Consider the following 57,671-nt stretch of genomic DNA (forward strand, 5'->3'; position numbering starts at 1 on the left):
TTATTATCAAATAATTCATAATCTCCATCTTTTACTTGCAAAATACCGTCATCACCAATTGAATGATTCATTCTATCGCCATATACTTGAATATCATTAAATACACCTAATGAACCTACACCGACAATTTGAAACACCATTAACCAATCCTTAGTATCTTTAAAGAAAAGAGAAAATTTCACTTGCGAAATATCCATATATTCATTATCAAAGGCAGGAAATTCATAGTTACTTTGCTTTCTATCTAATAGCTTCAAAATATCTTTTTGCATATGTATCACCTTTTCCTCAATATAAACAAAATTTTTTTTGATTTCACTAGAGTATAACATAGACATACTTGCCTTTTATTTTCTAATAATACTACTAATAAAATAGCAGAAGGGTCTGTTTGCATGGCCTAGTTCTTTTTAGGTACAATGAGGGAAAGAGGCATCCTGATATACAAGGGAGAGGAAAAGCTGTGTTCAACCAACAGTTAGTTAATTTACGCATTGATTTTGCATTTAAACAATTGTTTGGTACGAATGGTAGTGAAGATATTCTAATTGCATTTTTAAATGCCATGTTACAAGATTCTTTAGAATCATCCATCGCTTCTCTACAACTAGAAGATCCGCATTTACACCGGGAACACGCAAATGATAAATTATCAATTCTAGACATTTCAGCTACGTTAAACACAGGGACAAAAGTAAATGTAGAAATACAGCTCAATAATAATCACGATATGATGAAACGCAGTTTATATTATTGGGGAAAATTATACACATCTCAATTACAAAAAGGCATGCCATACAGTGCACTTCGTAAAACCATCACCATTAATTTATTGAACTTCATAATGTTTTTAGATCACAAAGAATTTCATACAATGGGCACATTATGGAATACACAACAACAGAAACTCCTAAGTGACGACATAGAAATTCACATTGTAGAAATCCCAAAGTTAACAGAACAATGGCATGAAGAAAAAGTAAATCCATGGAAAGATCCATTTGTTCGTTGGCTTTTATTACTTTCAGCAAATGAGGATGAACACTTAACTAAAACATTGGAGGATATTGCTATGAACCAAGATCCTATTTTACAAAAAGCGATAAATAAATGGGAACGTATGAGTCAAGATTCTTCTTTCCGACAAGCCTATGAAGCGAGGGAAAAGGTTTTAATGGATGAGGCTGCAAAATTTGCCCACGCAGAGAAAGAAGGAATGAAAAGAGGCATAGAAAAGGGGATGGAAAAAGGGATGGAAAAAGGGATGGAAAAAGGGATTCAACAAGGAAAAATACAAATGATTAAAGGTATGTATGAACTTGGTATCCCTCTTGAAACGATTTCTCAAGCAAGCAAATTAAGTGTGCATGAGGTTGAGCATATTTTAGGACATAAATAGTAATAAAAAAGAGCTTGAATGGTTTCAAGCTCTTTTTTATTAACTTTCCTCTATTCTTTCAATCTTCCAAACTAAATTATCTGGCTCGTTTTTCTCTAAAAAGGTTAACATCCATATAGTTTTCCCTTTGTCGTTCATCAACATCACTTTATGCTTTAACTTCCAAGCCACGTCACTAATATGATTAAACATTTTATACATATCTTCTTCTCTAATAAGCTTTTCCTTTTTGATTAATCGTCTCGTTCTATACTCCCTTATTTCTAAGTACATATCAGCATAAGCCACTTCATGCTGCCAAATTATACTACATACATATTTTTTATTTGGACTACTCTTCTTTATATATACAAGTTCATTTTTATAATCCAAATTCAGTACCTTATTGTATGCTTTTTCTAACATCTCTATATCCCAATCACATTCCACAGCTAAACTCTTCATTTCAGTATGAACGATTTGAAGGGCTAATTCTTTTTTCTCTCTATCTGATAAATATGGAAAATCCTTTACATTCTCATACTCTACAAACACATTCATATATCCAGGAAAAATTCGATATTTCTTCTCCCACTGATTTAATAATGAAATATCATCCACACAGTAAATCAAGATAACTTTTTCATAGTCTGTTCTTAACTTTGACATATGCCGCTCGTATAAAGAAGTAATACAGCTCGTTTCTTTAAAAAAAGATATTTCTTCATAGTTGCTTGAAGATGTTAATTTTAATGTCTCTAAACTACTTATATGCTCTTTTCTTTTTAGAAAACTTAATTGGATATCTCTTATAATTGGCATTTACTCTCTCCTTCTTAATACTACGACTATAAAATATTTTCACTAATATACCTCTTACATACTTGTATATAATTAATGCTCTAACGCCAACTAATCAATTTCAACCCAGCCCATTCCCATAGAGAGCAATAAAAGCCCCACTACAAAAAAGAGCGCACCAACTAAAAAGTAGAACGGTGCTCCGTGCAGCGGATCACAAAATAGCTCTAGAATACTTTGTGCCACTACTGTCCATTTACCTTTTTTTGAATCTTTTTCTTTTATTTCTTTTACAAGCCTATACATACTTAAACCAATAAAAATGATGCCTATCAATAGGCACCCTACTATGATAAGAATTCCCAAATATAGCACTCCATTTAAAATATCCTTGTTATGCACACCTCATTTTAACTAAAAAAACAAAAGAGAACATCATTTTCTCTTTCATTTTTCTGAAATCGCACTGTGATTTTTCAACATAAAAAATCCAAAACCATACAAAGTGATTTTGGATTTAATATAGTTAAAATATTACATTGCATTTCGAACAAAAAGGAGCCGAATTTCCTCTTCTAATTTTCGAATCACATTTTGGACAATATACATATCGTTCTTCTATCTTTTGCCGCTCTATCATATGTAAGGATACTATTCTCATACTACACATAATCCCAATTAATATAAGGCTAACAATGAGTAGCACAACTCTCACTCCTCCCCTCTATATTTTACCATAAAATAACAAAACCGATTCTCTCATTGAGAATCGGTTTTATACTTACAGTCCTAACTTAGCCTTCGCCCCATCAGGAATTTTATCTATCGTTACTTGCACTTTATCATGTAAGAACTTGCCACTCGTGAGCACATGCCAGTATGAACCTTTTAGCAATTCATCTACTCCGTTAATTGTAACTTCTTTTTCCTTCCCACTTTCATCATAAGCTTTCACTTTATATTCACGACCTTTATTTCCACCTAACTCTTTGCCATCATTATCAATCACTGCATAATAATCCTCTATATCAAGAAAGGGATTCATTTGATCTAGCTTAGCGCTCCCATTTAATAAATATATAGCTCCTGCCACAATAACAAGTAGTGATCCAAAAATAAATCTTTTCATCTATATTCCGCCTTTCATTATGTTTTCTTTAAGATGTTCCTAAGTATAGAGCGTATTCCTTAATAAAAACTCATTTGATTTCTTAATATTTTCTTAAACTAAAAGTGAAATATTAATTAGTAAGCTCAAGAAACATAAAAAGAATTCTTCACACTACAATTGACAAAATTACACCTTCAGTGTAATTTTACACTATAACAAAAAAGGAGCCGTATTATGGATAAACAAAAATTTATTGAACTCGTTAATTCAAAATTAAAACTCATCCGTGTTGAAAATAATTTATCACAAGATAAAATGTCAGAAATTATTGGTTTATCGAAGAAAACATTAGTGGAAATTGAAAAAGGAAGACGCACCCTAACATGGTCAGGTGCAGTTTGTGTCGTAACACTCTTCGAACAGTGCGATACAGTCCAAATGACATTCGGAGATGATGTGAATGAAATTATAAAAACAATCGCTTTTACACACTACAATACAAACTTCCCGAAGACATTAGGCGGAAAAATGTGGTGGCGACAAATAAAAGAATTAAACGGTTATCAAATACAACAAAATATTTTATCTCAACATTATCGAATTTTAGATAAAGAAGACCGCAGAATATGCCATTCATTCGATTTGGATGAAATTGAACAGCGATTTATGGAAATGGCAAAAACATCTCAATAAAGTAAAACTTTAATCAGTGGGAATTTTACTGCCCTTTAATACGGGATAAAATAAATTTCGGAGTATAATTCAAATGAAAAAACAGACAAATATCACGATTTTAAATACGTTAATCATTAGCACCTTAGTATTCAATTTATTTATTTTCACATCAAGAATGAGCTTTTTACCTTGGTATATTGAGGATGGATGGGGATATTTAGGATTAGTATTTACATCCTTTATTTTCTTACTTTGCTTCTTTCAATCTTCGAAGCTTCATAACGGTGGAAAGTTAACTACGATACAAAAGTTCATTCCACTTGCTTCTGCCGCACTTTCAATCTTTGTTCTTATCACTCCATCAAGTGATTTTATGACTATACTAGCTAATCTGATCAATACAATCATATTAACAATTTATATAACTGTATTTCAAACAACACCTAATGTAAGTAATAAGGAGCTATTACATTAAAAGGGAGAGTTATTTTACAAAATAACTCTCCCTTTTATACTACTCTCAATAAGCATAAACCTTTAGTCTATTTACTTACTCATCACTGTACTTCTTCTTTGCTTATACAAATAAATACCACTTGCAACAACAAAAACAATCCCGCCAAAATACGCGCCATACTTTATCGCAACTGCTACAATACTTTCAATATGTTGTCCAAATAAAGAACCGAGCACAAAATAAACAAGTGTCCAAACGAACCCTGTCGTATAGGAATATAAAGCATACGTCTTAAATGACATGTTATTCATTCCAACTAAATACGGCACAATATGTCTTACAACAGGTATGAAATAACTTGTAACTAACGCATACTGACCGTATTTTTCAACCATCTGTTGCGATTTTAAAAGATATTTTGCTTTTTTCTTTTTCATTAGCTTATCAAGTACTTTCGTACCAAATACTTTTCCTAATATATAACCTAAAGAAAGCCCTGATACAACACCTAAATATGTTAAGGCAAAAGCGGGAATTACATTTAATATGCCTAATGATGATACGAAACCGCCACTCATTACAATCATTTCATCTGGAATTGGCATACCGACGATCCCGAGCCATAAACAAAAAAATAATGCCCAATAACCGTACTGCTCAATGTATGATAATAATTCATGTAATTCCATTATGCATACGCCCTCCGTAATTCTTTTTTGCAGCTAAAGACGTAAGCCGGCGGAACATTTAACCACACTTTTTTCAATGTAATTTCAGGAAAGAAATGCTGTATAAATCCCTTTTTCACAAGTGAATATTGAAATGTAATAAATTCACCGTTCTCATGTATGGCTTCCATCACATTATTTAAAATACGCTTTGAAACCTCTTCTGGTAAAGAAGTAAAAGGCAATCCCGATAAGACGTAATCAATGCATTCTATATTGAACTCTTCCATATATTTTTTTATATTTTCAGCTGAACCGTGTACAACAATGACGTTCTGCTCATTTTTAAACATTCTCGTTAACTCTTTGCAAAACACTTCATTAATTTCAATCAGAAGAAATATTGTTTCCTTCTTCTTTCTCTTCATAATCTCTTTCGTAAAGACACCTGTACCAGGCCCTAACTCTACGATGCATTTCGCTCTATTGAAATCAATTACATCTACCATTTTCTTTGCTAATATTTTTGAACTTGGCGCAATTGCACCAGTATGTTTCGGATGTTTAATAAATTCATGTAAGAATGTTATGAGTTGCATGTAAATCTCTCCCCATTCGTTCAATAGTTTTTAACTTGTTTCTAAGTATAACTATCGTTTCTTAACAAAAATTGAGGAGATTTCTTAAGATTTTATGAAGAATGAAAAAGCATTATCTATCATTCTTATACATAAAACATTTCATATTCCATATATAAATATCTCTTTTATATTTATTAATTTGGTATAATGGATATAAAAATAAATTTTATGGAAGGTACCATTGCTACGTCTATTTTCACACAACATCTGTGGAAATTAATCTGTAAATCACCTTTCATTCCTATCCAATATATGTAATTCTTTTCATGTAAGTAAAAAATTAAAATAATAAGAAATTTATATCTTATAGAAATGAATGTAGATCTAAGTATGAATATGTGGTATTTCAAAACTATTTAAAAGGAGAAAATAATGAATAATTCCATCGACCTACAGCACTTATGTGATCTTGTACATAGTACATTTCATGTTCCTGTTCAGTTTCTATCTACTGATAAAAAAATTGTATATGAATCTACTTCTCATACGATTGGTAGTCCCTTTTATTCTTCTAAAGAAGAACATCTTAATGAAATTTATCAAGAAAACACTCCTTGTAATTTTCCAATTTTCAAAGGAAATAAGTATCTTGAGAATTTCATTAGTATCCATATAACAAATCATGAACATGTAAAAGGAACTATAATAGTCGGCCCCACTACCTATCCAAAGGTATCAGATGAAATGGCCATCAAACTTATGGAATATTTTAATTGTACTAATATACAAAAAGGAATAGACTACTATCAATTTCTACCCGAGATTAAAAAAAGTACTCTAATTGATATAAGTATTTGGTTACATTACGTAGTTTTCAATGAAAAATTAGATAGAGATATTGTTTGGGAAAAAAATAAATTACTAGAAGATGTTTCTTACAAAATTGTAAATCCTGATTTATATATTTCAAAACGTCGCCGGCATGATCCGCAAAATTATGACATATCATTGGAACGTAAATTTTTTTCAGCAATTAAAGAAGGAAATAAAGAAAAAGTAATACAATATGCGTATTCATTTCCACAAGAGGATGCGGCGATTTCATCAAAAGGAGATCAACTCAGAAACCAAAAAAACAATGGTATTATCGCAATTACTTTAGCTATTCGATATGCGATAGCTGGTAATCTTCCATCACATATTGCTTTTTCACTTGGTACTTTATATATCCAAACCATTGAAAAACTAGATAACATGTACTCCGTAAATAGATTAATTGAAGATGCCTTATGTACTTTTGCAGAACGTGTTAAAGAATATAGTAATCAAGCATATTCTAATTCAATAACTACATGCCTAAATCATATTCACAAACATATTTACGATGAAATATCTCTTAATGATCTTGCTAACCTTTTAGATATTTCTCCTACCTATTTATCTAAATTGTTTAAAAAAGAAGTAGGGATTCCTTTAAGTGAGTATGTTCAAAGAGAACGAGTAGAGGAAGCAAAAAAGTTATTAACATTAACGACGTATCCATTATCGGATATTTGTACCTGGCTTAATTTTAATGACCAAAGTTATTTCAAAAGAGTCTTCAAAAAAATCACTAGTATGACTCCTAGACAATATCGTGAAAATCATACCGTAATATAGCAGCATTTTCTTAACACTAGGTGAGATACGTGTAATACCATCTCACCTATCTACAAAATTCACCACTTCAATTTATCCCGCTATTTGTGAGCGCTAATACCCCCACCTCAAAATTAATCAATTTGTTTCGTCTTTTTTATATTCTTTCTAACATCTTTACACGCCTTTATTCTCCTTAATACTAATAAAGTTCTAGCCCCTTCAAAAAAGTACAATAATGACAAATAAATTACTATAAATAAGTTAATAAATTTGATAATTTTTTAATACTAAGCTAATTCGCCATAATTTCTTTATTATATAAGTTTTATAGCAGACTACTTCTCAAAATAGACTTTTTATACAGTGTATTCAGTTCAAGAACATAAGAAATTTAGCGCTTAAATTAATAGTAATTAAATAGTAACTGTTCTTCCTAGGCCAGAAAGATACAGAAAATATATCGTTAGGAGAATATAAGGCATGAGTAGCGCAAATATCTCAAAGGATAGAGGTACATCGAAAGTGATTCAAATGACTATTACACCTGAACAATCTGCTGGCACACGCAAGGTTATTAAAGGACCAATAAGAGTATCACCACAAAATGATAGGGAGCGGATTGAAGATCTTCTATTACAGTCATTCATTTCCGAAAAAGAAATATTAATCACTTATTATGAAGAGGGTTATTTTCCCACAATATGTATGACTGTAATTGAAATAAACCCTTTGAGGCGTTATGTAATATGCATAGATACCTTTGACTATAAACATACCTTTAGTTTTATAGACATAATTGATGCGCATTAATTATGTCTATAAAATTCATGCTATTCCCATCAAGTAATATGTAACACTCCATTTACATCACTTTATTAATATAATAAGAATGACAGACTTGCAGTACACAAATCCTGTATGCCTACTCCCTCCTCAAATGTTATTTGTTTTATCTCTCACTAGCACTTATCAAAACAAAAAATAGTGATTCACCTGACTAAAAAATTAGGTGAATCACTATTTTATAGTTCTTATTTCCTTACAGCTACCGTCTATTACTTCGCGCTCACAATCTTATAATAAGATCGAACTGTTAAGAAGTAATATCCGATATAAATGACGCCATATACTCCGATACTAATTAGGAGCGGAATCATAATTTCAAATGGTAATAAGTTTGCTAAACCTTTTAGTGCAAATAAGCTGTGCAGGATTCCAATTACTAACGGAATCGCAAAGATAAAGCTTACTTGTTTTGCAATAGCTTTTTTCATTTCTTGTTTCGTTACACCAACTTTACGAAGTACGACGTAACGCTCACGATCTGCATTTGCTTCAGTTAATTGCTTAAAGTAAATAATAGAGCCTGTTGCTAGTAAGAATACAAGTCCTAAGAACATTCCGATGAACATCATAAGTCCCGTTCCTTCAAGCCCCATCTGGAAACCAGTATAGAAATCTCTAAATAGTGGTACCATTTCTGATTCACCAGCTGGCATCACTTTTGCTAACTTTTCTGTTAACACTTTACTGTTTCTTTCATCTTTTACATCAATATTTTTTACAGTACGTGTTCCAAATGCTTGCTTCGCCTGTTCATACATTTCATCTGAAACGACAATCACTAATTCACCTAAGTTCGTAATTGCTGTATTATTTGCACCTTGAATCGTTAATGTCTTCGTTTCATTGCCAATTTGGAATACTGCTTCACTTCCTTTATACCCAGGGCTAAACTCATACCCTTCAATATAAGAGCTATCATATATAAATGCTTCACCAGTAGCTACATTCACTGTTTCTGCATCGATTTTTTTAGCAAGTTTATTAAATTCGGACTGAGACATAAACTGATATTTCTCTGAAATCGTGTAGTTTAGATTAAGAATGAAGTCCACTTTCTCCCCTTCAAACTTCCCTTTTACAGGAACCGTCTCAATTTCAAATTGATCTTTGACAGGGTGATTCGCCTTCTCTTCAGCAAAAATCGCATTTACTTTCTTATCAAGCTCTTCATCTTTTTTCTCATAAGAATAACTGTACGGCGCAGCTACTTTTGATTGCGTAAATGTGTTGTAATACATCGTAACTGACGTACCAACCGCTGTTAATGTTACTGCACTTAAAATAGAAATTGTCGCAAGTGACTTTGCATTTCCTTTAATACGATATAGTAACTGTGACGTCGTTACCATATTCATACCGTTATAAAACGATGATTTATTATTTCTTGCACGCTTTAATACGAATACTGTAAAGAACATAAATAGTAAGTACGTACCTACTACTGTCGCCAGTAAAATGTAAAGTGCGACTACCATAAAGTCGGCATACTTAAGTGCCTTCACATACATTAACGCTAAGAAATAACCTGAACCGATTAAGAAAACTGAAATTAATGCCATAATTACTGATCCTTTTGGCATTTCTTCTCCTTCACGTTCTGCGCGGAAAAGTTCAATTAGCTTAAATCGATAAATTAAACGATACCCTTGAAGTGATGTATACAATATAATCACAAAGAAAATAATTGCTGTATCCACAATTGCAGCCATCGGTACTTCAAAATGAACATTTAAATTTAACCCCATCATACTTACTAGTAGTTCAAGGAATAATTTTGAAAGGACGCTACCAATCGCAATCCCTATAATTAAAGACATTAATCCCATTAACATATTTTCATAAAAGAGCATTTTACCGATTTGTTTTTTACGAATACCGAGTAACGAATATAGCCCAACTTCTTTTTTACGTTTTCGTGTAAAGAAACCATTCGAATATATAATGAACACCGCTACGAAGATGATTAGCATAACACTTGAAACTTGAAATGCACCGCTAATTTTTTTAGAACCTTCCGCAGCTTTTTCCATTTGTGAATTATACTGCAACGCCTTAAATGTAAAATAGATGACGATGCTAAATATCATAGATGCAAAATATACAAAGTAGTCTTTAAAGTTCCGCTGTATGTTGCGGAGGGCAATGCTAGATAAGGTCATCAGCCATACCTCCAGAAATAGAAGACATTACGTCAACGACTTTTTGGAAGAACTGTTTACGTGTTGATTCACCGCGGTGTAATTCTTTATATAACTCACCATCTTTAATGAAAATAACTCGTTTACAATAACTCGCCGCAAATGCATCGTGCGTTACCATTAAAATTGTAGAGTTATCATATTCATTTAACGACTTCATACTTTCTAATAAATCTGTCGCTGATTTAGAATCAAGTGCTCCAGTCGGCTCGTCCCCAAATATCATACTAGGACTTGTAACGATCGCACGCGATGCTGCGCAGCGCTGCTTCTGTCCACCAGATACTTGGTATGGGAACTGACTTAAAATATGATCAATGCCGAATTTCTTTGAGATTTCAAGAACGCGGCGATCAATCTCACTCGCTTTCACCTTTGATAACGCAAGAGGTAACGCAATATTCTCTTTCACCGTTAACGTATCTAATAAGTTATAATCTTGGAAGATGAAACCTAAATGATCACGGCGGAACAACGCCAGCTTATCATCGTTCATCTTCACGATGTCTTTTCCATCAATTAAAATCTCACCGTTCGTCGCATTATCAATTGTAGAAAGAACATTTAAAAGAGTCGTCTTACCCGAACCAGAAGGTCCCATAATTCCAACGAACTCCCCTTCTTTTACTTGTAAGTTAATACCTTTTAAAGCTGCAAATTTATTCCCACCTGTGTCATATACTTTTTCAATATTTTTTGCTTCTAACACTGTTTTCATCTCGACATCCCTCATTTCTTCTATTCTCTATTTTCAACTATATACACTCTCTACTCTTGCCACTATCGATGTTTCTTACACAAACATGACAGTTATGTAAGGCCTAAAAGCAGAGGAATCACAATTTAACCTAATGAGCTAAAGTACTTTGTTACTATAACATTGGGATATCATGCCATCCATTCATTCTCCTTACAGGAACATTACATTTTTGTAAGGTTAAAAATGCATCCTACAAAGTTGTGCACGAAATGTCGGATGTAGCTATTTCATTCTTGCTATTCTATATACAAAGGAGGTCATAGTATGGATTCACTTAAAAACATGAATGCGGCAATGCGGTATATTGAAGACAACCTTACACACGAAATTGATTTTAAAGAAGTCGCAGCTTCAACATGGGCTATATTTGAAGCTGTCGGTCCATTTCCTGATGCATTACAAAATGTATGGGGGCGTATTTATTCCGAATGGTTCCCTTCCTCAAACTATGAACTAGCGAAAGGACCGGAAATATTGTGGAATGAACAGAAAGATGTAACCTCCCCAAACTTCAAAAGTGAAATTTGGATACCGGTTTTGAAGAAATTATAAAAAACAAAGCTGCTTTTCCATGAAAGAAAAAGCAGCTTTGTTCTACATTTTTAGTTCTTTTTTATAAGCGACATAAGAATATCCCATCGTTAGTCCTACTGCTCCAATAATAATCCCAATTATTAAGAATGCTTTCCATGCTGCTGGAGCAAAAATACTTAACATCATAATAACTCCTAATACTACAAAAACCTTTCCGCTAAAACGATGCGTCTTCCTCCACACTTCCTCGTTACTTAATGTCCAAGGTGTTTTTATACCTACAAAGTAGTTTGGTTTACATTGTGGTAAATAGTTGCCGATGACTATAAATAAAAGACCAACAATAATATACGGTGTACTATTCATCGGAATGTCATAACCTAATCCCACCCCAATTACGAGCATGTTTACTAAAAATAATACTACTAATACGCTATAATTCATTATCATATAACTTCTAGAAAACTTATCATAATTCTTTTTCTTAGGATCAATTTTAGGAGTGACTGTTAGTAAAATATAAGTGAAAATCATAATTCCAAGTAGCAACAGCATTGCATTCAACTTGGAAGTAAAACCATTCGCACCTTCAGTCCCCCAATGAATTATCATAGTATCCGGTAAATTCGGCCAAGCAAACGCCCAAGCTATACAAGTTATAAGAATTAATATAATTGCGAAAAGATGTTTTTTCATTTCCCCTCTTCCCCCTTATTCGTAAACGTAAACACCCAAGTCAATAAATCTTGAAATACAGTTGTGTTTAAAGAGTACATAACGAATTGTCCTCTTTTTTCATCTTGGATAAGTTCAGCATTTTTAAGTGCATTTAAATGATGAGAAATACTTGGCTTCGTCATATTGAATTGTTCAGCAATTTCCCCAGCTGTTAAATCGCCTTCTTTTAATAAGTCTAAAATTTTTCGCCTTGTCGGGTCTGCTAATGCTTTAAATGCTTGATTCAATGTCTTTCTTCCTTTCGATAATTAGACATTTAGATATTTATCTAAATGTTAAAATGATTTCAGTCAATTGTCAATTATATATAAGGCCCTTTTTACTTTTTTCACTTTTGACCTACGTCAATTACTTTATAGAGTAAAACTGTAAAGATGTAAGAAATACGCGTGATAAAAATTAAAAGAAGCTCTTCTAGCAAAGGAAGAGCTTCTTTTAATTTTTATCATTTTATTAACAAACGAAGAAATCCAAAAGATAATCAAACTTATAATAAAGGACATACCTACTATCGTTCCGAATTCATCTAACCAATAACTAATCATGCTTTCACGCACCCAGTTCGGATTCCATTAAATAGAGTAAGAAATTACTCACTCTTTGTAGAATCCTTCTGGACAGTTTTATGCGCCATGTCCACTGGAATTTTCGTTGTCCAAGTTCCTTCCGTTCCTCCAACTCTGTTAATATTAATATTTATAAATAAAAGCTCTGGGAATTTTTCACCTTCTAACGGTTCAAAAACCATTACTCCCTCTGGTTTATCATGATCAGCTAAAACCGTCTCAAAACTTTCCCCCGCTTGATTCGTTAAATACAATGTACTATTCTCTATTGCATCCGGATTACCAATACGATCTTTTTGATAATTATCCATATGCGTGTTACTAAGAAAATGCAAATATTGGACAGCATTAAATTTCTTATTTTTATAATGCGGGCTCTCTACTTGTTTCCCGTCTTCTTTACCATCAGATGTAATATCGAGCCCAGTTGTATTAAATTTATAAGGAACAAGCGATCCATCTTGTTGTTCAAATCGATAGTAAACAAGTATTTTAGCATCTTGAATTAACATTTCTTTTACATGAAGAGTAATACCATTATCCACTACTTTTTCGTTTAACTGTATAGACTTCCCATTCGCAGCATCCTTTTTAACTTCTTCACCAATCATTTCATTTAACTTTACCTCTGGCTTTGCAAAATAAGAATTGTTTAATGCCATTGTACTCGTCGGTATAATAACAGCCGCTATTAAACCCGCTATTAATAATTTCTTTTTCGTTTTCTTTTTGCTATCTTTTTTATACATTTGACTAAAGGATTGATAAGCATGCTCTTTAACTTCTTTAGGGACCTCTTGTTTCATTGCTTTTTTAAATTCATTTGAAAACGACATTTGAATTAGATTCCTCCTCATCTATTTCTATGCTAGATTGATTCCGAATTTTTTCTAACGCTCTGTGAATTCTAGACCTTACTGTTCCTATAGGGATTTGTAATAGTTCTGCAATTTCTTCATACGTATAATCGTGGTAAAAGCGATACACGATTACTATTCTAAATTTAAATGGAAGTTCTTGTATCACCATTAATAACTGCTCTTCTGTTTCTTTTCTTATTAATACTCTTTCTGGAACTTCTACAACTGGATCATCACTTAATTGTTGTTTTTCAAATAAGCGCATCCTCTTCCATATATTTTTTCTCCACTGACTAATCTGTTTGTAAACAATTCCATTCAACCAAAATAAAAACGGTCTAGATTGATCATATGTCGAAATAGATTTCCAAAGTTGAAAATAAATTTCATTTACGATTTCATTTGTATCATGCCGATTCTTAACTATAGCGAAGACAGTTTCATATATTCTCTGACTCGTTAAATCAAATATAAATTCAAAAGCCTCCTCATCGCCTTTTAATAAACGTTCTATCCAGATATGCATATCTTCATTACTTGCCAAGTAGTACCCCCTCCTTAACGATGTTCTCACTATATATTGGACAGTAAGCAAAATAAAGTTCCAAATTTCATAAAAAATATATTACTTTTTATGAAGTTTCATCTATTTAAAAGGAAAATAAATTCAATTATCTCTATAATACTTTTTACTTTTCTCACTTTTAACCTATACTGTTACCTAGCTTATATTTCAACATAATGAAAAGACGAGAAACACATGGTACACTATAGCTACAATTGTTTTTTTTAGGAGGAATATACATATGTATAAAATTTTAATCGTTGAAGACGATCCAAATATTTCATCATTACTACAATCTCACATTCAAAAATATGGCTATGATGCTGTTGTTGCGGAGAACTTCGATGATATTATGGAATCGTTTAACGCAGTGAAACCACATCTTGTTTTACTTGATGTAAACTTACCAAAATTCGATGGTTTCTACTGGTGCCGTCAAATCCGTCATGAATCTACTTGTCCAATTATTTTCATTTCGGCACGTGCTGGTGAAATGGAACAAATTATGGCGATTGAAAGCGGTGCGGACGATTATATTACGAAGCCGTTCCACTATGACGTTGTAATGGCGAAAATCAAAGGTCAATTACGCCGTATTTATGGTGATTATGCACCAAATATTTCTGAACGTATCGTTGAAGTTGAAGGACTAAAACTATTCCCTGAGCGTCCAGAAATTCATTTCGGCGCTGAGCAAGTTCTTTTAACGAAGAAAGAAGCTATTTTAGCAGAAATGTTATTATCTAAATTCCCGCGTACAGCGAGTCGTGAAGATTTACTAGCCGCTCTTTGGGACGACGAAAGCTTCGTTGAGGAAAATACATTAAACGTAAACATCACGCGTCTTCGTAAAAAGTTCAATGAGCTTGGTATTGAAAATGCTATTGAAACAGTACGTGGACTTGGATATCGTTTTAACGCAACTTGGAGTGAATAAGCATGAAGTTATTTTTACGTGATCATTTTGCATTTTTCCTACTATATGTATTAAACTTCGGAATCATTTTCGTTCTTTATGATGCAGTAGACGGATTTCAAAATAATAAGTTTTACTTCATCGTTTTAAGCTTATACTTATTCATCTGTTTTCTCGCTTATCGTTACGTTCGTAACCGTAGAATGTATCACAGATTAAGTGAACCACCAGAGAAACTGGAAGATGCGTTTATTGAAAGAGCAACTGCTCCTATGCCACACGGTGTAAACGAGCTCGTTCGTACGCAATATCGTCTATTCCAAAAAGACCTACAAACATTCGAAGTAAAGCAGCAAGAACACCAGTTATTTATTAATCATTGGGTACATCAAATGAAAACGCCTGTTTCTGTTATGCAGCTTATGGTGCTTGAAATGGAAGATGAACATTTAATCCCAAAATTCAAAAAAGAATTAGAACGATTAAATCAAGGACTCGATATGGCTTTATATATGGCAAGGTTAAACAACTTCCATGAAGACTTCCATGTTGAGACGATTTCATTAAAAGATGCTGTGACAAAAAATATTAACGGATTGAAAGAATTATTCATTCGAAACGGGGTCTTCCCCGTTTTAGAAGTTCATTCAGATTTAAAAGTTGCTTCTGATGCGAAATGGCTAAAGTTCATCATTTATCAGTTAATGACAAATGCAGTTCGCTACTCTGGTGAGCGCGGAAAGAAAGTTTTCTTATCCGCTTATCGCAATGGTAAAGATATTATTTTGGAAGTTCGTGACGAAGGCGTTGGTATTCCGCAAGAAGATATTCGAAGAGTATTTGAACCTTTTTACACTGGGAAAAATGGTCGTGCATTCGGAGAATCTACCGGTATGGGGCTTTATATTGTAAGTAAAATTTGTGATTATTTAGGTCACTCTGTGAAACTAGACTCTGAAGTTGGTAAAGGAACGACGATTAAAATCATCTTCCACAACGCTGCAAACAATCAAGCAGAAAACACGGAGAAGGTGACCGAAGCATGATCGTAACATATGCTAGCAAAATGTATGAGATCTCACTCTCATACATTTTTTGCAATAAGACTACATATCGGCCTGCTAACGGGAGGCATATATTATGACATTTTGGCAGTTTGCATTTAAAAATGTAACGCGCAACTCAAGAGCTTATTTTGCCTATTTTTTAAGCAGTTCCTTTTCCATTGCTGTTTTCTTTTCGTTTGCTGTTTATTTATTTCATCCGAAATTACAAAATTCCAATATGATCTCTGAAGTTTCAGGATTAATGATTTTTTCAGAAGTTGTTATTGTTTTGTTCTCGTTCTTTTTTCTACTCTATTCAATCGGATCGTTTTTAAAAGTTCGTAAAAAGCAATTTGGTATTTTATCTATTTTAGGTATATCAAAAAAGCAATTACATCGACTCGTTTTCACTGAAAATATGTTAATTGGTATGTTATCTATCTTTTTCGGTATGCAGTTTGGACTTGTCTTTTCGCAGTTTTTCTTATTAGTAACAGCGAAAATTACACATCTACCAGGGATATATTTATATATCCCTACGAATGCTTTCATTTTAACAACGATTGTGTTTCTTGGTCTCTTTATCGCTGTATCTTCATTTACACCTATGCTAATTCGTACGAAAAAGACGGTAAACCTTTTAAAAACTAATGCTGGGAAACAAAAGGAAAGAAAACCATCCATATTTATCTCTCTATTTGGTGCTATCTGTTTAATAGGTGGCTACGCTTTAGCGAGCAAACCAATATATTTCGTATCAATAAGCCCACAAATAGGAATGGTTTATATGCTTTCAAGTATTTTCGTCATTCCGGCACTCGTTTCAATCGGAACATATTTCTTCTTTTCGCAAATTAGTTTCTTGCTCATTCACCTGTTGAAAAAGAGACGGAATTTTTATATGAAGCGTATTAATATGCTCTGGATTTCTGATTTAGCTAGCCGCATTCGATCAAATATTAATATGCTTTTCGTTGTGGCAATGCTATCTACAATTGCTTTTACGATGATTACATTTTTATATGGGTTCGGGAAATTTATGAAACTTGATGTTGAACGAAATTCACCATTCGCATTTTCATATTTCTCATTTGATGAGAATCCATTTACTTCCCAGCACTTAAATTGGCTAGAAAAACAATTAGAAGATGGGCAATTCTCTTACGACAAAATTAAAGTAGATTTATACGCTACGCCTGTAGAAGCGAAAAATAATACAGAAATTTATTATGACACATATGCCATAAAGCAAAGTGACTATAATAAGCTCGCTACGTCATTACAATTACAAAAACTATTTATAAATGAGAATGAAACATATGTATTATCTGGAGCGGCATATGTCCCATTGTTTAGTGCATTCGATCCAAATTACAATAGAACACATATTACACTCGCTAATACAAATTATAAGCTACAAATAAAAGGGATCAAAATAGATAATACCCTCCCTTCTACTTTTGCTTATGAAACATTAGTCTTATCTGATTCTGCCGTTAACAATTTACCAACTAACACTAAACATGTGACAGTCTATAATTACAACGTAGAAAACTGGGAGAATACATATGCTATTGCTGATGAGTTTGTAAAACGAGCAGATAAAGACCGCGCGAGTATCAAGCACGAAGGATCTCTCGTTCGTATTTTTGAATCAGGTAACTCTTTATACAGAATCAAATCCGGAAGTGCTTCCTACTTCCTCATTGGTACATTCCTTGGGATCATTTTCTTTATTGGAGCTGGTAGTGTACTGTACTTCCGTATGTATACAGATTTAACAAACGAGCAAGAAAAATATGTAACGATTACGAAAATTGGCTTAACAGAATCAGAAATGAAGCGTTCAGCGACCATTCAACTTGGAATCTTATTTTTCGTTCCATACATTATGGCTTCTATTCATACGATGTTTGCGACAAAGATGTTGCAAGATATTATTAACTTATCATTGTTCGCTGAAATTACGGTTGTACTTGTGATTTTTGGAACGGTTGAGATTATCTTTTTCCTATTAATTCGTTCACTTTATATGCAAAAATTATCGCAACATATTAAGTTTTAAATAAGCAAAAGGTGAGCTTTATGAAAAGAGTATGCGGACCCTCCTCATACTCCTTTCACATTAACTCTATTAGGAGGTTTAGGTGAATGACATTTTGGCAATTTGCATTTAAAAACGTGACGCGGAACGCCAGAGCTTATTTCGCCTATTTTGTAAGCAGTGCGTTTTCCATTGCAATTTTTTTCTCGTTTGCAGTTTATTTATTTCATCCTAAATTGCATATGACAGGCGTGAATGCTGCTCTGAACATATTAATGACAATCTCAGAAGTTGTCATTGTATTCTTTTCATTTTTCTTTTTACTATATTCAATCGGTACTTTCTTAAAAGTACGAAAAAAACAGTTCGGGATTTTAACAGTACTTGGCATATCTCCAAAGCAATTAAAGAGGCTCGTATTTCTAGAAAACATGCTAATTGGTGGCCTATCCATATTTTTCGGCATTCAATTTGGCCTTGTCTTTTCACAGTTCTTTTTATTAGTTACCGCCAAAATTACGCATGTGCCTGGTTTATATTTATATTGGTGGCCTACAACTGCTATCGTTTTAACTATAATTATCTTTCTTGGACTCTTCATTCTCGTCTCATCTTTTACACCGATGCTAATCCGTACGAGAAAAGCTGTACGTCTTTTAAAAGAAGGAACAAAAGAAAAAGAAAGAAAAGCATCTGTACTCATCTCTCTCTTTGGTGCGATATGTTTAATATCTGGATATGTTTTAGCAGCTAACCCACTATATTTTATGTCACTAGGAGATATCGCTGGGCTTTTGTACGCTGCCTCCTGTATATTTGTCATCCCATCACTTGCTGCAGCTGGGACATATTTTTTCTTCTCACAAATTAGCTTCTTACTCATTCGCATATTAAAGACGAGAAGAAAATTTTATATGAAACGTATTAACATGCTTTGGGTTTCTGATTTAGCAACTCGGATTCGGACAAATATTAACATGCTCTTTATCGTGACGATGTTATCGACACTCGCTTTTACAATGATTACATTCTTATATGGGTTTGGGAAATTCACAAAGTTTGATGAAATAAGGCAAAACCCTTTCCCGTTTACTTATTTATCACATACTGAAAATACGTTAGCTGATGAGCATTTAAACTGGTTAGAGCAAAAATTTAATGAAGAGCACTTTACTTATACAAAATTTAAAACAGACATATATGAAGTATCTTCAGCTGAAGATAACACACAGCTCTATTATGCCATTAAACAAAGTGACTATAATGTACTTGCTAAAGCATTAAGCTGGGAAACTCTCACGGTGAATAAGAATGAATCTTATATTCTTATGAAAGACTTAGACGATCAAGTTATTGGAACAATTCATACTAAAGAAAAGAAAAATACTCTTCCACTTACTCAAAACAATTTACAACTACAAGTGAAAGAATATAAAAGTTATAACCCCTTCCCAAACAGCTTAATATACCAATTACTCGTACTATCTGATGAAAATGTAGAAGCCTTATCAACCGCTTCAAAACAGATGAGTGTATATAGCTTCAAAGTTCCAGATTGGGAAAAGGCACATAATATCGGTTCAGCATTTATAACAAAAATTGATAATGACAATGCAGCTATTCAGGCAGAACATCCACCGTTTCATGCAAGTGAAGCGAGCGATTCTCTATACAAAACAAAATTAAATGTTGCTTCGTTTTTCTTAATTGGTACTTTCCTAGGTGTTATTTTCTTTATCGGAGCTGGCAGTGTTCTTTACTTCCGGATGTATACAGATTTAACAAATGAGCAAGAAAAGTATATAACGATTACAAAAATCGGTTTAACAGAAGTCGAAATGAAACAATCCGCTACAATTCAACTTGCGATTCTTTTCTTTGTTCCTTACATTATGGCATCGATCCATACGATGTTTGCGACAAAGATGTTACAAGAGATATTACATCTATCATTATTCGCTGAGATTACAGTTGTACTTGTAATCTTTGGAACGGTTGAAATTATCTTTTTCCTTTTAATTCGTTCCTTTTATATGCAAAAATTATCACAACATATTAAGTTTTAAAAATAGAAAGGTGATTATTATGGAAGAAGTATTACACATAAAAAACGTCTCAAAAGTGTATGAAGGAAAGGTCCCTCATACTGCTTTAAAAAATATAAATTTACATGTAGATAAAGGAGAATTTGTTGCTATCATGGGACCATCTGGTAGCGGTAAATCTACATTTTTAAACGTTATCTCTACAATTGACTCCCCTACTTCTGGTGATGTCGTGATTAATGGAAAAAAACCGCACACATTTCGTAGAGAGAAACTAGCTATTTTCCGCCGCCAAGAGTTAGGGTTTGTTTTTCAAAACTTTAACCTGCTAGATACACTAACAATCGGTGAAAATATCGTACTCCCTTTAACGTTAGATAATGTTCCTTTAAAAGAAATGGACGAAAAGCTTGATAACATTTCAAAAAAGCTTGGAATTGATCATATTTTGGACAAGCGTATTTTTGAAGTTTCTGGAGGACAAGCGCAGCGTACTGCAGTAGCACGTGCTGTTATTCATCATCCTTCACTTCTACTTGCCGATGAACCAACAGGAAACTTAGATTCGAAAGCAGCAATTGATGTAATGGAGCTATTTACGAAATTAAATAAAGAAGAGGATGCCACAATTTTAATGGTTACGCACGATCCATTTGCAGCAAGCTATTGTAACCGCGTTATTTTCATTAAAGATGGTGGGCTTTACAATGAATTACACCGCGGACTATATCGCGAGAAGTTTTATCAAGAAATATTAGATGTTTTAGCATTATTAGGAGGAAGGCGTGGATGACGTTTTGGCAATTTGCATTTAAAAATGTCTCACGTAATTCTAAAGCATATTTTGCTTATTTTGTAAGTAGTGCTTTTTCTATAATGGTTTTCTTTTCATTTGCTGTCTATTCATATCATCCGCGCCTACAAAATATTCAGAGCTATCAAGAACGAGATACCCTGATGAACTTAGCTGGTTCAGCCCAGTTTGTCATTGTCTTGTTCTCATTCTTCTTCCTGCTTTATTCACTTGGAACATTTTTAAATGTAAGGAAGCAACAATTCGGGGTATTAACCGTTCTTGGTATATCAAAAAAACAATTAAAGCGACTTTTATTTACTGAAAATATGATAATTGGAATACTAGCTATTTTTGTTGGTATACAAGGCGGACTAGTGTTTTCTAACTTTTTCTTACTAGTTACTTCTAAATTAACAGGTGCGAAAGGCCTCTACTTATATTGGCCCACAAAGGCAATTATCGTCACAACAGTAACTTTTATTATTTTATTTTTCATCGTTTCTACATTTACACCGATGTTCATTCGTACTCGTAAAACTATTCGACTAATTAAAGTTTCTAAAAAAGAAACGGAAGAAAAAAGACCATCTATAATAATCTCATTGTTTGCCTTAACTTGTTTAGGACTATGTTATTATATTGCTGGTTATCCGCAAGGCTATGTAACGGAAAAAAATGTACAAAATGGATCTGTATTCTTTATAATATTATCTATTTTGCCACTCGTAGTCATCGGGACATATTTTTTCTTTTCACAAACATTTCTTCTCTTCATCTTCATTTTAAAAAAACGAAGAAAGTTTTATATGAAACAAATAAATATGTTATGGATTTCAGATTTGGTTGCTCGTACTCGTAGTAATATTAATGTACTTTTTATCGTTTCCATGTTATCTGCACTTGCATTTACAATTATTATTGGGTTGTTTGCTGCTAATAACAATACGAAAGCATCCGTACTAACGCAATATCCTGTCCCCTTTACGTATACATCAGAAAGTGACAATTACCTTGAACAAAAGCATATTACTACAATTGAAACTGAGCTTACGAGTGCCAATTTTGAATACAAGAAATATAAGTTTACAGTATTAAAAGACACAGCATCGAAAAAAGATATTTTACTTATGAAAATGAGTGATTATAATACAATTGCTAAACAATTGAAGCGCCCGGAAATCACTCTTGATTCTACAGAAGTTTATATTATTTCCCGCCATTCGCCAGAGCTTTTAAATCTTGTCTCAAACCCATTTGCAAAACAAGATACAATTGCACTCGGATCTAATAAAAAAGAATTTCATATTAAAGGATTTATTAATAAAGGGATAGAACCATCCTTTGCATTCCCCCATTTAATTGTTGTACAAGATTATGTTTTTGACGATATGATTCCTCATATTAAAACGACCGTAATCTATAACTACTTCGTAGAAAACTGGGAAAATGCAATGGTTCCAACAAAAAATATGTTACGTGCTATTGGTGATGATGCACGTGAGTTCTACGAAAAACATAAAGAAGAGAAAGCGCAAGTTCCTTTCTACATATATACGGCTACTGATGAACTAGTTCACGGTAAAGAACATGCAATTGCGAATTTCTTTATTTGGGCATTTCTCGGCTTTATTTTCTTTATCGGTGCAGCTAGCGTTTTATATTTCCGTATGTATAATGACTTAACAAGTGAAAAACAGAAGTATATTACGATTACAAAGCTTGGATTGACGGAATCCGAAATGTTTCGTTCTGCAACGATTCAATTAGGAATTTTATTTTTCGTTCCTTATATCATCGCGGGTATTCATACAGTATTTGCAATTAAGTTTTTACAAAGCATGTTTTCTTTCTCATTACTAAAAGAGGCCTTCATCGTACTTACTTTCTTCGGGATTATCGAGATTATTTTCTTCCTCTTAATCCGATCTCTTTACATTAACAAACTGTCACAGCATGTTAAACTATGAATAAAATAGCCTTGTGCATATTGCACAAGGCTATTTTCAATAGTTTTTAAATAATTAGCAGCAATATCCACCATAGCCGCCGCCATAGCCACCATAACCGCCGTAACCACAAGAACCGCCGCCTCCGCCGAAGCAGCTAGCACCGATAATGATTAATAAAATAAACAATACGATTAGAAGCGCAAAGCCGCCTCCGCACCCACGTCTGCGGTCGCAATCATCATGTCTGTGTTCACACTTTTCGCCCATTACTCTATTCCTCCTTTAGTATCATTCATAACAAGATCGTCTTGCTCTAAATGAGGGGATTCCATTTATATTATGTTTTCAGGGCAAATCGGAAGCTTGGCACTCCTAAAAACGGGCTTGTTTCATGAAAAGAGCCCCAACACAAAAAGAGGATACCTTTAAATAGGCACCCCCTTCTTCTAAACAAACATATTAAGTAAAAGCGCAAAGCCGAATGCAATAAATGATAACAATGTCTCCAGCACCGTCCACGTTTTAAACGTTTCTTTTACTGTCAAACCTAAATACTCTTTTACAAGCCAGAACCCTGCATCATTTACGTGAGAAAACATTAATGAACCTGCACCGGTTGCAATAACGAGTAATTCTAAATTCACACCAGACATGTGCTGAATAACCGGTGAAACAATTCCAGCTGCTGTCGTTAATGCTACAGTAGCTGAGCCTGTTGCAATTCGTATTAATCCCGCTACCATGAACGCTAAGACGATCGGTGATAATGAAATATGTTCTGCCATTTGAGCGATGGCTGTTCCAACGCCGCTTTCAATTAATATTTGTTTAAATCCACCGCCTGCACCAATTATTAAAATAATGGAACCGACAGGTAGTAAACTTTCATCTGTTAATTTTTTAATCACCTTTTTATTAATTCCTTGTTTTATACCAAGCAAATAAAACGCTGCGAAACATGAAATAAGTAAAGCGATTACCGGACTTCCTACAAACACTAAAAATTCAGTTATTTTTTTCGGTAATGAAATATATGGTGCGACTACTGATAAAATCATTAAAACTACTGGTAATAAAATAATAAAGAATGAAGCTTTACGACTTGGCAAATCAGTAGATACTGTCGTAACTCGAACAAGCTCCGGTTCATTTTCAGGTATAACCCTCTTATGTACCCACTTTGCAAATACCGGTCCTGCAATTATTGCTGTTGGTAACGCGATAATCAATGAATACAATAGTACCTTTCCTAAATTCGCGTTATAAATACCAATTGCTGTCATCGCACCTGGATGCGGAGGCACTAGCCCATGTACAATCGATAATCCGGCAATAACAGGTAACGCAATTAACAATATATTTTGTTTCGTTGTTTTTCGAATTGAAATAACAAGTGGTAATAAAATGACGATTCCCACTTCAAAAAACACTGGAATACCTATAACAAATCCGGCGAATAACATTGCCCAAGGTAATTTTTTCACCCCGAAGAATCGAATGAAGAAATCTGCTACTTGCATGCCAGCCCCTGAATCAGACATCATTTTCCCTAAAATTGTTCCGAGAGCCAAAATGCCAACTAAATGCCCTAGTACACTACCAACACCAGTTTCATAGGCAGTAACAATTTTGGTCAAGTTCAGTCCAGACATAATAGCTAAAAATAGACTAGCAACTGTTAAACTAATAAACGCATGCCATTTCCACCATGATACCCCTAAAATAACAATTGCGATCGCAATTAACGTGACGATTAATAAGTATATATCCATATCCCATTCCCCTTCGATATGAAAATTTTTTACAAAAAAAGAGGGAATTAGTCCCTCTTCATTTTTTACACATCATAATTTACAACGTAATGCTGCATTTCCGTATTGTAGTAGCCTTCACTATATTCAATTACTTCGCCAACTTCATCGTAAGAATAGCGCATACGTTTTAATAACGCTGTTCCCTCTTTTTCGCCTAACGCTTCTGCAACGAAATTAGGCGCAAATCCAACAGCGAATTCATCTCTGAAGTTTTCTAAATGTATACCACGGTCCTCGACTAGATCATAGAGCGATTGTAAGTCAAAGTCCGCTAAGTCTGTACTTGCCATTTGTGCTGAGAAATAGTGCGTATAATGAATGTACGGAGTATCATTTAAAGCATATAGACGCTCAATACGAAAACTCTCTTTACCAAACAAACGAAATGGTACTGTTCCTTCTTCATTATGAACCACTTCTGCCTTTAGCAATTTCTTTTGTACTTTATAGCCTTCTTCCACTAACACTTCTGTAAATTTCTTTCCCTTTGAAAGCTTTGTCGCAGAAGTATTTCGAATGACTTTCGTTCCTTTACCGCTTTTCTTCTCTAAATACCCTTCTTGAACGAGCTCTTTAATTGCATTTCGTACTGTAATTTTACTCACTTTGAACTCTTCTTCTAATTGTGGTTCAGAAGGAATATTTGTATGAATGGCATAAACACCATGCAATATTCGATCACGAATAATATTTTTAATTTGTAAATATAATGGACCTCTTTTTCTCGTTACGTTCACCGTTACACCCACTACCTTTCTACATCACCTACTGATGCCGTCATTGCCCGAAGTATATCTTTCTCTGATGACATTGGCGTATCACCGACGATTGTATGTGCAAGCATTCCAGCTGCTGACGCAAATGAAACAGCTTTCTCTGGTGCAAACTCTTCTATCTCGCCATGAATAATTCCGCTCGTATAAGCATCTCCAGCACCTATTCTATCATATACAGAAAACGTAAGTGTTTTGGCAAAAGTGAACGTTCCATCTTTACATATGAATCCGCGAAGTGAGTGTGTATTATCGCTATTAATAAAACGATGTGTACCAGCAATTGTAGCGATATTATATATTTCTGCGACTTTTGGAATAAGATCAACAAGTTGTGCTTCTCGCTCCGTCTCTTCCGTTTTCATTCCAAGAACAAACATCGCATCTTTTTCATTCATCATTACAATATCGGCAAGGCCTAGCATTTCTTCATAATGAGGTTTCGCCTGTTCATACCCATCTTCTCCCCAAAGCGATGGACGATAATTACAATCAAAGACAACAGTGCCTCCGTTTTCCTTTACTGCTTTCGCTAACGATTTCATATGGTGACGAACAGTATCATTCATCGCAAGTGTAATTCCGCAAAAATGAACGATATCAATTTCTTTAGCGATTTCTTCAAATTGGTACATCTCTTCAGACGCCGTATTGAAACTACTTTCTAATCGGTTAGAATACGTAACGCGGCTTGCACGTGCGCCAAATCCAATTTCTAAAAAGTACATACCAACATATTTACCGCCTCTTGAAATAAACGGTGCTTGAATCCCTAGTTTTTGAATGTGCGATACCGCCGCATCTCCAACCGAATTTTCCGGTAAAGTTGAAATAAGAAGCCCTTCATGCCCTAGATGAGAAAGTGCTGCTGCAACGTTCACACCTGTACCTGAAAATGAGTAATTTAATGAGTTTGCTTGCGATAGCAATTCATACCCTGGCACTTGCAGGCGCATCATTACTTCACCAAATGCTGCAATTTTCTTACGCATATTGATCAACTAACTTCTTCACGACCGCTAGTAATTCACGAACATCTTCTGTTTTCGTATTACCAGTTTCTTTATCAATAATAGAAGAGTACACGTGCGGGATAACTTGCTCTACGTTTGCTTCTAATGCAATACGTACAATTGTTTCAAAGTTTTCTTTATCAATTCCGCCTGTTGGCTCTAATGCAAATCCTTCTTCCGCACATGCTTTCGCAACAGCGCGATATTCTTCTTCATGCGCTAAACCTTTCATTGGGAAGTATTTCAATGAATTCCCGCCCATATCACGTACAAGTGCGATAGCTGTTTTAATTGGAACGATTGCTTTCTCTTCTCCAGCTGCACTAATTGGACCAGTAGAAATATTTACGTACCCTACTTTTCCTGTAGGTGATACTAAACTATTAATCCAGCTATCTTTTCCGCCAAGATTTGCGCGCGTCGCTCCAACTGAAGGGAACACTTGGTTAATATGACTACCAGGATAATGCTTCGCAATTTCAGCTACAACTGCCGCTTGGCGATTATCTCCTGCTCCAAGTCCAATTGATACAGCGTCATCAATTTCTTTTCCGTATGCTTTCATTGCAGTTACTGCTTCTTCTACTGTCGGATAGTCTTTTGATAACACACCGACTACTACATAACCTTCTGCTGCTTCAAAAATGTCTTTCGCATTTCGGATATTGTTCGCTAATACATTTAATGCTACGCGGCCTTTATAAAAACGTTTTTGAATGTTTGTCATCTTAGTTTCCCCCTACAATTTCTCTCATTTTTTCTTCAATCACATGTATGTCATCGCCTTGAAGTGGACGTGGATCAATATCAAAGAACCCTTGTCTTACTCCGTAATCACGTGTGTAAATGGCGATTTCCCCTTCGCGTAACGCGGTCACAACATCTTTTGCAGTTTTATTTAATTCGTTCTCGTTAATATGAATACGCGCTCTAAAAATTGCTCTTCCAGCTTCATCTTGAACGATTGTTACATTTACACCGTTTAACTCTTTCAGCGGCATAAGCACTTGTAACAACTCTTTTTCTTGCTCACTCTTATCTTCTTTTACTCCGTACTCATCAAGCGCTTGAAGTAAACCGAAAGTTGTTTCTTTCCCAACTTTCATACTTCTACCGCTGCAATGTAATTGCACTTTCAACCATTCGATATATTTTCGTTTACCGCCGACAATACCGGAAGTAGGTCCTTCAATTGCCTTTGAACCGCTATAAATGGCTAGGTCTGAATACTTCACGTATTTTTGAATATCTTCTTCAGCTGCCGCATCAACGATAAGTGGTACATTATTTCGCTGTGCTACTTCCCACGCTTCTTCAACAGAAATCATATTTTTTTGCACTGCATGATGCGATTTCACATAAAGAATCGCTGCTGTATTTTCACCAATCGCATCTTCAATATGCTCTGCTTTCCCTTCATTTGCGTAACCGACTTCAACGAGCTTACCGCCGCCTAAATAAATCATCGTTTCAACAGGAGCACCGTATTGAACGTTATGACCTTTTAACATAATCACTTCGTTTTTCAGGATTACCTCTTGATGAAGTCGTTCACTCTTACGACGATTTCCTTCTGTAACGATACCAGCGATAGAAAGCGCAATTCCGCTTGATGCTGAATTTACAACAACCGCTGCCTCTGAATCTAGAATTCTCGCAATATGGTCTCCCGCTTTATCTACTAAATCAGCAATTTCCACATAATTTTGTCCACCATGTTTCATCGCATCCATAACTGTATCTGTAGGAGCGGATACACCTAAAATACTCATTCTACCGCTCGCATTAATCACTCTTTTTAAGCCGTACTTAGCATTCAATGAATGACCCATTGATTACAACCCCTTTCGTATCAATTCTTCTTTCAGCAACGCGCTGATCCCCTTCTGAATCAATTAACGTAATCGGTTCATCTTTCACCGTAAATAAAGTTAAGTTTGCAATATCCCCTTCTTGAATACGACCAAGCTCTGGTTTTTTCAGCCACTCTGCCGCATTTTTCGTAACCGCATCTATTACTTCTTCTAGCGGATACCCTAAATAAAGGAATTTCGAAAGAACGTGAGCCATACTGTAAACTGGACCGTGTATACGATTCTTCCGGTAAATATCTGTACTAATCGTATTAAAGGCAATACCGTGACGCTTCGCCGCTTCTGCTACTTTAAAAGAAAAACTAGCATTACCGTGACCAACATCTAAATGAACACCACGTTTCACTGCATCTAACAACACAGGTAGCGGTTTGCCTTCTTCATCAAATAAATTATTTTCTTTCCCGTTTAAGTAATGTGTAATGACATCATCTTTTTCTAAAAGAGGTACAACTTCCTCAATACGCGGAGGAGCTGAACCGATATGTACCATAATCGGCAATGATGTTTCACGAGATAAAGAGCGCGCTACGTGCAGCGGTTCAATTCCGCTATCACAAACGACACTTTTACTCATTCTCGCCTTTAACCCAACGATTACATCTTTATACTTTTCTACTGCATCTATTACTTTCTCTTTATCTATCCATTCCATATTGGATAATTCATCAATTCGTTTCAAACCGATGCGAGAAATATTTAAAAAGGCAAATAAATTCGTTTTTGCCTGCTCTCTACTTTGTACTAAATCTGCAATACGATCAGCTCCGCAGCTACCCGCATCAACAATTGTCGTTACCCCTTGCTTAACGCCAATTTCATCCACCTCATCGCCATACGGATCAAACTCTGGAAAAGCATGAACGTGCAAATCAATCCAACCACTCGATACGTAAGTACCTGAGTAATCAAGAACCTTTCCACCCTCGCCAGCACCAGCTTTCGTCACCTGTGCGATTTTATTATTTTTAACTACAATGTCAATCTCTTCCCCGTTCACACGCTTCACATTACGTAGCACGAATCGTTCTGTCATTGTATTTCCACCCTTTTCTATAAGAAGCCATAAGAATACGCTTACATTAAAGTTTCATTTTATATCTTTTTCACATATTTAGAGTAACATGAAAAAAACGAAAAGTAAATATAACGTTATAATGTTTGAGTGTAAATCATTTCGTTCTGTTAAAGAAGATTATAAATTAAAATCAACATTTTGGTGAGAGTTCCCAGTAAATATCAGGACAACCTATAAGCAGGAGGGATGTCCTTGGGATTTCGAATTTTATTATTTATAATCTTAATCACTTTGTATTTACCAATGACGGTTAGCGCAGATGCCCCATCACTCACTGCTGCATTTATTCGTGACCATCAGCTATGGATTAAAAAAAGAAATCAAGAAATACAAATCACAAAGAATCAATATGTGTATTCTCCAAAATGGTCGTATGATGGTAGGTTTCTTGGTTATATTGATAGTGATGAAAAGGGAGAAAAATCTAACCTATTCATTTATGATACTAAGGAGAAAATAAGCTATCAGCCTTATGTACGGGTCGTAACCTCTGACTTTAAATGGGCTCCTAACAAAAATCAATTGGCCTACACTGATCAAGGTGTATTAAACGTTACAAAAATAAAGAATGGTCGCCCACAAGGGTTTGAAAATGTATCACTTGGGATTAGTGATTTCGAATGGTTCCCGAACGGAAAAGAATTTATCGTTTCCTCACACTCCTGCTTGCGTCCTACTGGATGGGGTCCAATCCCACTTTATAGAATTCAAGTAGATGCAAATCTTGTTAAAGATAAAATAACACCTTTTTATACGATTCAAACAAATGAAACTGATTTATTTGCGATTGGTACTAACTATTTTAAGTGGAGTTCTGATGGAAAGTGGGTTAGCTTTTTGGCCACTCCTACTGCTTCCTTGTCAATGGATAGCAATACGTTATGTGTTATCTCATCAAAAGGGAAACACTTTCAAGCGATTGGTGAAATGCTAGGATTCAAAGATTGGATAAAGTGGGCTCCATCAGCCAATCAACTGGCCTATATTTCAGGAGAAGGAAGGTTTTTTGTAGAAAATAAAAAATTCACAGTTGCAGACATGATAACATCAAAACAACAAAAGGAATACACACCTGTAGGTTATGTAGACCTTGATTTGGAATGGTTCTCACCAGACAAAGTAATTGTGGCTCGTGCAAAAGAGAACAAGCAATGGAAGGAAGGTCCTGTTCCGACGATGTTCACAAAGCTTTATATTATCAATATAAAAACAGAAGAACAGAGACAAATCTCGTTCCCGAAAAAGAATGAACTTGATGAAGATCCTCAAGTTGTTGGATCTTATCTTACTTGGTTTCGCAAGAAGACTAATGTATATAAAGGTGATGTCTGGGTGAAGGATAGTTTAAATGGCCAAGAGTATATGTGGCTTAAGAATGTTGATGAGGCTCCCATCTTTTTTACTTTGAATTAAAAATTTCTTTTTCTATTATTAAGAATTGTATCTGCTCCTCTATTTTGATTCTCCCACTATAGAGCGCTATTATGGGAGAATCAAATTTTATCCCGCAAAATCCCCACTGATTAAAGTTTAATTTTTTTTCAAAAGAACCCCTATTCCTGAACCGTCACAATAACCCCATCCATATTATTCCCCGAAATTTCATACTGCTTATTCGCCGGAACATTCACTTTCATGTTCCCAGAAACTTTATAATAAGAAACCGTATATTTCTTACCTTCAACCTCAGTTGAAACTTCTTTTTCCTCTTTTAAGAAGTCCAAATATTCCTCTAACGTAATCTTCTTTTTTTGCATAATTGCGCTATGAGGTAGGCCGACATAACGTATGTGCCACGGCTCATATTGAATGCCCGTAATATTACTTTTATTTTTCGGATAACGTAAAACAAATCCGTGCTTCCATACGTTCTCTTCAATCCATTTTCCTTCAGGAGCTTTCTCCATTTTCTTTTGAGTAGACCCAACGTCGAGTGATAACCCTAAATTATGCTCACTATATCCTGCTGGAAGTGCATAATCCGATCCCATTTCTTTATATAATTTACTTTGTTCTTGAAAATCTCGGTAACCGCTACTCATTAAGAAATGCTGTACTCCATCTTTCCCAGCTGCATCGACAACGTTCAAAAACTTTTTTACAACACCCTCTGATAAGCGAAGATTTCTATCAAATATTACATAGCCTCTTACTAATTCACTATTGTGATTTACATTGACAATATCGGACCTAACACTATCTTTTTTAACCGGGTAATCCTTATTAACTAATAGTAGATCCCCTTTATAAATTTGTTCCTTTGTGACCTCTATCTTTTCAGTGTTCGCGGCTTTTACTTTATTATCTTTTTCTGCAATTTTAACATCGATCTCCTTTTGAAATACTGGTGATATATAAAAGCCTACACATGCTGTACATATTATAAAAAGAGAAATAAATACCCACTTTTTCATTTCTAGTTCCTCCTTAACGTAACTTACGTATAGAATAGAAAAAACTATTAAAATAAAAAGTGGGGTAAAGTTTAAATTTTTATTAAATTGCTTTGCTCTCTTCTTTTGGTAATCTCACTTCAAATATCGTTCTAATTACGTTACTTTCAGCAGAGATTGTCCCATCATGCTGTTCGATAATATTTTTTGCGATAAATAGCCCAAGGCCTGTTCCGCCCTTTTGCTCTGACCTCGCCTTATCACCTGTATAAAACATATCAAATAAATATGGTAAATCTTCTTCTGGAATGCTATCGCCGTAATTAATAATTTGTACAACTACCTCTTCATGATCAATATATCCGTTCACATCAACAAACTTTCCATCGTATCCATAGCGAATCGCATTCGTTAAAAGATTTTCAAATACTCGAGCTAACAATTTCCCGTCACCGTTAATAGGTAAATGCGAATCCATATTCAATCTCGCTTCTAAACCTTTTTTTTCTAATAACGGATATAATTCTTCATCTAACTGTATAAGTAATTCACTTATATCAATCGATCTTTTTTCAATTTGCAACATGCCATAATTCATTCTCGTTATTTCAAATAATTCATCAATTAAGCTTTCAAGCCTTTCGGATTTCGTAAAAGCAATTGTAGAAAAATGTTTAATTTGTTCCTTCGTTAAATTCTCATCTTTAAGAATTAAATCTAAATACCCTAAAACAGATGTTAGCGGCGTTCTTAAATCATGAGCTAAGTTGACAATGAGCTGATCTTTACTACTTTCCGCAAAGTCTCCTCGTTCAACCGCTTCTTTTAATTTTTCACTCGCTACATTAATTTCGCGTGCGATATATCCAAACTCATCATTTGATGAAACACGAACTTGATTTGAAAAATCTCCGTTCGCAAGATGATGAATCCCCTTCGAAATCTCATCAAAATATTTTAAATACGGTCTAGTAAGGAAGAAGAAAAACATAATGGACAGAGGAATAAATACAATTAAAAAGAAATTAATGTCCCCAATTTGTCTTACCATTGAACGAAATTGGGCTAAAGGATCCTCATAACGAACTGCTAATTTATAATAGAGACGTAGCCCCTCATAAATTAAATACGTTACGCCACCAGCTAATATCATACTTAACGCAAATAGCATAACCATCTTCGAGCGAAAGCTTCTCATCTTTTTAGCCATTGAAAGTATAACCTACCCCCCACACTGTTTTTATTAACTTATCCTTTCTTTTATCTTCCCCAAGCTTTTTTCGCAAAGTACGGATATGTACCATAACTGTATTTCCACTTTCGTAATACCCTTCAGCCCATACTTGCTGAAAAATATTTTCCACACTATACACTTTCTTCGGGTGACTTGCTAATACATATAAAATATCAAATTCTTTTGGTGTTAATTCAATTGGCTCTCCGTACACATTTACTGTTCTTCGCTCAGGATCAATAACAATCCCACCAATTTCCAAAGCTAATTTACTTTCTTCTATTCTCGGCTGATTTAACGTAAGAAAGCGGCGTAGTTGTGCATTTACACGTGCAACTAATTCAATCGGTGTAAAAGGTTTCGTCATATAATCATCCGCACCTAATACAAGACCTGTCACTTTATCAAAATCAGATGTTTTCGCACTTAAGAAAATGATTGGCATGTGGTGCTTGCCGCGAATTTGCCTCGTCACTTCATATCCATCCATTTTCGGCATCATAATATCTAAAACCACTAAGTCAATTGGCTGAGTTTGAATAATATGCATGGCTTCTTCTCCATCAGCTGCTTTAACGACGTGGTAACCCTCTTTTTCTAAATGTATTTCAATTAAATCAGCAATTTCCGCTTCATCATCAGCTATCAAAATTGAAATGCGCTTCATTTTAGTCCCCCTACTTTATTCTGTTTTCATACGCTCGATTGTAAACTAGTCTATCCAATTTGTACAATAAGAAAAGGCTACCCGTAAGAGTAACCTTGATAAATGAAATTATATCGGCGATTTTTTAAATATATCGACTTACCGACAATTAACGACAAAATCCTACCGCTATTTGCGGGCGTCCTGATTAAAGATTAATCCTACCGCTCCAAAATAATCCGCTGCTTCGTGATTTCTGCTAACCTCCCGCGATTTACTTCATACTCAGCAGCAACGCTTTGCGGTACCCTTACTTTTCCGCCTTCAAGCATCACTTCTGGTGAAATGATATCCTTCTCCCAATGTCTACTAGAAGCAGATATATCTCCAGGAATCGTAAAGTTTGGCAAAGAGGCAAGTGCAACATTTTGAGCTCGTGAAATCCCCATCTCTACCATACCGCCGCACCAAACAGGGATATTATGCTCCATACAATAATTATGGATTTGAACGGATTCTGTTAATCCGCCCACTCGCCCTGGTTTAATATTAACGACGCGGCAACTGCCAAGCGTAATCGCAACACGTGCGTCTTCTAAACTATGGATGCTTTCATCTAAACAAATCGGTGTTTCAATTTTCTTTTGCAGTTGTGCATGATCCATAAAATCGTAATCCGCTAACGGTTGTTCAATCATCATAAGCCTAAATTCATCTAGTCGTTTCAACTTCTCCGTATCCGCTAATGTATAAGCTGAATTTGCATCAGCCATTAACGGGATATTCGGAAACTCTTTACGAATTTCTTTCAGCAATTCGTAATCATGTTCTGGCTTTATTTTCACTTTAAAGCGCTCGTATCCTTCTTCCGCGTACTTCTCGATTTGTTTTAGCATAACCGGAATCGTATTGATCCCAATCACAACGCCGACTTCAATTTCAGACCTATTTCCGCCAAGCAATATCGCTAACGACTGCTTTTGACGCTTCGCATATAAATCCCAAACAGCACCTTCAATTCCGGCCTTTGCCATTCGGTTTCTCTTTATATGTTGGAACAAAGACGGTACTTCATTCGGATGAGAGATTTCAGATTTCAATAAATCTGGTAATAAAAAATCCTGAAGTACATGCAGCGCTGTCTTCACCGTTTCTTCCGTATACCACGGTTCAGAAAATGCAACGACTTCACCAAAACCAATGTATCCATCCGTATCTTCTAATTCAATGACGATACTTTCACGCTTTTCATAAGTCCCGTAACTTGCGGCAAACGGGATAATGAGTGGCATTTCCGTTATATAAAGTGTCGCTTTTTTTATTTCCACCTACATCTCCTCCACTAATTGTCTTAACTCTCGTCTTAACAATTTCTTCGAAGCATTTCGTGGTAATTCCTCTAAGAAACATGCTTTCTTCGGCACTTTATATTTCGCTAATTTCTCTTCGCAAAAACGAAGAATTTCTTCTTCTGTTACCTCTCCACTTTTTACAACAAAAGCAGCTGGTACTTGTCCCCAACTTTCGTCAGCCATACCGACAACACCCGCTTCTGCTACCGCCGGATGAGAGAGTAACACTTCTTCAATTTGAGCTGGATATATATTTTCCCCGCCAGAAATAATTAAATCACTGCGTCGATCTAATACGTATAAAAATCCTTCCTCATCTAAATAACCGAGGTCACCAGTATGAAGCCATCCGTTTTTAATTGTCTCACTCGTCGCATCTTCACGGTTAAAGTAGCCACCTGTTACGTTCGGTCCTTTTACTACAATTTCTCCTTCAGCACGGGGCGGCACAACTACGCCGTCTTTTTCAATACGAAGCTGACACTGAAATAGTGGTTTTCCGGCTGATCCTACTTTCGTTAACATGTAATCTGCTGTTAACGTACAAATTTGCGATGACGTTTCTGTCATACCGTACGTTTGATACACAGGAATTCCTTTTTCCACACATGTTTCTAATAACGGCTTCGGTGCTGGTCCTCCCCCAAGTAACATGCATCGTAAAGAAGATGGATATGTACCTTCGCCAAGTCGTTCTAATAAATCTGTTAGCATTTTAGAAACGACAGAAATAATCGTAACGCCTCTCGTTTGAAGTGCTTTATGAATAAAATTAGCATCATATTTTGGAACGAGTAAAATGCGCATACCGTACATAATATTTTTCATTAAAAGCGATAACCCGCCAACGTGGAACATTGGCATACAAGCTAACCAACAATCATCATCACGAAGTCCTAAATTAAGCGCGGAACCGACTGCACTTGCCCAGTGGTTACCGTACGTTAAAATAACGCCTTTCGGTTTCCCTGTCGTCCCTGACGTATAAATAATTGTCATCGCTTCTTCTAAAGAGAATTCTTCTTGTATAAATGCTTCCGCCTTCGGTCCTTGCATCACTTCAGCAAATGAATATACCGGAACATTTTTCGTCTCAAACTCTTGATCCGTCACTAAACAAACAACTTCCGCATCACCCATTTGCCAAAGTAGCTCTTCTCTTGAAAGACGCGTATTTAAAAGTACAGCTACTGCACCTATGTAAGATAGAGCGTGAATAACTGTAATCATCTCCATACCATTTTTCATCAGAACAGCCACCTTTTGCGCCCGCTTCACTCCTACATGCGTGAGGTGTTCACAAACAGCTACTACTTTTTCATGTAACTGCACGAAGGTAACCTTCTCTTCCTCTATTTCAATTGCAGTGCGATCAGGTGTTAAAAATGCACGTTGCATTAACCAATTCGGCATCGTCTCCATCACTCATTCTCCTTTCATGAAAGAAAGAGACCTGATATGACATCAAGTCTCTTAGTTGTTTTGTTTCCGGTGTGATCTTTTGGGAGCGTCTCCTAGCCCCTTCCGTCTAAGAACCTTCCGCACGAGAAAGTAAAAAACACTTTCTGTGTGAAAGAGCCTTAGCCTACGGGACTAAACAGTCGGCTCCGCTTTTGAGACATCCAGCTACAGCGGCTAGAATGTTCGGTGGCTTCACTTCTTCCTACGAGGCAAAAAGCGCCTCTTTGTCAGAAGCTCCATCCCCCTCACATTCTAAACGAGCCGCTTCCGCTTTTGGTTTGATCACGGGAAACGAGGGAATTGACCGAAGTCCGGAGTGCGTTTTTCTTTGAACGCGTCGCGGCCTTCTTTTGCTTCGTCAGTTGTGTAGTACAATAACGTTGCGTCTCCAGCTAGTTGTTGAATACCAGCTAGACCGTCTGTGTCTGCGTTGAATGCAGCTTTTAGGAAACGAAGTGCCATTGGGCTGTTTGCTAAAATTTCTTGTGCCCATTGTACTGTTTCTGCTTCAAGTTCTTCTAATGGTACTACTGTGTTTACTAAGCCCATATCAACCGCTTCTTGTGCACTATATTGACGGCATAGGTACCAAATTTCACGAGCTTTCTTATGGCCTACCATACGAGCTAAATAACCAGCTCCGTATCCACCGTCAAAGCTTCCTACTTTAGGACCTGTTTGTCCGAATACAGCGTTGTCTGCAGCGATTGTTAAGTCACATACGATATGAAGTACGTGTCCACCACCAATTGCATAACCTGCTACCATTGCGATAACTGGTTTAGGGATTGCGCGAATTAGACGTTGTAAGTCTAATACGTTTAAACGTGGGATTTGGTCGTCACCTACATAGCCACCATGACCGCGAACTTTTTGATCGCCGCCAGAACAGAATGCACGTCCACCTTCACCTGTTAAAATGATAACGCCAACATTTGCATCATCACGAGCGTGTGCAAAAGCATTGATTAACTCCATTACCGTTTTAGGACGGAATGCATTATGTACTTCAGGGCGGTTAATCGAAATCTTTGCGATGCCATTGTATGTTGAATAAATAATATCTTCGTAATTGCCTTCTTTTACCCATTCAATAGTCATTACTATTACCTCCTTTTATATTTCTGATCTCCGCTATAAGTGCAACTTCCTTCTTACTGAAAAAAGTATCACTGCATAGTTTTTAGAAATCCCTTTACTATTGTATCAAACTTTTCCGGTTGTTCCACATGAATTGCATGGCCAGCCCCATCAATTTTGACAAATTTCGCATGAGGGATGCATTTTTCGATGTTTTTTAATAGGCGAAAGAACTTTTCATCGCTTTCTCCATTCAGTAAAAGGACAGGCATTTTTAGGTTTTGCAATTCGTTCCACCATGAAGGCTGAGCCCCTGTTCCCATGCCGCGAAGACTATTTGCAAGTCCTTTTGGATTATTAGCAAGTCGTTCTTTTCGCACCGCTTCTTTTACGTTTTGCGCTAAACGTTTTTGTGTTTCAAATAGCGAAATATTTTCCCACATCGATACAAAACTTTGGATGCCTTCTTGCTCAATTTTATCGGCAAGTCGTTCATCTTTTTCCTTGCGTTCTTTTCGCTCTTTTGCACTCTCAAGTCCAGCTGTACAGTTTTCTAAAAGAAGCGAACGCACATATTCTGGATATAAGCATGCCATCGTAATCGCAAGTCTACCACCCATTGAATAGCCAAGTATGTGCGCATTTTCAATATGAAGATGATCCAGTAGTTCTTTCATTTGCAGTGCCACATTTTGAATATCATAATGCGTCACATCTTCAAGACTTTCCGTTTTCCCGTGCCCAACAATGTCTACTAAAATGACTTGAAATTGCTCGCTCCAGGAAGGAACGAAAGAACGCCACGTTTCCATGCTTCCCGTAAAACCATGAAGAAGTAGAAGTGGTTCCCCGCTTCCGGTTACTTCATATTCATACGATACACCTTGCAATGTTACTTTCATTTTGATTCACCTTGCAAAGATGTAGTAATAACGTCCATTGTTTTTGCCCATAGTTCACGATGTAATTTCAAGTTTTCTTCGCGATTCGTACAAATTTCCACAACGTGTAATCCATTCGTTTTCGTTCCAGTTTGTACTTCTTCTCGGAAGTTTTCCCAACCATTTACACGGCTAAATGAACCACCATACATTTTGACAACATGTTCATAATCAAGCCCAATTGGTGTTCCAAATAATGATTCGAAATGTTCCTTTTTCTCGTATTGTGGTAAGAATGAGAAAATACCTCCACCATCATTATTTACAACAACAATCGTTATATTTAACTCATGCAGTTTCGCGGCTAATAGTCCGTTTAAATCGTGATAAAATGATAAATCACCGATTACTAATACGAGCGGATCACAAATAATACTCGCTCCTAAAGCTGTTGAAATGATTCCATCAATACCATTTACACCGCGGTTCGCCATTACTTGAATGTTTTTATCCGATGTGAAGAAAAATGAATCGGTATCGCGAATTGGCATACTATTACTCGCAAATAACGTTGCCCCTTCTGGTAATACACTTACAATATCCGTAATTACTTTTCCTTCAAATGCCGTTTCATATGCTTCCATCTCACGAAGCGTTTCTCTCGTTTTCTCGTTTATATGTTTCCACATTCCGAACCAATCATTCTTTTTCATAACTGGCATTTTCTCTAGTAATGCTCTGCAAAATTCAATGTCACTAGCTTGTACAACTTCTGTCGCAACTAGAGCTGGATCTCTCCATTGTCCAGATTCATCGACAACGATATGAACAGCTTTCGTTTGTTTTTTGATGAACTGCGTTAATGCTTTAGAGACAGGCATTCCGCCGAAACGAATTAAAACATCCGGCTTCCACGTTTCTTTTAACAATTCATTTCGTAAAAATGTATCGTAACAATCTATAACCATCGTTTTATCATGATTACCACTACGAAGGTTAGAAAGTGGATCTGCTAAAATTGGATACCCTGTTTTCTCAGCTACTTTCATAACAACTTCTGTTATTTCTGGATGACTGCCGTCTCCACAAATAATAAGCCCCTTTTCCATATGTGAAAGGCGCCCTACAAGAGAATCTACATATTCACTCGGCATCGTCACGTTCCCTTGCTGAACTACTCCTGTATATTCACCACGCCCTTTATCCCATAAACTTTCTAATGAGAAATCCGGTATAAGCGGCTCGCGAACTGGAAAATTAAGATGAACAGGTCCTTGCGGTGCTAAAAGTGCGCTTGCTATCGTACGCTGCGTCGTCATACGGGCGTAATGATACATTGCTTCACTCGCTTCAGGAAGTGCCATCTCTGTAAATTGCTTCACAAAAGTACCGTATAAATTAAATTGATTCATCGCCTGTGGTGCACCCACATCTCTTAATTCATGCGGTCTATCCGCTGTTAATACGATAAGCGGCACTCGTGAATGAAACGCTTCACATACAGCTGGATAATAGTTCGCTGCTGCCGTCCCTGACGTACATAATAGTGCAACAGGACGTTTTTTCGCTTTCGCAATACCGAGCGCAAAAAATCCTGCTGATCTTTCGTCTACATGTAAATATGTTTTCATTCCGTCATGTTGTTCCATTAGTAAGGCAATCGGCGTTGACCGTGACCCAGGACTAATGACAACATCACATACATTTAGACGCGTCAGTTCGTCCACGAATGCGCCTAAATAGTATGATAATGCTTCTATATGATTGTTCATTTCATTAATTCCTCCAAAGCACCAAGCATCGGTCTAAACTTCAAACTTGTTTCTTCATATTCAAGCTGAGCTACTGAATCAATTACGATACCACAGCCGGCAAATAAGGATGCCTTCTCGCCATTTAATAATCCACAGCGAAGTGCAACCGCAAATTCACCATTTCCTTCATCATCTATAAAGCCAATTGGTGCACCATATAATCCTCTATCTAAAAGCTCTACATCACGGATTAATTTCAACGCCTCATGACGAGGTGTACCACCAAGAGCTGGTGTTGGATGTAATTCTTCTACCATCGTTAAAAGACTTGCATCACCTTTTGCTTCTACTGGCGTATATAAATGGATTAAATTTTTCGTCGTTAATAAGCCTGGGCTCTCCGGAATATTAACAGATTCGCAATGCTCACTTAGCACACCTCGAATCATGTTAACTACATAACCGTGTTCAGCCAAATTCTTTTCATCATGAAGAAGCGTCTCACCATTTTGTTTACTTTCTTCTATAGAATTGCCATGACCAATTGAACCAGCAAGGCACATCGATGTAAACTTCTCGCCTTCTTTTCGAATCAATCGCTCAGGTGTCGCCCCTAAGAAGCATGCTCCTTTATAATCAAAAGAAAATACGTAACAATCCGGTTGCCCAATGCGAAGCGCTTCTAAAACAAGAACGGAATCAATATGCTGATCCATCGTTAATTTTAGCTCCCTTGCTAATACAACCTTCTGCACGTTCCCTTGCTTCATTTCATCTTGCACTTTTCCAATCGCATTCATCCAGCCCTTCGGATCAACTTCTACTTTAGAAGTAACTGTTAATTTTGATCCTTCTAGTGCACATTTACTCTCTTGTAAAATTCTCTCTTCTACAGAAATAATTTCGTTATAAAGAGTTTCTGCACAATCTTCAGCTGAAACGAACTGATTAATCGTTAACCACGCCTTTTCATTTTTTACAGTTAATAAAAATGCTGGTAGTGAAAATGTGGTATCATCAAATTCTTTCCAAAGATTCGTTTTTTCTTTTTCTTGGTCAAATGAAAATCCACCAAATAAAAGAGGACCTGTTCCAAATTCGTATCCTTCTCTTTGTACGAATGCTTTCTCTTTTACTTTATCCCACTCGTCACGAGCAGTTTGAAAGCGTTTGTGAGAGGAATTTGCTATAGTGAAAACAGAGCCAATTCCAGCAAATATTACATGCTGAGCTGGGTCTGCAAAATAACATCTATTTTCGAATGCGATCCTTTTTCCTGCTGCATAAAACAGAAGTGGATCCACCCAATCTATTTGTTTTACAAAACTGACTAATGTTTTTTCATCAGTCGTACGCTTAATAGCTGTAACAAGAACTTCTTGTAAGCCTTTTCGTTTCGTTTGAATCACAATTGTCTCCCCCCTATGGGCGAAAAATAGTCATAATTACGCTTGATTTTAAGATACACCTCAAAGGAAAGGCCTGTCAACGTTTAGCATTTCTGAGAAATTCACCTTCTCTTCCTAGAAAATAAACGTTGACACTAAATGATGCTTTTTCTACACTTAATTGTGTACAATATGTGACCAAGGAGGATTCAACATGGAAATGAACGTCGAAACGAATTCCTCTCCTACGGCGCCAAAGCCAAGTAAACAAACAGGCTGGCGAATTTGGTGGAGTTTATTACGTCCCCATACATTAACAGCAGCTTTCGTTCCTGTTTTCATCGGAACAGCTTTTGCAATGCAGGTCGGAGGTATAAATCAAATACATCTTCCTCTTTTCTTTATGATGCTTCTTGCTTGCCTTCTCATTCAAGCAGCAACGAACATGTTTAATGAATACTTTGATTATAAAAGAGGACTCGATCATGAAGGTTCAGTTGGAATAGGCGGTGCTATCGTCCGCGATGGCATTAAACCAAAAACCGTTCTTAACTTAGCATTCGGATTTTTAGGCATCGCAACGCTATTAGGTGTTTATATTTGTATGAACTCTAGCTGGTGGCTTGCTGCAATCGGTCTTGTTTGTATGGCCGTTGCTTACCTTTACACTGGTGGCCCTATTCCAATTGCGTACACACCATTTGGAGAGCTAACAGCAGGATTATTTATGGGTGTCATTATTATTGGTATTTCATTCTTTATCCAAACAGGGGCAGTAACATCAGAAGTGATTTTATTATCTATTCCAAGCTCCATTTTAATTGGTGCAATTTTACTATCTAACAATATTCGTGATTTAGATGGTGATAAAGAAAATGGTCGTAAAACGTTAGCAATTCTCGTTGGACGCGAAAGAGCCGTTGGTGTACTTGCTTCTATGTTTATCGTTGCCTACATTTGGACAATCGCTTTAATCATCGTTAACATCGTATCACCATGGATGCTTATCGTATTCTTAAGTGTACCGAAAGCATTTAAAGCGACGAAAGGCTTTATCGGCAAAAGCATTCCAATGGAAATGGTACCTGCGATGATTTCAACAGCAAAAACAAATACAATTTTCGGTCTCCTAATGGGAATCGGATTATTGCTTGGATACTTCCTATAGAAAGGAGCTGCTTATGCGGCTCCTTTTTTCATATACCGACTTCCCGGCTGAAATTCACCTCATAATTCCTACTCTCAACGCTCATACTATGTAAAGAAACTGAATTGTAGGAAGGTGGACGACTATGTTAACTCCACAACAAATAAATCAATTTAAATCTATTCTAGAAAAACAACAGCAAGAAGTTGAACAAACGATACAAACTCATGAAGATGAAAACCGTGCATCTGAACGTGATTCAGTAGGAGAATTGTCTAGCTATGACAACCATCCAGGTGATATGGCTACAGAATTGTACGAACGTGAGAAAGATTTCGGACTCATCGAATTTTGGCATAAACAGTTAGAAGATACGAAACATGCTCTGCAAAAAATTGAAGCTGGTACGTACGGAATTTGCGAAGTGTCTGGTGAGGAAATTCCATTTGAAAGATTAGAAGCAATGCCAACTGCTACAACGTGTATTCAGCACACTACAAATAAATTAGATATGCAGACGCGTCCAGTTGAAGAAGAGGTGCTAGATCCTTCGTTTCATAAGCACGACGAAGATCATTCTGTAGAGTACGATGCTGAAGATGCTTGGCAAGACGTCGCAAATTACGGAACATCAGAAACACCATCCGATTTAGAAAGACAGGATTCAAAAAACTATAATGGCATGTACGTAAATAGTGAAGAAAATGTTGGGTATGTAGAGGATTTCGAAAACTTTATCGGAACAGATATGTATGGAAAAAACCCACAAGTTTTCGCAACAGAAGAACATGAAGAATATGAACAATTGCTTGATGACTTTGAAGAACGCACCTTTAAAGGTGAATTATCTTCAGATGAGTCTGGTTCTAAAGCATAAAAAAAGCATTCCGAAATTCGGAATGCTTTTTTTCGCTAGCTAATTAGTTTTTTGTAACGTTAGCTGCTTGTGGTCCGCGGTTTCCATCAACGATTTCGAAAGAAACTTCTTGACCTTCTTCTAAAGTTTTGAAGCCGTCGCCTTGAATAGCTGAGAAATGTACGAATACGTCTTCTCCGCCTTCAACTTCGATGAAGCCAAAACCTTTTTCGCCGTTAAACCATTTAACTTTACCTGTTTGCATGTCATGTACCTCCTAAATAAAAATGAAACTATGAATCCACATGAAAAGGTGGATATAAAGGACATGAATGTATAACAAGCTTACAGCCTTTAATACAACGTGCTTTATTTCCGTACCACATTATGTAGCTCAATAGTGTTTTCACTATATCATGCTATATCAAAAACGTCAAATGAGAACACTTTCGTCCCATCGTTTTTTATAATTCTAGTATAACCTTAAATTTTCATTCTATTTTTATTCAAAAATTACCAAAACTACAGTATTCTAATTCCTTTGATTTCTGTACAATATAATTACTACATATGATGAGGTGAAAAAATGCAAGCACATGAAATCGAGTATAAATTATATGGCGATGATATGCAGTTTGTTGAAATTGAATTGGATCCAGAAGAAAGCGTTGTCGCAGAGGCTGGCGCAATGATGATGATGGAAGATCATATCGAAATGGAAACGATTTTCGGTGATGGTTCTGGACCATCTAATGGTCTATTCGGTAAATTAATGGGCGCAGGTAAACGTCTCGTTACAGGTGAAAGTATGTTTATGACTGTATTTACAAATACAGGTCATGGCAAACGACACGTATCATTCGCCGCTCCTTATCCTGGAAAAATTATTCCTGTTGATTTAACAGAATATCAAGGAAAAGTAGTCTGCCAAAAAGATGCATTTCTTTGTGCCGCAAAAGGTGTTTCTATCGGAATTGAGTTTACTAAAAAAATAGGAACTGGCTTCTTCGGTGGTGAAGGTTTCATCATGCAGAAACTTGAAGGTGATGGTCTAGCTTTCATGCATGCAGGCGGAACTGTATATAAGCGCGAATTAAAACCTGGCGAGAAACTTCGCATTGATACAGGTTGTCTCGTTGCAATGACGAAAGATGTTAACTACGATGTTCAATTCGTTGGAAAAGTAAAAACAGCTCTATTTGGCGGCGAAGGTTTATTCTTCGCAACGCTAGAAGGTCCTGGAACGGTTTGGATTCAGTCCTTAACACTTAGCCGCTTAGCAGCACGTCTTACAAGCCCAGCAGCTCAAAACAGCGGTGAAGGTAGCGTTTTAGGCGGACTTGGTCGTTTATTAGATGGAAAAGAGTAAGAAGTGCCCTTATAGGGCACTTTTTATTTAGGTGGACTATACAAACCATTTTGGATCATAAAGTATTTCATCGCTTCATTAAGCCACGCCTCTTCTTCTTCCGTATAAGGAGAAGGCATCATATTATTATATTGTTCTTCTACATTCTCTAATTTACCTAGAGAATACATTGTCTCTTCACCGACATACTTAAGAGTCGCTTTCATATGTTCATCAACCAATTTTTGCACTTCTGAATCCTCAATTTGTCTTCCAAATAACCTTTTCACTTCTTTTGCTAAACGCATAAACTCTTTATCAAGTGCTATGTCCTCTTCTTCCGGCTTATTATATAATCCATCAGCCACTTCTTTTGGTACATATTCTTCAAGCCATAAACGCTGTTCGTTTTCTTTTTGGATACTATTAATTAAGCTCATTAATATATTACTATCTACCTCTTCATCTTCCTCAAGGTATACCATTGTTCGTTCAATCGCCTTTATCGAAACTTCAAGTTGTTTTTTCTTTTCTTCAAAGGCTACTCTTTGATTTTGTAATGTTTCTTTTAAGCTTATATTCAAACCTTTCACATTGAGCATGACACGAATTTCTTCTAAACTATATCCTAATACTTTAAGACTCACTATTTTTTGGAGCGCTAATATATCTCTATCTTTATATACACGGTGTCCTGAACTTATATTTTTTTCAGGTTTAAGCAGGCCAAGTTCATCGTAATACTGTAGTGTCCGTATTGATGTGCCTGTTCTCTTTGAAAACTCACCAATTGAATAGCCTTCCTTTTTGCTCATCCTACACTCCTCCTAACAATATGTTTACAAAAATCATACTCCCTCACGTAACTGTAGGTTCAAGCCTTTTTTCAAAAAAGAATGAATCAAGTCCCTCACTGCATATATTGAACTATACCTTTTCTTAAGGAGGGCTTTCTTGATGCGTACTCCTTTATCCTTTGATAAAGATACTGCCATATTGTTAGCATCTTGCTGCGATCTAACGTATGAACAATATAAACAAAATGGGATTTTTGAAATACCTGATGGATTCCAATATGTACAAGGCTTTCAAGGAAAAGCGATTCAAACGATGGAATGGTTTGGGTTCATATTAGAATCTGAAGATACGATTATTGTAGCTTTTAGGGGCACACAAACAGATACAGATTGGATTATCGATTCACTCGTCAACCAAAGACCATACCCATACGCTTTAAATAGCGGAAATGTTCATAACGGCTTTCTTTCAATTTATGAATCTTGCCGGGATTCTATTATGGATATGCTCGTGTCATTACCAGCCCATAAGAAACTTCTTGCAACAGGCCATAGCTTAGGCGGTGCACTCGCTACACTACACATACTAGATGCACGTATAAATACTGCCTTCGCACAGTACGGTCTTTATACCTTTGCCTCTCCAAAAGTTGGAGATATCGCCTTTCGAAATTATTATAAACTGCAAGTAGCTAGTAGCTTTCGTTTTGTCAATTTATTCGATGTCGTTCCTCTTCTCCCTCCAAGAAATGTCCATTTTAATGATAAAGACTGGGAATATGCACACGTCCATCACAACATGACATTTACGAAAAATACAAAATCCATTACGAATAATCATTCCATTACAACATACAAAACATGTCTGACCTCTCATTTTTAACCAGTAAACATTTGGAAAATAAATATTTGTATACTATAATAATCTATGAAACTACTTTCGGATGAGGGGACCTTACATGCTAAAATTTTTCTTTGCACTTTTTCTTATAATAATTTTTTCGTTTACAGGTTTCTTTACATTTTCATACTTTGCGACAGGGGAATATGACGGAACAGCTATAATATATACCGCTATCCCATTTCTTTCTTAAGCAACATAAGTAAAACGAGCTTAATCTCATTAAGCTCGTTTTATTTTTCTAAGCAAGCGTATCCCTGTTTTAAAAATAAATAAAAGCCCCTTCAACAGGGGCTTTCATCTAAAATAGTTTAACAGTATTACCAATACCCCAAATTTCATTACTGTACTGCAAAATTGTTCGATCACTCGCAAAATGCCCAGATTGTGCAATGTTCAAAATCGACATTTCCAGCCATTTCTCCCTATTTTCGTAGGCCCTTCCGACAGCTTCTTGTCTTTCAGCATATGGGCTAAAATCTCGAAGAACGAAGTATTCATCATTTTGAATAACGAGAGAATCATAAATCGCTTCAAATTCAGCTCCCGACTGTGCAAAGAAACCATTCGTTAACTGATCTACTACTTTTTTAATGTGCATATTGTGGTGATAATAGTCACTTGCACGATATCCACCGTTTTGGTAGTAATGGAGAACCTCATCCGCTGTTAAGCCGAAAATGAAGCAGGCATCATCACCGACCCGGTCTTTTATTTCAACATTAGCTCCGTCTAACGTTCCGAGTGTAATCGCACCATTCATCATAAATTTCATATTCCCTGTTCCTGATGCTTCTTTACTCGCAGTTGAAATTTGCTCACTCACATCCGCAGCTGGGAATATATCTTCCGCTAAAGACACTCGATAGTTTTCTAGAAAGATAACTTTCATATATTGGCTTACGTACGGATCATTATTTACTTTCCTTGCGAGTTCATTGATTAATTTAATAATTTTTTTCGCATAGTAATAGCCAGGTGATGCTTTCGCTCCAAAGATAAAAGTACGCGGATAAAATGTAAAACTAGCATCCTCTTTCAAACGGTTATACAAATATAAAATATGAAGAACGTTTAATAGTTGTCGTTTGTAAGCATGTAGTCTTTTTACTTGCACATCAAAAATAGAATTTGGATCAATAGTGATCCCCATTTTATTATGAATGCTCTCCGCTAAAATAATCTTACGCTCTTGTTTTACCCCTGCAAGCTTTTCTTGAAAACTAGTATCATGTATGAAGTTTTGCAGTGCTTGCAGCTTAATCGGCTCTTTCTTCCATTCTTCTCCAATCGCTTCCGAAATAAGATTCGTCAGCTGTGGATTCGCCTTCATTAGCCAGCGCCTATGAGCAATTCCATTCGTTTTATTATTAAACTTATCTGGATAAAATTCATAGAACAATCGCATTTCACGCTGCTTTAAAATTTCTGTATGAATTTTCGCCACACCGTTAACGCTATGGCTACCAACAATCGCTAAATGAGCCATTTTTACAAGGTCATGCGCAATAATGGCCATGTCCTCAATACGCTTCCAATCGTACGAATAACGGTCCCAAAGCTCATGACAGAAACGTTCATTAATTTCTTCAATAATCATATAAATTCTCGGTAATAACGGTTTAAAAATGCGAATTGGCCATTTCTCAAGCGCTTCTGATAACGTCGTATGATTCGTATAGGAAATCGTCTGCGTTGTTATGTGCCAAGCCTCTTCCCATGTCAATTTTTCTTCGTCTAATAAAATACGCATAAGTTCTGGAATTGCTAGAACCGGATGTGTATCGTTTATATGAATCGCGATTTTTTCATGTAACTGACGAAGACTACCGTGTCTCTCCCTATGCATACGAACGATATTTTGCAAACTTGCTGATACGAGGAAATACTGTTGTTTTAAACGAAGTATTTTCCCCTCATCATGCGTATCATCTGGATATAAAAACTCCGATACAGCCTCTGTTTCACGCTTATATTTCAAAATATCTTTACAATTTTGCGGGAAAGGAACTGGTTCAGCATTCCAAAGTCTGAGTGTATTTACAGTACTCGTCTCATAACCTACTACTGGAACGTCATATGGTACTGCCATAATCACTTCTGCATTTGTATGCCTAAACTCTAAACGTCCATCAATTTCTAGTGGCTCAACGTTTCCAAAATAACTTACTTCTACGGCTTGGTCATACCTTCTTACTTCCCAAACGTTTTCATGAAGAAGCCACTGTTCTGGAAATTCTACTTGATAGCCATCAACAATTTTTTGATCAAACAGACCATGCTTATAACGAATACCACAGCCATGTCCTGGTAAGTTTAAAGAAGCGAGTGAATCGAGGAAACAGGCTGCTAAACGTCCAAGTCCACCGTTACCAAGGCCAGCATCTGCTTCAATCTCTTCTAACTCGTGCAAAGAAATTCCAAGTTCAAAAAGTCCTTTTTCACATACATCTCTAATACCTAAATTTAATATGTTGCTTCCAAGTAAACGCCCAAGTAAAAATTCAATGGATAAATAATACATTTGTTTTTGATCTCCAGAACGATAACTTTCATTCGTTGCAATCCATTGACTATTCATATACTCACGTACCATATGACCGAGCGTATTATACTGATCACGAGTTGTAGAATCTTTGAAACTTTTCCCATACATCGTTTCTAATTTTTCTAGAAAAGCGGATTTGAAGCTTTCAACATGAGTAAACATTTTTTCACCACCTCAATGTTATTCCATGAGACTTTTATACAATTTCTTGTATGCAAGAGCAGATTTCCCCCAGCTATAATCTTCAGTCATCGCTTGCTTTACAAGCTTATCCCATACCGGTTTATCTTGATAAAACTCAATTGCACGAAGAATCGTATGTAACATGTCATGCGCATTAAAATTCGTAAAGCTAAAGCCATTCCCAATTCCAGTGTCCTCATCGTAAGAATGTACAGTATCATTTAATCCGCCTGTTTCTCTTACAATTGGAATCGTGCCATATGCTAGCGCAATAAGTTGTCCAAGTCCACACGGTTCAAACAGCGATGGCATTAAAAATAAATCGCTTCCCGCGTACACTTGGTGCGCTAAAGCTTCATTAAACCCAATATATACTTTTACCTTTTCTGGATACTCGTATGCCATCCATTCAAAGAACTGCTCGTATTCAGAATCGCCTGACCCCAAAATAATACATTGTACATCTTCTTCCATTATTTTACGGAATACAGTACGTACTAGATCAAGCCCCTTTTGCTTCGTTAATCGTGTTACCATCGAAATAACTGGCGTATCTTCTTTTTCTGGCAAACCAAAATAACGTTGCAATGCACGTTTATTTTCATTCTTTCCATCTAATGACTCTGCACTATACTGAGCAGTAATATACGAATCTGTTTCTGGATTATATACGCTCGTATCAATTCCATTTACAATGCCACTAAGCTTATCGTTATTCTTTCGTAACAATCCATCTAACTTCTCACCGAAAAACTCATATTGAATCTCTTCTTTATATGTCGGGCTAACCGCTGTAATTTGGTCAGATGCGATAATACCGCCTTTCATAAAGTTCACGTTTCCATAAAACTCAAGCTGGTCACTATGAAAATATTCATGACCAAGCTCCAGTAAGTCGTACATCACTTCAGGAGGAAACACACCTTGGAACTGCAAGTTATGAATCGTATATACCGTTTTAATATGCTCATATAACGGGTTATCTTGATACTTTTCACGAAGTAAGAAATTAACCATAGCTGTGTGCCAATCATGGCTATGAAGAACATCTACTTCGAAATCAAGATGCGGAATACACTCTAAAACTGCTTTTGAAAAATAAGAAAAACGCTCCCCATCATCATAATGGCCATATAGAGAATCTCTCTTAAAATAATATTCATTATCTATTAAGTAATACGTAATCCCGTCCTGCTCACCTTTTAAAATCCCGCAATATTGATTTCTCCATCCAAGAGGAACGTTAATTACTTTATGAAGCGTACATCCTTCTCTTAACTCTTTCGGGATAAGACTGTAGTTTGGAAGTATAATGCGAACATTCACTCCTAATTTTTTTAATTCTTTTGGAAGCGCTCCTGCTACATCAGCTAGACCTCCGGATTTAATAAACGGTACACATTCTGATACTGCAAATAAAATATTCACCTGTTGTTCCACTGCACGAAAAGCGTATACATCATAAATCGCTCTTCTTACAGCTTCCTCCCTTCAAGTTTTCATATAGAGTAAAACCTTAATTAGTGGGGGTTTTCTAAATCCCCCACTAATTATGCACCTGCTATTTACGAATAACTGTTGATTGTACTATTTTGTACACTACCTTTTTCTACAACATATGGCTCATCGGCATTTCCTTTTAACACTACGCCGTCGCCAATTTTCACATCTTTATCGATAATAACACCGTCTATTATGCAATTATCTCCAATTTGGCTCTTTTGCATAATAATACTATTACGAACAATTGAACCTTTTCCAATTTTAACAGAACGGGAGACAACACTATTTTCTACTTCACCTTCAATAATACTACCGTTTGCAATCATCGTATTTTTCACTACTGCACCCTTCATATAACGAGTTGGTGGCTCATCTTTTACTTTCGTAAAGATTGGTGCTTCTTTCTTAAATAATTGCTTCCAAATAGAAGGCTGCAAAATTTCTAGGCTATGTTTATAGTAACTTTCAATAGAATCAATAATAGCTACATATCCTGTATGTTCGTACGTAGTAATATGCAGTGATTTCCCGCTCTTTTCTCTCACTACATCAAATAAACTGTATTGCTCCACATCTTTATATGTCTCAAATAAGTCTAGCAATAATTGTTTCTTTAACACATATGTTTGAAGCGAAACCCCTTCATGACAAACTTCAGTAATATCTGCAGACGTATGTATATGTCGCTCTAACACCGCTTGAAAGTTTAACGCTGTTACAAGATGGCTATTCGTAATAACAACATATTCTTCTCTGCTTCTTAGAAAATAATCAATATGTCTTCTAAAATGTGCAAAAGATCCAAATTCGTCATGATCACATTGGCAGTTCGGTGGGAATAAAAACAGTCCATCACGCTTTCTATCTAAATCCCACTGTTTTCCTGAACCAACATGATCCATTAAAGAACGATTTTTATGACTTGTAAAAACCGCCACGCTATGAATATTAGAATTCACCATATTTGAAAGCATGAAATCAATGAGGCGGTAACGGCCTCCAAACGGTAACGCCGCTAATGAACGATGCCCTGTTACTTTCTTTAAGGAAGGAAAACTTCCCGTTGCATTAATAATCCCTAACATTTTTTCTCCCATTCATTTCATCCCCCTTTTCTATTTTCCTTCAGCAATTAGTACTACATCGTCAACATTTTTTTCTGGGCGAATTATTGTCCCATCTTCAATAACCATTTCTGATCCAACGATCGCTCTTTCAATCACAACGTTTTTACCAATCTTTGCCCCAGGCATAACGACAGAATCGATTACCATACTACCTTCTTCTACCGTTACTCCTTGGAATAAAACAGAATGCTTCACGTCCCCTTCAATGACGCACCCTTCATTAATAAGTGACTCTTCTACTTTTGCCTTTTCTGCAATATATTGAGGCGGCTCGTTTGGATTTACAGAATAAATGCGCCAATTACGATCGTTCAAGTTCAACGATGTTTCATCGCGAAGTAAATCCATATTCGCTTCCCATAAGCTTTTCACCGTTCCAACATCTTTCCAATATCCTTCAAACGGATACGCCATCAACTTCTTCCCTTCATCTAATAAAAGCGGGAGTACATCTTTTCCGAAGTCATTACTAGATTCAGGGTTTCTTGCATCCATCTCTAAATATTCTTTTAAAATAGCCCAGTTAAAAATATAAATTCCCATTGATGCAAGATTACTTCTTGGAAATTGCGGTTTCTCCTCAAATTCAACAACTTCCATCTCTTCATTTGTATTCATGATGCCAAAGCGACTTGCTTCATCCCACGGCACTTCAATAACAGAAATCGAAACGTCCGCTTCTTTCTCAATATGGTAATCTAGCATTTTGCTGTAATCCATTTTATAAATATGATCGCCTGATAAAATAAGGACATATTCTGGTTCATACTGACTTAAATAGTTTAAGTTTTGATAAATAGCACTTGCCGTACCTGTATACCACTTCACACCTGAAGACTCCGCATAAGGAGGTAACACAGTGACTCCACCGTTTACACGATCAAGATCCCAAGCATTTCCGATTCCAATATAATTATGAAGTTCTAACGGTTGATATTGTGTTAAAATCCCCACCGTTTCAATACCGGAGTTTGCACAGTTACTTAACGTAAAATCAATAATGCGATATTTACCACCAAATGGAACAGCTGGCTTGGCTAAATTTTTTGTTAATGCACTTAAACGACTACCTTTTCCCCCTGCTAGTAACATTGCTACGCACTTTTGTTTTTGAGCCATCTTGTTTTTTGCTCCCCTTTCTCGTCTTCACTGGTCGTAATATGGATACGCCAAATGGTGGAATTGTAATTTCTACATGTGCCGCTTGATTATGATATGGCTCTAGAATCGTCTTGAGACGTTTCTTATTAACTTGCCCCGATCCGCCATATTGCGCCGAGTCACTGTTTAAAATTTCGTTATAGTACTCGAAATCTGGTACACCTACTTTATAGTTTTCATATGTAGCTTTCGTAAAATTACATACGACAACTAACGCATCTTCCTGCTTATCCCCTTGGCGGATAAACGAGAAAATACTTTGCTCATTATTATTAGCATCAATCCACTGAAATCCTTCAGGCGAGTGATCTAACTGCCAAAGTGGTTTTGAGCGCTTATACAATGCTATGAGCTCTTTAAAGTAATCATGCATATTACGATGCATTTCAAAATCATGTAAATTCCAATCTAAATCTTCAAGGTCTTTCCACTCATCAAATTGCCCGAATTCTCCACCCATAAAGAGTAATTTCTTACCTGGATGAGTAAAGAAATATCCATATAATAAACGAAGCTGAGCAAACTTATCCCAGTAATCTCCCGGCATTTTATTTAATAACGACTTTTTCCCATGAACGACTTCATCATGAGAAAGCGGCAATATGAAGTTTTCAGAGTGAGCATATATTAAAGAGAATGTCATTTTCTCATGAATGTATTTCCGGTACTCTGGCGCACATTCCATATATTTCAGCACATCATTCATCCAACCCATATTCCATTTATAATTGAATCCAAGTCCACCCTCGTATGTTGGAGCTGTTACAAGTGGCCAAGCTGTTGAATCTTCCGCTGTCATAAGAAACTCTTCATCTTCTGCAAACACGGCTTCATTTAACTCTCGTAAGAAAGAAACGGCGTGTTCATTGCTTTGCTCTTTTCCTTCTTTATTCCAGTACAGCATATTCGCAACTGCATCTACCCTGAAACCATCAATATGGAAATGCCTCATCCAAAATAACGCATTTGAAATTAAGAAATTACGTACTTCTCTCTTCCCTAAATCAAAATTAACAGTTCCCCATACAAGGTTTTCTTGTACGTCTCTATCTTTATATTCATAAGTCGGTGTCCCATCAAACAAATATAAACCGTGAGCATCTTTACAAAAATGCCCCGGTACCCAATCTAAAATGACACCGATTCCATATTTATGACATTCATCGACAAAATACATCAAATCATGTGGCGTGCCGAATCTACTTGTCGCTGCATAATATCCTGTTCCCTGATATCCCCAAGAACGATCATAGGGATGCTCAACAAGCGGCATAATTTCAATATGTGTAAATTGATGTTCCACCACATACGGAATGAGCTCCTCGGCCATTTCTCTGTAAGAATACAGAGCGCCATCCTCTTTCTTTTTCCAAGAACCGAAATGTAATTCATAAACTGTCATCGCTTCTTTATAAATCGATTTTTTCTTTCTCTTACGAATCCAGTTTTTATCATTCCATTCATATCCCTCTATATCAAAAACTACAGATGCCGTATTTGGTCTTACTTCTGCATATACTGCATAAGGATCCGCTTTTAAAATAACGTCACCGTCCATCGTTTCAATCGCATACTTATATATATCATTCTCTTCAATATGCGGTACAAACAAGGACCAAGTCCCCTCTTCTGTCACTTGTAGCATCTTATGTTGCTCATAATCCCATTCATTAAAATCCCCAACAACACTCATTGCTTTCGCATGAGGAGCCCATACTGTGAATCGTACACCTCGCACCCCATCTTCCGTCACAATATGTGCGCCAAAGATGTTATAACTGTCATAGTACTTTTCTGTATGAAACTCATCTCGTTTCACTTCTTCACAATTTATTACATCCAATATGTTCACCTCACTAAGATGACAGAAATTTTTTACTCTTTATCATTTCTGCGAAAAACTGAAATATCCTTGTTATTTTTTAAAAAATATTCGTTTTTTTCTTTAATTCCGCTTAAAATATTCAAATTTACTGTGTAAAATATCGAATTTTGACGAATATTCATTGCAAACGCTTCATTTCCTACTAGTCTTTCATCCTATTATTTATTTCTCAACCTTTATTTCATAAGATTTATCCTATTTTACTCGCTATTTATCACTTAAAATCGTAACAAAATAATCTGTCATAAAAAAATGTTTCTCAACATTTTTTGTCACAATTTTATTGAAATGGAAAATTCATAAGCATATACTTGTTCTCAATAAAGAACGTTGAACCTTCGCAAATATAATTCATACTGAAACACTATGTTTACTCTATCGATGCTCCAGGCGAAAGTTTGATAAAAATTAAATTAGGGGGCTTTCTTATGTCATTAAAACAAAAGCTTGGAATGGGAGTTGTCACAGCTTCACTTGGCTTATCCCTTACATTCGGCGGTGTATTCGCCTATTTCAGTGATTCTGAAACATCTAGTAACTCATTTCAAGCTGGTACACTAGATCTTTCTATTAACCCAAGTGTAATTGTTAATGTGAAAGATTTAAAACCAGGTGATTTGATTGAAAGAAATTTCAAGCTTGAAAACAAAGGAACATTGGATATTGCAAAAGTAGCACTTGAAACATCCTATGAGGTTACAGATGCAAAGCAAAATAATGATGGTGAAGATTTAGGTGATCACATCATCGTCAAATTTTTAGTGAATGATGGAAAACCATCTAATCCAAACGATGATCATGAAATTTTGTGGGAAACAAAACTATCAGACTTAAAAACTATGAAACCTGAAGATGTAGCTACTTCTCTAGAACGTCATAACTTAATAGACGGTATTAAGTCTGGTGAAACAGATTATTTACACGTTCTCTTCTCCTTTGAAGACAACGACCAAGATCAAAATAAATTCCAGGGTGATTCCTTACATCTAAACTGGACATTCCATGCAGAGCAAACACCAGGCGTGGAGAAATAATTTTTAAAATATAAATTATCGGAGGCCTATACATGAAAAAGAAAAATCGTTTTGTTACCGGAATTGTAACGGCTGGCGTTCTATTTTCAACTGCCCTTCCGTTCAATGTACTTGCTGAAAACCCTATTAACCAAATTGACTCTTCAAACGCCCAGTCTTTACTATCAAAACTTTCTAAAGAACAGCGCCAGGCATTACAAACGTTAGATGCCAATCCTGGTTTTACTATTTCACCAGATATTAATACGAGTAGTTCTGAACCAGTAAATATCATTGTAGAATTTCAAACTGCTCCAGTAAAGATTAATGAATTAAAACAAAAAGAAAAAGGGTTACAAGCTGCTCCTGAAAATATAAAAGCACGTATTGATCAAGAACATGAGGAATTCCAAAAAGGATTAAAACGCCTTTATCAATTCAGCTCATCAGTAAAATCAGGGAATTTCCAGTCTGTACAAATTAAACGTTCTTATAAGCATGCTATAAATGGGGTTGCGCTAACGTTACCTGCAAATACAGTGGAAGAATTGTTACGAATTGGCGTTGTAAAACGTATTTGGAAAGATTACGAAGTGAAATTAGATTTACCAAAACAAGCGGAGCAAAAAGCACCTCAAAAACTAACAGATAGCATTCCGCAAATTGGAATAGACAAGTTACATAGCGAGGGCATTACCGGAAAAGGTATTAAAGTTGGTGTATTAGATACGGGTATTGATTACAATCACCCTGACTTAAAAGACGTGTATAAAGGCTATCGCGCAAAACCGGGTGAAGATTCTAGTAAGGTAGACCCAAACTCTGTAAAAGGTTGGGACTTTATTAATAACGATGCAGATCCGATGGAAACAACTTATACAGAGTGGCAACAATCTGGCGCTCCTGAATTTGATAATCGTGGTTCTTCCTTCTACACAGCACACGGTACTCACGTAGCAGGTATTGTTTCTGCTCAAAAGAAAAATAAATCAGATTCCGCAGTAAAAGGTGTTGCACCTGACATTGAACTTTATAACTATCGTGTACTTGGTCCGTACGGTAGCGGGGATAGTTCAGGTATTATCGCTGCAATTGATAAATCTATTTCTGACGGGATGAACGTTATTAACTTATCGTTAGGTGATGATAGCAACAATCCACTTGATCCAACATCTATCGCTGTCAATAACGCGATGCTTTCCGGTGTCGTTACAGTCGTTGCTGCCGGGAACTCTGGGCCAAATCCAGCAACACTCGGATCACCAGGTGCTTCTCCATTTGCTATT

Annotated in this window: 55 protein-coding genes (2 of these 55 only partly in view); 19 read left to right on the plus strand and 36 right to left on the minus strand. The window is 36.0% G+C overall.

Features of this window, described 5'->3' with window-relative positions; translation table 11 throughout:
* On the minus strand, positions 1–272 hold the beginning of the coding sequence (locus tag MR155_RS16935; RefSeq protein ID WP_242310621.1) for a DUF7003 family protein. Its footprint begins 409 nt before the window's first position; 272 of the gene's 681 nt are visible here — the first part of the coding sequence; its start codon is at positions 270–272; its stop codon lies beyond the left edge, outside the window.
* A gap of 191 nt (positions 273–463) precedes the next feature.
* Between MR155_RS16935 and MR155_RS16940 the strand changes: the two genes are divergently transcribed.
* Positions 464–1,399, plus strand: coding sequence for an Rpn family recombination-promoting nuclease/putative transposase (locus tag MR155_RS16940; RefSeq protein ID WP_242310623.1), 936 nt, complete (start codon positions 464–466; stop codon positions 1,397–1,399).
* A gap of 39 nt (positions 1,400–1,438) precedes the next feature.
* On the opposite strand, the gene MR155_RS16945 is transcribed toward MR155_RS16940, so the two are convergent.
* The 4 genes from MR155_RS16945 to MR155_RS16960 all read right to left on the minus strand — a co-directional run bounded on the left by MR155_RS16945 (position 1,439) and on the right by MR155_RS16960 (position 3,308).
* Complete coding sequence (locus tag MR155_RS16945; protein ID WP_242310625.1) at positions 1,439–2,200, minus strand: hypothetical protein; 762 nt, start codon at positions 2,198–2,200, stop codon at positions 1,439–1,441.
* 90 nt (positions 2,201–2,290) lie between these two features.
* A complete protein-coding gene (locus tag MR155_RS16950) occupies positions 2,291–2,545 on the minus strand; it encodes a hypothetical protein (protein WP_242310627.1) in 255 nt (84 codons plus the stop codon).
* A 160-nt stretch (positions 2,546–2,705) separates the two neighbouring features.
* Positions 2,706–2,885, minus strand: a complete 180-nt coding sequence (locus tag MR155_RS32050; protein WP_088040313.1) for a hypothetical protein — start codon at positions 2,883–2,885, stop codon at positions 2,706–2,708.
* Between the two features lie 75 nt (positions 2,886–2,960).
* Complete coding sequence (locus MR155_RS16960; RefSeq protein ID WP_242310629.1) at positions 2,961–3,308, minus strand: YxeA family protein; 348 nt, start codon at positions 3,306–3,308, stop codon at positions 2,961–2,963.
* A gap of 216 nt (positions 3,309–3,524) precedes the next feature.
* Between MR155_RS16960 and MR155_RS16965 the strand changes: the two genes are divergently transcribed.
* The gene (locus MR155_RS16965; RefSeq protein WP_088040315.1) at positions 3,525–3,983 is read left to right on the plus strand and encodes a helix-turn-helix transcriptional regulator; all 459 of its coding nucleotides are present in this window, start codon (positions 3,525–3,527) and stop codon (positions 3,981–3,983) included.
* Between the two features lie 73 nt (positions 3,984–4,056).
* Entirely contained in the window at positions 4,057–4,440 is a 384-nt protein-coding gene (locus tag MR155_RS16970) for a hypothetical protein (protein ID WP_088040316.1), read from the plus strand.
* Positions 4,441–4,511: 71 nt separating this feature from the next.
* On the opposite strand, the gene MR155_RS16975 is transcribed toward MR155_RS16970, so the two are convergent.
* Together MR155_RS16975 and MR155_RS16980 are read right to left on the minus strand one after the other, a co-directional pair.
* Positions 4,512–5,111 carry a DedA family protein gene (locus MR155_RS16975; RefSeq protein ID WP_242310631.1) on the minus strand — a complete coding sequence of 200 codons (600 nt, stop codon included), beginning with the start codon at positions 5,109–5,111 and terminating at the stop codon, positions 4,512–4,514.
* Entirely contained in the window at positions 5,111–5,689 is a 579-nt protein-coding gene (locus MR155_RS16980; RefSeq protein WP_242310633.1) for a class I SAM-dependent methyltransferase, read from the minus strand. The genes MR155_RS16975 and MR155_RS16980 overlap by 1 nt, the downstream gene beginning before the upstream one ends.
* 414 nt (positions 5,690–6,103) lie before the next feature.
* Here MR155_RS16980 and MR155_RS16985 point away from each other — a divergent pair, with 414 nt between their 5' ends.
* Together MR155_RS16985 and MR155_RS16990 are read left to right on the plus strand one after the other, a co-directional pair.
* Positions 6,104–7,330 (plus strand): helix-turn-helix domain-containing protein, encoded by a 1,227-nt coding sequence (locus MR155_RS16985; protein ID WP_242310635.1) that lies wholly within the window; start codon positions 6,104–6,106, stop codon positions 7,328–7,330.
* 462 nt (positions 7,331–7,792) lie between these two features.
* Positions 7,793–8,122 carry a YolD-like family protein gene (locus MR155_RS16990; protein ID WP_219301133.1) on the plus strand — a complete coding sequence of 110 codons (330 nt, stop codon included), beginning with the start codon at positions 7,793–7,795 and terminating at the stop codon, positions 8,120–8,122.
* A gap of 245 nt (positions 8,123–8,367) precedes the next feature.
* Here the strand turns inward: MR155_RS16990 and MR155_RS16995 are convergent, their stop codons facing one another.
* Positions 8,368–10,317, minus strand: a complete 1,950-nt coding sequence (locus MR155_RS16995; protein ID WP_219301132.1) for an ABC transporter permease — start codon at positions 10,315–10,317, stop codon at positions 8,368–8,370.
* Positions 10,304–11,074: an ABC transporter ATP-binding protein gene (locus MR155_RS17000; RefSeq protein WP_000859659.1), complete on the minus strand. Its 771-nt coding sequence runs from the start codon at positions 11,072–11,074 to the stop codon at positions 10,304–10,306. The genes MR155_RS16995 and MR155_RS17000 overlap by 14 nt, the downstream gene beginning before the upstream one ends.
* A 306-nt stretch (positions 11,075–11,380) precedes the next feature.
* Between MR155_RS17000 and MR155_RS17005 the strand changes: the two genes are divergently transcribed.
* Positions 11,381–11,668 (plus strand): GyrI-like domain-containing protein, encoded by a 288-nt coding sequence (locus tag MR155_RS17005; protein WP_277958698.1) that lies wholly within the window; start codon positions 11,381–11,383, stop codon positions 11,666–11,668.
* A gap of 42 nt (positions 11,669–11,710) precedes the next feature.
* Here MR155_RS17005 and MR155_RS17010 read toward each other — a convergent pair whose 3' ends face one another.
* From MR155_RS17010 to MR155_RS17025, 4 genes are all read right to left on the minus strand, one after another.
* Positions 11,711–12,346, minus strand: a complete 636-nt coding sequence (locus MR155_RS17010) for an SdpI family protein (RefSeq protein WP_242310637.1) — start codon at positions 12,344–12,346, stop codon at positions 11,711–11,713.
* Positions 12,343–12,615: an autorepressor SdpR family transcription factor gene (locus MR155_RS17015; protein ID WP_002089211.1), complete on the minus strand. Its 273-nt coding sequence runs from the start codon at positions 12,613–12,615 to the stop codon at positions 12,343–12,345. Before MR155_RS17015 ends, MR155_RS17010 begins: the two co-directional genes overlap by 4 nt.
* A 362-nt stretch (positions 12,616–12,977) precedes the next feature.
* On the minus strand, positions 12,978–13,790 hold the full coding sequence (locus tag MR155_RS17020; protein ID WP_219301128.1) for a DUF4179 domain-containing protein: 813 nt from the start codon (positions 13,788–13,790) through the stop codon (positions 12,978–12,980).
* Positions 13,774–14,358: a sigma-70 family RNA polymerase sigma factor gene (locus tag MR155_RS17025; RefSeq protein WP_219301127.1), complete on the minus strand. Its 585-nt coding sequence runs from the start codon at positions 14,356–14,358 to the stop codon at positions 13,774–13,776. Before MR155_RS17025 ends, MR155_RS17020 begins: the two co-directional genes overlap by 17 nt.
* Positions 14,359–14,620: 262 nt before the next feature.
* Here MR155_RS17025 and MR155_RS17030 point away from each other — a divergent pair, with 262 nt between their 5' ends.
* From MR155_RS17030 to MR155_RS17055, 6 genes are all read left to right on the plus strand, one after another.
* Positions 14,621–15,316 carry a response regulator transcription factor gene (locus tag MR155_RS17030; protein WP_000276730.1) on the plus strand — a complete coding sequence of 232 codons (696 nt, stop codon included), beginning with the start codon at positions 14,621–14,623 and terminating at the stop codon, positions 15,314–15,316.
* A gap of 2 nt (positions 15,317–15,318) precedes the next feature.
* Positions 15,319–16,341: a sensor histidine kinase gene (locus tag MR155_RS17035; protein WP_002015836.1), complete on the plus strand. Its 1,023-nt coding sequence runs from the start codon at positions 15,319–15,321 to the stop codon at positions 16,339–16,341.
* Positions 16,342–16,435: 94 nt separating this feature from the next.
* A complete protein-coding gene (locus tag MR155_RS17040; RefSeq protein WP_219301126.1) occupies positions 16,436–18,406 on the plus strand; it encodes an FtsX-like permease family protein in 1,971 nt (656 codons plus the stop codon).
* Between the two features lie 86 nt (positions 18,407–18,492).
* Entirely contained in the window at positions 18,493–20,451 is a 1,959-nt protein-coding gene (locus MR155_RS17045) for an FtsX-like permease family protein (RefSeq protein ID WP_242310639.1), read from the plus strand.
* 19 nt (positions 20,452–20,470) lie between these two features.
* Positions 20,471–21,223 (plus strand): ABC transporter ATP-binding protein, encoded by a 753-nt coding sequence (locus MR155_RS17050; RefSeq protein ID WP_000393251.1) that lies wholly within the window; start codon positions 20,471–20,473, stop codon positions 21,221–21,223.
* The gene (locus tag MR155_RS17055) at positions 21,220–23,193 is read left to right on the plus strand and encodes an FtsX-like permease family protein (protein WP_242310641.1); all 1,974 of its coding nucleotides are present in this window, start codon (positions 21,220–21,222) and stop codon (positions 23,191–23,193) included. The genes MR155_RS17050 and MR155_RS17055 overlap by 4 nt, the downstream gene beginning before the upstream one ends.
* Positions 23,194–23,247: 54 nt before the next feature.
* Here the strand turns inward: MR155_RS17055 and MR155_RS17060 are convergent, their stop codons facing one another.
* From MR155_RS17060 to MR155_RS17090, 7 genes are all read right to left on the minus strand, one after another.
* Positions 23,248–23,442: a YjcZ family sporulation protein gene (locus MR155_RS17060; RefSeq protein WP_219301123.1), complete on the minus strand. Its 195-nt coding sequence runs from the start codon at positions 23,440–23,442 to the stop codon at positions 23,248–23,250.
* Between the two features lie 179 nt (positions 23,443–23,621).
* Positions 23,622–24,947, minus strand: coding sequence for a gluconate permease GntP (gene gntP, locus MR155_RS17065; RefSeq protein WP_242310642.1), 1,326 nt, complete (start codon positions 24,945–24,947; stop codon positions 23,622–23,624).
* Between the two features lie 65 nt (positions 24,948–25,012).
* The gene (locus MR155_RS17070; protein WP_002015828.1) at positions 25,013–25,738 is read right to left on the minus strand and encodes a GntR family transcriptional regulator; all 726 of its coding nucleotides are present in this window, start codon (positions 25,736–25,738) and stop codon (positions 25,013–25,015) included.
* The gene (locus tag MR155_RS17075) at positions 25,738–26,754 is read right to left on the minus strand and encodes a sugar kinase (RefSeq protein WP_242310644.1); all 1,017 of its coding nucleotides are present in this window, start codon (positions 26,752–26,754) and stop codon (positions 25,738–25,740) included. The genes MR155_RS17070 and MR155_RS17075 overlap by 1 nt, the downstream gene beginning before the upstream one ends.
* Positions 26,747–27,502 carry a 2-dehydro-3-deoxy-phosphogluconate aldolase gene (dagF, locus tag MR155_RS17080; RefSeq protein ID WP_000181936.1) on the minus strand — a complete coding sequence of 252 codons (756 nt, stop codon included), beginning with the start codon at positions 27,500–27,502 and terminating at the stop codon, positions 26,747–26,749. Before dagF ends, MR155_RS17075 begins: the two co-directional genes overlap by 8 nt.
* A 1-nt stretch (position 27,503) precedes the next feature.
* Positions 27,504–28,607 carry a DgaE family pyridoxal phosphate-dependent ammonia lyase gene (locus tag MR155_RS17085; protein WP_087962806.1) on the minus strand — a complete coding sequence of 368 codons (1,104 nt, stop codon included), beginning with the start codon at positions 28,605–28,607 and terminating at the stop codon, positions 27,504–27,506.
* Complete coding sequence (locus tag MR155_RS17090; protein WP_242310646.1) at positions 28,585–29,685, minus strand: amidohydrolase/deacetylase family metallohydrolase; 1,101 nt, start codon at positions 29,683–29,685, stop codon at positions 28,585–28,587. The genes MR155_RS17085 and MR155_RS17090 overlap by 23 nt, the downstream gene beginning before the upstream one ends.
* Before the next feature lie 234 nt (positions 29,686–29,919).
* On the opposite strand from MR155_RS17090, the gene MR155_RS17095 reads away from it, so the two are divergent.
* On the plus strand, positions 29,920–31,140 hold the full coding sequence (locus tag MR155_RS17095) for a translocation protein TolB (RefSeq protein ID WP_242310648.1): 1,221 nt from the start codon (positions 29,920–29,922) through the stop codon (positions 31,138–31,140).
* 140 nt (positions 31,141–31,280) lie between these two features.
* Here MR155_RS17095 and MR155_RS17100 read toward each other — a convergent pair whose 3' ends face one another.
* The 9 genes from MR155_RS17100 to MR155_RS17140 all read right to left on the minus strand — a co-directional run bounded on the left by MR155_RS17100 (position 31,281) and on the right by MR155_RS17140 (position 41,937).
* The gene (locus MR155_RS17100; protein ID WP_242310650.1) at positions 31,281–32,141 is read right to left on the minus strand and encodes a M15 family metallopeptidase; all 861 of its coding nucleotides are present in this window, start codon (positions 32,139–32,141) and stop codon (positions 31,281–31,283) included.
* A gap of 82 nt (positions 32,142–32,223) precedes the next feature.
* Positions 32,224–33,330 carry a sensor histidine kinase gene (locus MR155_RS17105; RefSeq protein ID WP_242310652.1) on the minus strand — a complete coding sequence of 369 codons (1,107 nt, stop codon included), beginning with the start codon at positions 33,328–33,330 and terminating at the stop codon, positions 32,224–32,226.
* Entirely contained in the window at positions 33,323–34,021 is a 699-nt protein-coding gene (locus MR155_RS17110; RefSeq protein WP_219301116.1) for a response regulator transcription factor, read from the minus strand. Before MR155_RS17110 ends, MR155_RS17105 begins: the two co-directional genes overlap by 8 nt.
* A 200-nt stretch (positions 34,022–34,221) precedes the next feature.
* A complete protein-coding gene (gene menC / locus MR155_RS17115; RefSeq protein ID WP_242310654.1) occupies positions 34,222–35,328 on the minus strand; it encodes an o-succinylbenzoate synthase in 1,107 nt (368 codons plus the stop codon).
* Positions 35,329–36,774 (minus strand): o-succinylbenzoate--CoA ligase, encoded by a 1,446-nt coding sequence (locus MR155_RS17120; RefSeq protein ID WP_242310656.1) that lies wholly within the window; start codon positions 36,772–36,774, stop codon positions 35,329–35,331. It abuts the gene before it with no gap.
* 321 nt (positions 36,775–37,095) lie between these two features.
* Positions 37,096–37,914 carry a 1,4-dihydroxy-2-naphthoyl-CoA synthase gene (menB, locus tag MR155_RS17125; RefSeq protein ID WP_016102878.1) on the minus strand — a complete coding sequence of 273 codons (819 nt, stop codon included), beginning with the start codon at positions 37,912–37,914 and terminating at the stop codon, positions 37,096–37,098.
* Between the two features lie 68 nt (positions 37,915–37,982).
* Entirely contained in the window at positions 37,983–38,795 is an 813-nt protein-coding gene (gene menH, locus MR155_RS17130; RefSeq protein ID WP_242310658.1) for a 2-succinyl-6-hydroxy-2,4-cyclohexadiene-1-carboxylate synthase, read from the minus strand.
* Positions 38,792–40,546 (minus strand): 2-succinyl-5-enolpyruvyl-6-hydroxy-3-cyclohexene-1-carboxylic-acid synthase, encoded by a 1,755-nt coding sequence (gene menD, locus MR155_RS17135; RefSeq protein WP_242310660.1) that lies wholly within the window; start codon positions 40,544–40,546, stop codon positions 38,792–38,794. The genes menH and menD overlap by 4 nt, the downstream gene beginning before the upstream one ends.
* Positions 40,543–41,937, minus strand: a complete 1,395-nt coding sequence (locus MR155_RS17140; RefSeq protein WP_242310662.1) for an isochorismate synthase — start codon at positions 41,935–41,937, stop codon at positions 40,543–40,545. Before MR155_RS17140 ends, menD begins: the two co-directional genes overlap by 4 nt.
* A 193-nt stretch (positions 41,938–42,130) precedes the next feature.
* Here MR155_RS17140 and MR155_RS17145 point away from each other — a divergent pair, with 193 nt between their 5' ends.
* Both MR155_RS17145 and MR155_RS17150 read left to right on the plus strand, forming a co-directional pair.
* On the plus strand, positions 42,131–43,084 hold the full coding sequence (locus tag MR155_RS17145) for a 1,4-dihydroxy-2-naphthoate polyprenyltransferase (RefSeq protein ID WP_002015811.1): 954 nt from the start codon (positions 42,131–42,133) through the stop codon (positions 43,082–43,084).
* A gap of 124 nt (positions 43,085–43,208) precedes the next feature.
* Entirely contained in the window at positions 43,209–43,940 is a 732-nt protein-coding gene (locus tag MR155_RS17150) for a yteA family sporulation protein (protein WP_002129658.1), read from the plus strand.
* Positions 43,941–43,983: 43 nt separating this feature from the next.
* Here the strand turns inward: MR155_RS17150 and cspD are convergent, their stop codons facing one another.
* On the minus strand, positions 43,984–44,184 hold the full coding sequence (gene cspD, locus MR155_RS17155; protein WP_001193051.1) for a cold-shock protein CspD: 201 nt from the start codon (positions 44,182–44,184) through the stop codon (positions 43,984–43,986).
* Between the two features lie 321 nt (positions 44,185–44,505).
* Between cspD and MR155_RS17160 the strand changes: the two genes are divergently transcribed.
* Positions 44,506–45,288, plus strand: coding sequence for a TIGR00266 family protein (locus MR155_RS17160; protein ID WP_002015806.1), 783 nt, complete (start codon positions 44,506–44,508; stop codon positions 45,286–45,288).
* A gap of 23 nt (positions 45,289–45,311) precedes the next feature.
* Here MR155_RS17160 and MR155_RS17165 read toward each other — a convergent pair whose 3' ends face one another.
* Positions 45,312–46,082 (minus strand): MerR family transcriptional regulator, encoded by a 771-nt coding sequence (locus MR155_RS17165; RefSeq protein WP_242310664.1) that lies wholly within the window; start codon positions 46,080–46,082, stop codon positions 45,312–45,314.
* Between the two features lie 142 nt (positions 46,083–46,224).
* Here MR155_RS17165 and MR155_RS17170 point away from each other — a divergent pair, with 142 nt between their 5' ends.
* Complete coding sequence (locus tag MR155_RS17170) at positions 46,225–46,947, plus strand: lipase family protein (RefSeq protein ID WP_002138843.1); 723 nt, start codon at positions 46,225–46,227, stop codon at positions 46,945–46,947.
* Between the two features lie 319 nt (positions 46,948–47,266).
* On the opposite strand, the gene glgP is transcribed toward MR155_RS17170, so the two are convergent.
* The 5 genes from glgP to glgB all read right to left on the minus strand — a co-directional run bounded on the left by glgP (position 47,267) and on the right by glgB (position 55,330).
* Entirely contained in the window at positions 47,267–49,675 is a 2,409-nt protein-coding gene (gene glgP / locus MR155_RS17175) for a glycogen phosphorylase (protein WP_219301107.1), read from the minus strand.
* A gap of 18 nt (positions 49,676–49,693) precedes the next feature.
* Positions 49,694–51,124: a glycogen synthase GlgA gene (gene glgA, locus MR155_RS17180; protein ID WP_219301106.1), complete on the minus strand. Its 1,431-nt coding sequence runs from the start codon at positions 51,122–51,124 to the stop codon at positions 49,694–49,696.
* Positions 51,125–51,261: 137 nt separating this feature from the next.
* Positions 51,262–52,296 carry a glucose-1-phosphate adenylyltransferase subunit GlgD gene (gene glgD, locus MR155_RS17185; RefSeq protein WP_002067855.1) on the minus strand — a complete coding sequence of 345 codons (1,035 nt, stop codon included), beginning with the start codon at positions 52,294–52,296 and terminating at the stop codon, positions 51,262–51,264.
* An 18-nt stretch (positions 52,297–52,314) separates the two neighbouring features.
* Positions 52,315–53,445 (minus strand): glucose-1-phosphate adenylyltransferase, encoded by a 1,131-nt coding sequence (glgC, locus tag MR155_RS17190; RefSeq protein ID WP_002129671.1) that lies wholly within the window; start codon positions 53,443–53,445, stop codon positions 52,315–52,317.
* Positions 53,393–55,330, minus strand: a complete 1,938-nt coding sequence (gene glgB / locus MR155_RS17195) for a 1,4-alpha-glucan branching protein GlgB (RefSeq protein WP_242310666.1) — start codon at positions 55,328–55,330, stop codon at positions 53,393–53,395. Before glgB ends, glgC begins: the two co-directional genes overlap by 53 nt.
* 470 nt (positions 55,331–55,800) lie before the next feature.
* Between glgB and MR155_RS17200 the strand changes: the two genes are divergently transcribed.
* On the plus strand, positions 55,801–56,406 hold the full coding sequence (locus tag MR155_RS17200) for a CalY family protein (RefSeq protein ID WP_113938207.1): 606 nt from the start codon (positions 55,801–55,803) through the stop codon (positions 56,404–56,406).
* Between the two features lie 32 nt (positions 56,407–56,438).
* Positions 56,439–57,671 carry the 5' end (the start) of a S8 family serine peptidase gene (locus MR155_RS17205; RefSeq protein WP_242310668.1) on the plus strand. It continues 2,991 nt past the right edge of the window, so 1,233 of the gene's 4,224 nt are visible here — the first part of the coding sequence; its start codon is at positions 56,439–56,441; its stop codon lies off the right edge, out of view.

Origin of the sequence: Bacillus cereus group sp. BfR-BA-01331 (genome assembly GCF_022663915.1) — a bacterium.
Lineage (GTDB): Bacteria > Bacillota > Bacilli > Bacillales > Bacillaceae_G > Bacillus_A > Bacillus_A mycoides.

Bases quoted from the DNA above. Each gene is read 5' to 3' on its own strand.
- menD (WP_242310660.1), bottom strand. From the start codon at position 40,546: ATGAACAATCATATAGAAGCATTATCATACTATTTAGGCGCATTCGTG.
- MR155_RS17030 (WP_000276730.1), top strand. From the start codon at position 14,621: ATGTATAAAATTTTAATCGTTGAAGACGATCCAAATATTTCATCATTA.
- MR155_RS17165 (WP_242310664.1), bottom strand. From the start codon at position 46,082: ATGAGCAAAAAGGAAGGCTATTCAATTGGTGAGTTTTCAAAGAGAACA.
- MR155_RS17075 (WP_242310644.1), bottom strand. From the start codon at position 26,754: ATGCGTAAGAAAATTGCAGCATTTGGTGAAGTAATGATGCGCCTGCAA.
- MR155_RS17170 (WP_002138843.1), top strand. From the start codon at position 46,225: ATGCGTACTCCTTTATCCTTTGATAAAGATACTGCCATATTGTTAGCA.
- MR155_RS17060 (WP_219301123.1), bottom strand. From the start codon at position 23,442: ATGGGCGAAAAGTGTGAACACAGACATGATGATTGCGACCGCAGACGT.
- MR155_RS17050 (WP_000393251.1), top strand. From the start codon at position 20,471: ATGGAAGAAGTATTACACATAAAAAACGTCTCAAAAGTGTATGAAGGA.
- MR155_RS17100 (WP_242310650.1), bottom strand. From the start codon at position 32,141: ATGAAAAAGTGGGTATTTATTTCTCTTTTTATAATATGTACAGCATGT.
- MR155_RS16990 (WP_219301133.1), top strand. From the start codon at position 7,793: ATGAGTAGCGCAAATATCTCAAAGGATAGAGGTACATCGAAAGTGATT.
- MR155_RS17120 (WP_242310656.1), bottom strand. From the start codon at position 36,774: ATGGAGACGATGCCGAATTGGTTAATGCAACGTGCATTTTTAACACCT.
- MR155_RS17005 (WP_277958698.1), top strand. From the start codon at position 11,381: ATGGATTCACTTAAAAACATGAATGCGGCAATGCGGTATATTGAAGAC.
- MR155_RS17150 (WP_002129658.1), top strand. From the start codon at position 43,209: ATGTTAACTCCACAACAAATAAATCAATTTAAATCTATTCTAGAAAAA.
- MR155_RS17040 (WP_219301126.1), top strand. From the start codon at position 16,436: ATGACATTTTGGCAGTTTGCATTTAAAAATGTAACGCGCAACTCAAGA.
- MR155_RS17000 (WP_000859659.1), bottom strand. From the start codon at position 11,074: ATGAAAACAGTGTTAGAAGCAAAAAATATTGAAAAAGTATATGACACA.
- glgC (WP_002129671.1), bottom strand. From the start codon at position 53,445: ATGGCTCAAAAACAAAAGTGCGTAGCAATGTTACTAGCAGGGGGAAAA.
- menB (WP_016102878.1), bottom strand. From the start codon at position 37,914: ATGACTATTGAATGGGTAAAAGAAGGCAATTACGAAGATATTATTTAT.
- MR155_RS16945 (WP_242310625.1), bottom strand. From the start codon at position 2,200: ATGCCAATTATAAGAGATATCCAATTAAGTTTTCTAAAAAGAAAAGAG.
- dagF (WP_000181936.1), bottom strand. From the start codon at position 27,502: ATGACAAACATTCAAAAACGTTTTTATAAAGGCCGCGTAGCATTAAAT.
- MR155_RS16970 (WP_088040316.1), top strand. From the start codon at position 4,057: ATGAAAAAACAGACAAATATCACGATTTTAAATACGTTAATCATTAGC.
- MR155_RS17010 (WP_242310637.1), bottom strand. From the start codon at position 12,346: ATGAAAAAACATCTTTTCGCAATTATATTAATTCTTATAACTTGTATA.
- gntP (WP_242310642.1), bottom strand. From the start codon at position 24,947: ATGGATATATACTTATTAATCGTCACGTTAATTGCGATCGCAATTGTT.
- MR155_RS16980 (WP_242310633.1), bottom strand. From the start codon at position 5,689: ATGCAACTCATAACATTCTTACATGAATTTATTAAACATCCGAAACAT.
- MR155_RS17020 (WP_219301128.1), bottom strand. From the start codon at position 13,790: ATGTCGTTTTCAAATGAATTTAAAAAAGCAATGAAACAAGAGGTCCCT.
- menH (WP_242310658.1), bottom strand. From the start codon at position 38,795: ATGAAAGTAACATTGCAAGGTGTATCGTATGAATATGAAGTAACCGGA.
- glgP (WP_219301107.1), bottom strand. From the start codon at position 49,675: ATGTTTACTCATGTTGAAAGCTTCAAATCCGCTTTTCTAGAAAAATTA.
- MR155_RS16995 (WP_219301132.1), bottom strand. From the start codon at position 10,317: ATGACCTTATCTAGCATTGCCCTCCGCAACATACAGCGGAACTTTAAA.
- MR155_RS17055 (WP_242310641.1), top strand. From the start codon at position 21,220: ATGACGTTTTGGCAATTTGCATTTAAAAATGTCTCACGTAATTCTAAA.
- MR155_RS17090 (WP_242310646.1), bottom strand. From the start codon at position 29,685: ATGACAGAACGATTCGTGCTACGTAATGTGAAGCGTGTGAACGGGGAA.
- MR155_RS17085 (WP_087962806.1), bottom strand. From the start codon at position 28,607: ATGGGTCATTCATTGAATGCTAAGTACGGCTTAAAAAGAGTGATTAAT.
- MR155_RS16965 (WP_088040315.1), top strand. From the start codon at position 3,525: ATGGATAAACAAAAATTTATTGAACTCGTTAATTCAAAATTAAAACTC.
- MR155_RS17160 (WP_002015806.1), top strand. From the start codon at position 44,506: ATGCAAGCACATGAAATCGAGTATAAATTATATGGCGATGATATGCAG.
- glgD (WP_002067855.1), bottom strand. From the start codon at position 52,296: ATGGGAGAAAAAATGTTAGGGATTATTAATGCAACGGGAAGTTTTCCT.
- MR155_RS17035 (WP_002015836.1), top strand. From the start codon at position 15,319: ATGAAGTTATTTTTACGTGATCATTTTGCATTTTTCCTACTATATGTA.
- MR155_RS16985 (WP_242310635.1), top strand. From the start codon at position 6,104: ATGAATAATTCCATCGACCTACAGCACTTATGTGATCTTGTACATAGT.
- MR155_RS17145 (WP_002015811.1), top strand. From the start codon at position 42,131: ATGGAAATGAACGTCGAAACGAATTCCTCTCCTACGGCGCCAAAGCCA.
- MR155_RS17200 (WP_113938207.1), top strand. From the start codon at position 55,801: ATGTCATTAAAACAAAAGCTTGGAATGGGAGTTGTCACAGCTTCACTT.
- MR155_RS17045 (WP_242310639.1), top strand. From the start codon at position 18,493: ATGACATTTTGGCAATTTGCATTTAAAAACGTGACGCGGAACGCCAGA.
- cspD (WP_001193051.1), bottom strand. From the start codon at position 44,184: ATGCAAACAGGTAAAGTTAAATGGTTTAACGGCGAAAAAGGTTTTGGC.
- MR155_RS17110 (WP_219301116.1), bottom strand. From the start codon at position 34,021: ATGAAGCGCATTTCAATTTTGATAGCTGATGATGAAGCGGAAATTGCT.
- MR155_RS16960 (WP_242310629.1), bottom strand. From the start codon at position 3,308: ATGAAAAGATTTATTTTTGGATCACTACTTGTTATTGTGGCAGGAGCT.
- MR155_RS16975 (WP_242310631.1), bottom strand. From the start codon at position 5,111: ATGGAATTACATGAATTATTATCATACATTGAGCAGTACGGTTATTGG.
- MR155_RS17105 (WP_242310652.1), bottom strand. From the start codon at position 33,330: ATGGCTAAAAAGATGAGAAGCTTTCGCTCGAAGATGGTTATGCTATTT.